The sequence below is a fragment of the Photobacterium sp. BZF1 genome, assembly GCF_014349205.1.
Taxonomy (GTDB): domain Bacteria; phylum Pseudomonadota; class Gammaproteobacteria; order Enterobacterales; family Vibrionaceae; genus Photobacterium.
In genome coordinates this window covers 1-40450 of sequence record NZ_JACSOF010000050.1, presented here as the reverse complement: position 1 = coordinate 40450, position 40450 = coordinate 1, and the positions used below count along the sequence as shown (strand labels likewise).

The following is a 40450-nucleotide window of genomic DNA, read 5'->3' as shown; positions in this document are numbered from 1 at the left end:
ACCACCGTATACTTTTGACAAAGTAGTACAGATAGCAGCAGTTAGAGTAGTTTTACCGTGGTCAACGTGGCCGATAGTACCAACGTTAACGTGCGGTTTCGTACGTTCAAATTTTTCTTTAGACACGATCGTGTTCCTTCCTAGTTATGATACGCCCCACCGAAATTTTTATGGGACGCGTCAGAAGTTGCTATTTTATGCGCCAACAGCCATTGGCGCAATATAGATCTTGCGATTAACCACGCTCGGCGATGATTGCATCGGCGACATTCTTAGGAACATCAGCGTATTCGCTGAATTCCATCGAGTATGACGCACGACCCTGGGTCGCTGAACGCAAGTCGGTTGCGTAACCGAACATTTCCGAAAGCGGTACTTTGGCACGGACAATCTTCAGGCCAGCAGGGCCTTCGTCCATACCTTCGATCATGCCGCGGCGACGGTTAAGGTCACCAACAACATCACCCATCCAGTCTTCCGGAGTGGTTACTTCAACCTTCATCAATGGCTCAAGAATTACAGGTTGTGCTTCTAGCGCACCCTTCTTGAAAGCCATAGAACCGGCAATCTTAAATGCCATTTCGTTGGAGTCAACGTCATGGTAAGAACCGTCGAACAGGGTCGCTTTGACATCCAATACAGGATAGCCAGCCAGCACACCGTTGTTCATCTGCTCTTCGATACCTTTGGCAACAGCACCAATGTACTCTTTCGGTACCACACCACCAACGACTTCGTCCACGAACACGAAACCTTCATCAGGCTCCGATGGTTCGATTTTCAGCCATACGTGACCATATTGACCGCGACCACCAGACTGGCGTACAAATTTACCTTCCACTTCCGTTTTGCCACGGATAGTTTCACGGTAAGCCACCTGAGGTTTACCAACGTTACATTCAACGCTGAATTCGCGCTTCATACGGTCAACGATGATATCAAGGTGAAGTTCACCCATGCCTGAAATCAGAGTCTGGCCAGATTCATCGTCGGTTTCGACGCGGAAAGATGGATCTTCTGCAGCCAGTTTACCCAGTGCAATACCCATTTTCTCTTGGTCAGCCTGAGAGCGAGGCTCTACAGCGATTTGAATTACTGGCTCTGGGAATTCCATGCGCTCTAGAACCACTTTGTGGTCCTGGTCACACAGGGTGTCACCGGTGGTGACATTCTTCAGGCCAATCGCCGCAGCGATATCACCCGCGCGGATTTCCTTAACTTCTTCACGCTTGTTCGAGTGCATCTGTACGATACGACCGAAACGCTCGCGTTTTTCTTTTACTGAGTTGTAGACGGTGTCGCCTGAATTTACAACTCCAGAGTAAACGCGCATGAAGGTCAAGGTTCCAACGAATGGGTCGGTCGCGATTTTGAACGCTAGTGCTGAGAATGGTTCGTCATCACTAGAGTGGCGCTCAACTTCGTTACCCGCTTCGTCTTCACCGCGGATAGCTTTCACTTCCGTTGGCGAAGGCAGGAATTCAATCACTGCATCAAGTACAGCCTGAACGCCTTTGTTTTTGAATGCTGAACCACAGGTTGCCAGCACGATCTCATTCGCTAGCGTACGCTGGCGAAGACCGGCCTTGATTTCCGCTTCAGACAGTTCACCTTCTTCAAGGTACTTGTCCATCAGCTCTTCAGTTGCTTCCGCAGCTGATTCAACCAGGTTCTGACGCCATTCCTCAGCAAGCTCAACCATGTCAGCTGGAATGTCTTCATAGGTAAATGACATACCCTGATCATCTTCATTCCAGTTGATGGCCTTCATCTTGATAAGGTCAACAACGCCTTTGAATTCGTCTTCAGCACCGATATTCAATTGAATTGGCACTGGGTTCGCACCAAGACGGTTTTTGATCTGGTCAACAACGCGAAGGAAGTCGGCACCAGCTCGGTCCATCTTGTTTACGAAAACCATACGCGGTACTTCGTACTTGTCAGCCTGGCGCCAAACGGTCTCAGACTGAGGCTCAACACCTGATGAACCACAGAAAACAACAACAGCACCATCAAGCACACGCAATGAACGCTCTACTTCGATAGTAAAGTCAACGTGTCCTGGGGTATCGATGATGTTTACGCGGTGCTCAGGGAACTGAGCTTCCATACCACGCCAGAAGGTTGTAGTTGCAGCAGATGTGATAGTGATACCACGCTCCTGCTCCTGCTCCATCCAGTCCATGGTAGCTGCGCCGTCGTGAACCTCACCAATTTTGTGAGATAAGCCTGTATAGAACAGGATACGCTCGGTAGTTGTTGTTTTACCGGCGTCAACGTGAGCACAAATACCGATGTTACGGTAGCGCTCGATAGGCGTTTTACGAGCCACGGCAGTATCCTCTTACTAAGGGAGTCCTTAGAGTATGGTTTAGGCGCGACAAGCCAAGCTTGCCGCGCCCTATTTGTATTACCGGGGTGATTACCAGCGGTAATGTGCGAACGCTTTGTTCGCGTCTGCCATACGGTGAACGTCTTCACGTTTCTTAACAGCAGAACCTTTGTTGTCAGCCGCATCAAGCATTTCGCCTGCTAGACGCTGAGCCATAGATTTTTCACCACGCTTACGCGCAGCTTCAACCAACCAACGCATAGCTAGTGCGTTACGACGTACTGGACGTACTTCTACAGGCACCTGGTAAGTTGAACCACCCACACGGCGAGACTTAACTTCTACCGCTGGACGTACATTTTCAAGAGCTTTTTCAAAGATAGCTAGGTGTTCTTCACCAGAACGCTCAGCCATTGTTTCTAGTGCAGAGTAAACAATTTTCTCAGCAGTAGATTTCTTACCGTCAACCATTAGGATGTTAACGAATTTTGCCAGCAATTCAGATTTGAACTTTGGATCTGGAAGGATCTTACGCTGACCGATTACGCGACGACGTGGCATGGATATTCTCCGTTGTCTTCTTCAGGTTATCCAAAACTTTTCAGTTTCTTCAAAAATTAAATAATTTTAGTGTTTGGCCTTACTTAACGGAATCCATTAAGACTTAGGACGCTTCACACCGTACTTAGAACGACCTTGTTTACGGTCATTAACGCCTGCACAGTCAAGTGCACCACGAACAGTGTGGTAACGAACACCCGGAAGGTCTTTAACACGACCACCACGGATTAGAACAACTGAGTGCTCCTGAAGGTTGTGACCTTCACCGCCGATGTACGATGTTACTTCGAAGCCGTTTGTCAGACGTACACGACAAACTTTACGAAGTGCTGAGTTAGGTTTTTTAGGAGTAGTAGTGTATACACGAGTACATACACCACGCTTCTGTGGGCACGCTTCTAGTGCAGGCACGTTGCTTTTTACAACTTGCTTAGCACGTGGCTTACGTACCAACTGGTTAATAGTTGCCATTAAATAGCTCCTGAAATATTACTTTCGTAAATGTGAAAAATCTGCCTCCCAACAACAGGAGGACGCGAAATTTTAGGCATCGCACCCAAGGGTGTCAAGATGTAACCAGCGATCAATCAAATGATTATTTCTTAATCAACCTGATATCCACGGGTTTTCCAAGGTTTGAGAATGCCTGTTAGGCCCACTTCATTTGCGTTTCGCAATCAACAGTTAAGCCAACAAAGCCTTTATAATCAACAACATTGACTTCAAGCTTAAGCTTATCCTGCAATCCGCGAGCAGCTAAATCCTCTGCCAGTAAATAAATTTTCACGCCGGCATCTTGAAACGAAAAAATTGGGCTATTTTCAACCGTAGCAGCGATAACTGCGTCTTGGATCAGCAAAATCGAGTCATTTTGGCTGATCACCGCAGCCGATTCATCAAATGCTCGGGACTGAAATGGGGAGCGGGTAAAAATATGGAGCATACAGAGCCTCACCGAGAAAGGGCTTAGAATGCCAGCACGCGCTGGCAGGCATGCAAATGGCCGGAAAACTCATCCGCCTCGCAGGCAATAACATCGATCAGCAGATCGTCTGTCGTTAGTCCGCGAGCCTGCAAAGACTGGCTGCAGACATAAACCTGTTCGATGTCATAGAGTTCAAGCATCTTGAAGGTAGCGATATAGTCGCGGGATAAAATGCCTTTTGGCTGCTGGCAGTCCAGTAACTGGTAAACACCATCGCCATGGAAGAACAGCGAAATATCTTCGCTGTAGGCGGAGGTCGCCAATACCGCGTCAAGGCCTTCACGACCCGAAGCAGTACCATGAGGGGCATGGCGGAATACAAAACCTAGAGTTGTCATGATTATCCTGTTAAAACTGAATAACGCGATCGGCGGTCAGCATGGCTTCGGCCAAACCACCCAACCCTGCCTGCTCAAAACCCTCCGCCAAATTACTGCTTGCCAGTTGGTTCTGTTCGGCTTCCTGGGGGCTGATGATCCCGCGGCGCAATGCTGCAGCCACACAGGTTTGCAGCTCAGTGCCATGAACCTGTGCCAATTGCTGCCAAGCAGCCACTAGGTCAAATTCATCCGAAGCCGGTGCCGTCAGGGCTGAGCCGTTATGCACCCCGTCTTGATAGAAGAACACCCGGGTCAGGCGGTGGCCCTCAGCCAGTAGTGCATCGGCAAATTGGTAGGCCGTCCGTGCCGATTGGGTCCCGTAGGCCGGGCCTTCCACCACCAGCACATAGTTCAGGCTCATTTTTCGCCATCCTCGGTCTTGCGCTGGCGGATGTAGAGGTAGACCGTATGCTTGGAGATATTAAGGCGGTCTGCAACCCGGTTGATCGCATCTTTAATGTCGAAGATACCTTTGTCGAACAGCTCCATCACGATCTGACGGTTCTTAGCGTTGTTCGATACATTCTTATCGGCGTTGATTTCTTCGATGGTACGCTCAACGGTCTGGTCCACCAACTCGTCAACATCACTGGCAAAGTTAACGCTTGATGCCGCCTGCTTGGCTTCATCGGTCGGCATGAAGGATTGCAAGATCTGCGAAAACGGTGCGTCGAGGTTTACGTTGATACACAGCAGGCCGATGATATCGTTGTCGCCGTTGCGGATTGCAATGGTGATCGACTTCATCAAGTCGCCGCCCTTGGCACGGGTGAAGTAGGCACGGGAGAAGTTACGCTCCGAGCCTTCGATGTCACGTAGCATGCGTAGGGCAAGATCGGTGATTGGCGAACCTACTTTACGCCCAGTATTTTCACCATTGGCGATCTTGATTGCAGAGGTGTTGAGATCGGCCAATGAGTGCAGCACGATTTCACAGAATGGACCAATCAAGGCAGCCAAGCCGTCTACAACGGCCTCGTATGAACGAAGAATAATGTAATCGTGCTCGCTAAAAGCACGCGGCTCAATCAAGTCACTCTCAACCATCACATCTGAGCCAAAGTTTTCAGTAGATACCACGCGTCTATCTTCCTTGCTGTTGCCCATTCTATTTCACTTCTGCGCCACAGAAATGGGAAAAAATAAATAGAATGGGCTATGCCTCACCGGGAAAGAAAATTTCACGGCGATTGATAAAATTTCAAATCTTGCTTGCAAGTTTATCAGATTTCGGACAGTTGCCTGAACATTTTCACACCATATACAACTAGAATGATAAAAAAACCCAGCCGAGGCTGGGTTTTTTAACTCTTCCTAAATCGCAATATTGCTGCGGGCAGGATTACTGGGCAGCTTCAACCTCTGCTGGCTGATCCGCTTTTACGATATCAAGAAGTTCTACTTCGAATACCAGCGTAGAATTAGCAGGGATACTTGGGTTCGCCTGAGAACCGTAGGCTAGCTCTGGCGGGATAACGAAGGTGAACTTAGAACCCACCGGCATTAGCTGGACACCTTCAGTCCAACCAGAAATAACCTGGTTCAGTGGGAAGGTTGCTGGCTGGTTACGTGCGTAAGAGCTGTCGAACTCAGTACCGTCAGTTAGCATACCTTTGTAATGTACTTTTACTGTATCCGTTGCTGCTGGCTTGTCGCCTTCACCCTCAGTCTCAACCTGGTAAAGCAGGCCTGAGTCAGTTTTCACCACGCCGTCTTTCTTCTCAAACTCAGCACGGTAGTCTTCACCAGCCTTGATGTTCTTCTCAGCTTCTTCCTGTGCTTTTTGCTGTGCAATTTCAGACACACGCTGATCCAGTGCCTGAAGCGCCTGCTGGGTCTCTTCCTGCGTTAGGCGGCTCTTGTCGGCAAATACATCGGTCACACCCGCTAGTACTTGCTCTTTGCTTAGCTCCAAGCCCAACTCTTTCTGCTGGTCTAGGTTCGCAGCCAGGTATTGTGCCAGAGAAGCACCAATAGCATATGCGGCTTTGTCATCTTCAGTTGCGAATGTCGCCGGTGCGGCTTCAGCTGCCACCTGCTCTACTTTTGCAGGCTCTGCCGGTTTTGTTTCTGCTGCTTTTTCATCTTGGCAGCCTACAGCTAGCAGGATCGTTGCAGCCAAAACAGACATCTTCAGAACAGGTTTCATGTATTTCTCCATTTTAAACTGAGGCGATGCCTCAAAAATCAGTCGCCAGCCTTTTCAACGTGCGGTATGAAAAGCACTGTAGATCAATATACTAATATACGTCTTATGGATGCACAGCACGGGCAGTGCATTCATAAAAATTAACACTATGTGTTAACCAAGTGGAACCAGACCTTAATGCAAACAAAAAGATACGTGCCTTTTTTCATTTTGGCACTTTTCATCCTCACTGGCTGTTTTTTTTCCGGTACAGAGCTCAATCGCTGGAACTTGGCTCCAGAAGGTACCACCAGCTTCAGCCTCAGTCGGGACGGGCGTTTTGCCCTCTACCACTCAGCCCAACAAGGTATCGTGCTGTGGGACTTACAGCAAAACAAAAAGTTAGCTGAGTTTGGTTCTCAAGATCCATATCACAATACAGTGCTGAGCAGCCAGATTTCCGATAATGGGCGTTATGCCATTACTGCAACCGCACAAAACTTTGCAGTGTGGGATTTAGCCTGGGGGCAATCCGAGGGCCTGTGGTCGATTTCCGACGGCCTTATCCGTGATGCCGCTATCGCCAACAATGGCCAGCATGTGCTATTGGCACTGTCCAATAGTAAAGCCCTGTACGTCGACTTGGGCAGCGGAAGGCGACTAGAGTTCCTTGCCCACCGAGAAAAAGTCAATTCCGTCGCTATTTCTGCCAATGGTCGTTATGCCCTGTCGGGTGGCAATGACCATTCCGCCTACCTGTGGGATACCCAGAGCGGCCAGATCATTCAGCAGTTCGAACACCAGAGCCGGATCAGCCGGGTGGCACTGCAACGGGATGGTAAACTGGCGATGACAGCCGATGGTAGCAACGACATTACTATCTGGGACCTACAAAATGGTGAGCAAGTCTCCTCACTGGCTGTTAGGCTCCGCCAGCAAATCCTATCCAGTGCCCGTTTCTCCGATGACGGCAAGCTAATCGCTACCGGTACTCCTGCCCGCCGGATCGAACTGTGGGATACCCAGAGCGGTGATAACCTAGGTCGCTGGGAAGCGGCAGCCAAACAAGATACTCGACCACCCGCTGCGGTGGTGTATGATGTGGCCATTACACCCGACGGTCAGGTGATCTCGGGGACGTCAGCAGGTATCGCCCAGCAATGGACGACGGAATAACGCAATGAAAGAAATCGAACAGCTACAGGCCCGTATCGACGAGCTTGAAATGAAGCAGGCTTTCCAGGAACAAACCATCGAAGACCTCAACCAGGCCCTGACCGAGCAACAGTTCCTGATTGACAAGATGCAGACCCAGTTGAAGTTCATGGTCGGCAAGGTGAAGGGAATGGAACCATCCAACCTGGCCAACGAGTCGGAAGAGACACCGCCGCCGCATTATTGACCGGGCAAGTGGTACTGGGTTCGCGGTCCTAGGTCCTTGGTGCTGTGGTGCTGTGGTGCTGTGGTGCTGTGAAAATTTACTATGCCGGTAGGGAGTGAATATTCTCCATACGTATTGAGCTAAATTTCAACCCTAGACTAGAAAAGTATGAGCTTTACTGCTCTTCCATAGGGCCATAGAACCTCAGGGCCATCCCAAAATGCATCAAAAATAAAAACGGGAAGCCAATGCCTCCCGTTTTTGATCACTTAATCATTAAGAATGATTAGTGCGAGCAGCCGCAGCCGCCTTTTTCTTCGCCGCCGCAGCAGCCTTCTTCTTTCTCACCGTGGTCGCCGCAGCTACCGCCACCACAGCAGCCGCCACCCTGGTGGATGTGGCCGTGAGCGATTTCTTCTTCAGTCGCAGCGCGAACAGCAACAACTTCTACGCCGAAAGTCAGAGTTTGACCAGCTAGCATGTGGTTGCCGTCGACAACAACGTGGTCACCGTCAACTTCAGTCACTTCTACAGGGATTGGGCCCTGATCAGTGTCTGCTAGGAAACGCATGCCTACAGTGATTTCGTCTACGCCCTGGAAAACGTCAGCCGGTACACGCTGAACCATCGCATCGATGTGCTCGCCGTAAGCTTCTTCTGGAGCAACTGTCACTTCAAACTTGTCGCCAGCTTCACGGCCTTCAAGCGCCTTCTCCAAACCTACGATCAGGTTGTTGTGGCCGTGTAGGTAATCAAGAGGTGCTTCAGTTGTCGACTGGTCAACAACAACGCCTTCTTCGGTCTTAACTTGGTAAGCCAGGCTTACTACGATGTCTTTAGCGACTTTCATGTTTACTCCAATTTTGAACTGGGTATCAAAGGATTTCGCCCGCATGATACCGGATAATGGCAGCAAGATGCCAATATTCTGTTTAAAGGCTGTTCAGCCTACTTAGTCCTCGGGTTTGAATATCCCGATAACCTGTTGTTTGGTTTGCGAAGAGAGTTGATCGCTCTGCTCGACGGACTGGGGGGCCCTGGTATCGGTATGGCCGCAGGATACACATTCAACCCGCTCAACCTCATTTTCCTGCCACCAGCGCAATGTATCCTGCTGACTACAGCTTGGACAGACTGCACCGGCGATAAACCGTTTCTTGGCCATGCTTTCGCTCCTTGCCACTATGTTCGTTGATGTCACTAATATTTAAGGACTGGTCAATCCCAGCCGTTATGACGCTCCCGCTCTCCCCGCATTTCCCTATCAAAGATCTCTTCAAGCTCTTTGCGCGCTTCACGTGCCCGAGTTGCCAGATGGACATCTTCCGAGTGTTGCGGCAACAGATCTCTCAGAGCGGTGGTATCCAAGCGGCGGAAATGGGCTTCAGCCCGCTTGGCCTGATAGGGGTGCATACCCAGAGATATGAGGGCCTGGCGGCCCAAATCAAGGGCACCTGCAAAAGTTTCACGGGAAAAGTTCTCGACGCCATGGCTAAGCAGCTGGTGAGCTTCAACCCGGCTGCGGGCCCTTGCCAGTACTTTGAGGTTGGGGAAATATTGCTGGCACAAGTCAACCACTTCCATCACCTCGTCGGGCTCATCGGTACAGATGATGATGGCTTCTGCCTTATCTGCCCCAGCGGCACGCAGTAATTCCAATTGGGTGGCATCACCGTAATACACCTTGTAGCCGAATTTACGCAGGAATTGGATCTGGCTTGGATCCCGCTCCAGTACCGTCACCCGGATTTTATTGGCAAACAGCAATCGCCCTACGACCTGACCGAAGCGACCGAAACCGGTGATAATCACTCGCGGTTCACGGTCTATCACGTCTGATTCTAGCTCAGCCTCGGCTTCCGCCTTGAAGGTGTAAACAAACCACTTATCCTGCAGCAGCAAAATAAGCGGCGTCGTCATCATCGACAGGCTCACGACCACCAGCAGGAACGCTGACAGTTCTCCACCCAAAAGCCCCTCGCCCATTGCGGCGGTAAACAGGACAAAAGCGAACTCTCCCCCTTGGCTAAGGATCGCCGCCATCTGGCTGCGTGATTTGGCTCGGGTACCAAAAATACGTGCCAGCCCATACAAAATAAAACCTTTGATACTAATTAGGGCAATGACGGCTAGCAGGATCTGCAATGGGTATTGCAACAGTAGCCCGAGGTTGACCGCCATCCCCACCGAGATGAAAAACAGGCCCAGCAACAACCCTTTGAAAGGCTCAATGGCAATTTCCAGCTCATGGCGGTACTCACTCTCGGCCAGCAATACCCCGGCCAAGAAAGTACCGAGCGCCATCGACAGCCCTAGCGACTGCATTCCCAGAGCAATACCGATCACCAGAAGCAGGGCCGCGACATTGAACAGCTCACGCACACCGCTCATCACCACCCAGCGGAACAATGGCCGCAACAGGAAATGACCGCCGACCAACAAGGCAAGGATCCCACCTATCATCCAGGCAAAATCAATCCAGCTACCACCGCCCCCCCCCGCTAAGACCGGCAGTATCGCCAACATAGGGATCACGGCAATATCTTGGAACAGCAAAACCGCAAACCCGGACTGACCGGTTTCGCTCCCGCCGAGGTTCTGCTCTTCAATAACACGTAAGGCAATCGCCGTTGACGACAACGCCAACCCCATCCCCACCACTAGCGCATCACGCCAAGACACCGCAGGCAACAATGACTGGCCGGCCAGCATCAAAACCAAGGCTGCAATCACCAAACTGGTGACCACCACCTGGCTACCGCCCAGCCCCAAAATAGGCTTGCGCATCTGCCACAGCTTCTTGGGGTTTAGTTCAAGGCCTATCAGGAACAGCAGCAGTACCACACCGAATTCGGAGAAATGGAGAATGGCATCCACATCAGAAATCAGCCTCAGCCCCCACGGGCCAATAGCGATCCCCGCCAACAAATACCCTAAAACAGAGCCCAGCCCCAAACGTTGGGCAATCGGCACAGCCACCACCGCTGCGGCAAGGAACACGACACTGACCGACAATACATCACTCGCCATACTTCGCTTCCTCCATCAGGGCCATTGGCGCTTCCAGCCACTGACGATACTCTTCGGCATGTTGTTCACGTTCCCCGGCAGGTATCCGTCGGGCCCAGTGCAACACCAACGGCGGCAGCCACTTCATCCGGCACAGCATGGCACTCAGTTCGAACGGGCGGAGGATTTCATCAACGCTGCAACGGTTGTAACCGTCTGGGGTATATGCCTCAGCCGCCCCGCCAGTGGTGATCACCGAACGCCAATACTTACCCTGGGTTTGGGTGCCTTCACCGTGGGCAAACCCTTTGCTCAAGACGACGTCTATCCACTCCTTAAGCAGTGACGGGCAGGAATACATATAAAGCGGGTGCTGGAAGACGATGATGTCGTGATCCCGGACTAGCTCGCGTTCAAAAGTAATGTCGATAAAGAAGTCGGGATAGGCCGCATAGAGGTCATGGACCGTGACATGGGGGAGCCGGCTGATCGCCGCCAGCATGGCGCGGTTAGCAACCGATGCCTCCGGATCGGGATGGGCATAAAGTACGAGTATGCGTGGAAGTCCTTTTGCTAACATAGCATTCCTTGTTACAACAGCAAAATATGCCTATTTCGCCATGGGTTACAACTTTTTATTAACCTATATCAACATAATACATAATTGCAGGCAAAGAGGATCGATTAATCGCCTCCCATTGCCACCTTGTTTGTTTTTTCTTCCGCTATGGCAGGTATTAGCGGTCACCGCCGCTTTGCGGTAGACTCCGCACTTATTTCTTGCATTTAGTTTTTGCGGAGCGGGGCACCCCCGGCACAGTCAATGATCACTTTTTCCGATATCCAACTTCTACGCGGTGGCAAGATCCTGCTTGACCAAGCCACGGCGACTATCCACCCGGGCGACAAAGTCGGTCTGGTCGGCAAAAATGGCTGTGGTAAGTCCACTCTGTTTGCCCTGCTTAAGCATGAGCTGAGTGTCGATGCCGGTAACTGCCAGTACCCAGCAAACTGGGAGTTGGCTTGGGTTGCCCAGGAAACCCCTGCCCTTGAGCGTGAGGCACTGGAATATGTCATTGACGGTGACCGTGAATACCGCCAATTGGAAGCAGATCTACTTGCTGCCGAGCAAGCAGACAATGGTACCAAGGTTGCAGAATTGCATGGCAAGCTAGAAGCCATTGGTGGCTACAGTATCCGTGCCCGTGCCGCCGAACTGTTGGACGGTTTGGGTTTCTCGCAGGAACAAATGCAATGGCACCTAACCCAATTTTCGGGTGGTTGGCGTATGCGCCTCAACCTTGCCCAGGCCCTGCTTTGCCGCTCAGACTTGCTGTTACTCGATGAACCAACCAACCACTTGGATCTCGATGCTGTCATGTGGCTGGAAAAATGGCTACAAAGCTACCGTGGCACGCTGGTATTGATCTCGCACGACCGTGACTTCCTTGACCCTATCGTCAATCGGATCATCCATATTGAAAACCAGACCATGAACAGTTACACCGGTAACTACTCATCGTTTGAAACCCAGCGGGCGGAAAAGCTGGTGTTGCAACAGGCAATGTACCAGAAGCAGCAAAAGCAAATGGCCCATATGCAATCTTACATAGACCGCTTCCGTTACAAGGCCAGCAAGGCCCGTCAGGCCCAGAGCCGGATCAAAGCCCTAGAGCGGATGGAAAAAGTGTTACCGGCCCAGTTCGATAACCCCTTCAGCTTCGAGTTCCGCGAACCCAGCGCCCTGCCGAACCCAATCCTGATGATGGATCAGGTGGCGGCGGGTTACGGTGACAACCTGATCCTTGAAAAAATCCGGTTGAACCTGGTGCCGGGTAGCCGAATTGGCCTACTCGGCCGCAACGGCGCCGGTAAATCGACCCTGATCAAGATGCTGGCTGGCGAACTGCCAGCCAAGGCCGGGGAGCTCGCCTACTCACAGGGTGTGAAGATTGGCTACTTCGCCCAGCACCAGCTTGAAACCCTGTATATGGACGATACCCCGGTCCAGCATATGGCGCGTATAGCCCCGCAGGCTACCGAGCAGCAGTTACGTGACTACCTCGGAAGCTTCGGCTTCCTAGGCGACAAGGCATTGGAAAAAGTCGGCCCATTCTCCGGTGGGGAAAAGGCGCGTCTGGTACTGGCCCTTATCGTATGGCAACGCCCTAACCTGCTGCTACTCGATGAACCGACCAACCACCTGGATCTCGATATGCGCCAGGCCCTGACACTCGCCTTGCAGTCCTATGATGGCGCAATGGTCATTGTCAGCCACGACCGTTTCCTATTGCGGGCGACAACCGATGACCTTTACCTCGTTCACGACCGTCAGGTCGTCCCGTTCAACGGTGACCTCAACGATTACCACAAATGGTTGACCGAGCAGCAGCGCAACGAACGCCGAGAAATGCAGGCCAGCAAGCCGGAAGTGACCAAAGACAACAGCGCCGCTTCGCGCAAAGAACAAAAGCGTCTGGAGGCAGAGCTGCGCAAGCTGACAGCCCCGATCCGCAAGAAAATCACCCAGCTTGAAACCAAGATGGACAAGCTCAATGCCGCTATCAGTGATGCCGAAGCCAAACTCAGTGACAGCAGCATTTATGAGGCGGAGAACAAAGCTCTGCTGAATGAACAGCTACAGATCCAGGCGGATGCCAAGTCATCGCTGGAAGAGGTAGAAATGGAGTGGATGGAGCTACAGGAAGAACTGGAGTCAATGGAGCAGCAACATGCCCCTGAATGATGAGCCTTGCCGTCATGGTTCGAAGCGCGACCCGCTGAGCCATGATGCCTTCTGGCAGTTTAGCTACACTCACTACTTTAAGGCGGACGTTGAGGCCGCCTGCCTGGCCCTGCAAACTTTCCACAGCGGGAGCGTCAACCTGGCCCTGCTAATGATCTGGCTCGATGCGCAGTCTATTGACCTGACACAGGAACAACGGCAGCAACTCGAGCAGAGCCTCAAACCGACTGAGGGCCTGCTCGAACGCTACCGCCACATGCGCCGCTCGTTGAAGCCCCAGCTAGATAGTGACGGATACGAGCAGCTCAAAAACTTCGAGTTGCAAATGGAGCGCCAGCAACAGCACGACTTGATTGCGACGTTAAACCAAATGCCGCTCCGCCACGTAGCAGAGCATGTATCCGGTGCAAACCTTGCCCGCTATTGCCATCGCCTGGGGGCTGTGGCATTGATAGATAAACTGATGGCGAAATAGAACCACTTCGAGGAACCGTTATGACAATGGCTTTCCAGCCAGCCAAAGGGCTAGCAAACCCCCACCTGCAAACCCTGCTGCCGCGCTTTTTGCGTCGCAAGCCATTGTTCACTCCCCTCACCCAGCGGATTGAAACGCCTGATGGTGATTTCCTCGACTTAGCCTGGACAGCGCCTGTTGCCGATTGCCACCCCGAGCAGCCGGTGATGATCCTGTTCCATGGCCTTGAAGGCAGTTTCCACAGCCCCTATGCAAATGGGTTGCTCCATGCCGCCAAGCAACAAGGCTGGCTCGCGGTAATGATGCACTTTCGCGGCTGCAGTGGCGAGATGAACCGCATGCCGCGTAGCTACCACTCGGGGGAAACCAGCGACGCCCGTTTCTTTATCCAGTGGTTGCGCCAACAATTACCTACCCAGCCCTTTGTCGCCGTCGGTGTGTCGCTTGGGGGTAATATGCTGGTGAACTACCTAGCAGAAAGTGGGGAGCACTCCGAACTCTCCGCCGCTCAGGTGATTTCTCCGCCGTTGGATCTCGCTGCCTGCTCGGAAAGGATCCAGCAGGGATTCTCCAAAATCTACCAGCAATACCTACTCGGCTCGATGAAGCGTAACCTGAGCCGGAAAATCGCAGCCCTGCCTGGTGATATGCCGGTATCAAGTGAAGTCGCAGGGCAACTGCAAACCCTGTGGCAGTTTGACGAACACGTCACAGCGCCGCTACACGGCTTCAAAGATGCCGCCGATTATTACCAGCGCTGCAGTGGCCTGCCCCGCCTTGCTGACGTGGCCGTTCCACTTAGGGTGATCCATGCCAAGGACGACCCGTTCATGACCGAGGCGGTGATCCCCACAGAACCGCTGCCGCCACACATCCAATACGATCTCTGCCAATACGGCGGCCATGTCGGGTTTGTCACCGGATCATGGCGCCAGCCGGATTTCTGGCTCGAGAAGACGGTACCGGAGTGGTTTAAACAGGCGATAGGCGATAGGCGATAGGCGATAGGCGATAGGCGATAGGCGATAGGCGATACAAAGATTTAGCTAAAGCGCTAATGAGATCAAGCTTCTTGCTCTGTGCTCTTCCAGGGGCCATTCGCCGCTAGCCGCTGGCCTTGCGCTTTCCCCCTCTACAACTGATGCATTTGCCAATATAATTGCCCTTACCATCCGATACAGAAAAGCCGTAACCATGAACATCCCCTGGCAAGACCTTGACCCTGATACCCTGACTAACATTATCGAGCATTTCGTATTGCGCGAAGGGACTGACTATGGCGAGCGCGAGTTGTCACTGGCCGCCAAGGTTGACCGGGTACGCAAGCAACTGCAAAGCGGTGAAGCGGTGATTGTGTATTCCGAACTGCACGAGACTATCGATATCAAATCCAAACGCCAATTGGGCCAAAGTTAACCTTGCCCCGAACTCTGTAGACCCGGCATTTTTGACATCCTGGCTTGACCTTACCGCCCAGCCCTGTTAATAACTCTTTCCGTTAATGTTAACGACAGGGTTTGTCATGTCTGCAAAACACCCCATTATTGCAGTAACAGGGTCCTCGGGGGCGGGAACGTCTACCACCTCCGAAGCATTCCGTAAGATGTTCAATATGATGAGCATCAATGCTGCCTGGCTTGAAGGTGATAGCTTCCACCGCTTCACCCGTCCGGAAATGGACGTCGAAATCCGCAAGGCCAAAGAACAAGGCCGCCATATCAGCTATTTCGGCCCCCAAGCCAACGATTTCCCATTGCTGGAAACTTTCTTCCGCCAATATGGCGAAGACGGTAGCGGCCAGTTCCGCCGTTACCTGCACACGTTTGACGAAGCCGTACCGTATAACCAGATGCCAGGGACATTTACCCCTTGGCAAACTCTGCCTGAAAATACTGACTTGCTATTCTATGAAGGCCTACACGGTGGTGTGGTCGATGGCGAGGTCAATGCCGCCCAGCATGTCGATCTGCTCATCGGCATGGTGCCGATTGTCAACCTCGAATGGATCCAGAAGATCGTCAGAGATACTCGGGATCGTGGTCACTCCCGCGAAGCCGTAATGGAGTCAATCGTGCGCTCGATGGACGATTACCTCAACTACATTACCCCGCAATTCTCCCGCACCCATATCAACTTCCAGCGGGTCCCGACGGTCGATACCTCGAACCCATTCAGTGCCAAGGCCATCCCTAGCCTGGATGAAAGTTTCGTGGTGATCCGTTTCCGAGGCATCAAAAATGTCGACTTCCCTTACCTGCTGTCAATGATCCAAGGGTCATTCATGTCGCGCCATAACACCCTCGTGGTGCCCGGCGGCAAAATGAGCTTTGCGATGGAGTTGATTATGCGGCCGCTGATCCAGCAGCTGATTGATACAGGAAAGATTGGGTAAGAGCGCCGGCGATAGGCGATAGGCGATAGGCGATAGGCGATAGGCGATAGGCGTGATTTTCCCATTGCCTCTGGCCCATCGCCATCTTTTGCCGCCGAATTACTCTTCCACCACCTCGTACGAGTGGGTCATCTCGACGCCTTCACCCAGCATCAGGCATACCGAGCAGTATTTCTCAAGCGAGTCGGCAACCGTCTTGGCTACGATGACTTCATCCAGACCCATCCCCGTGACCACAAAGTGCAGGTTGGCCGTAGTGAAAATACGCGGGGCCTGCTCACGGCGCACCGAGTTGATTTGCGCTTCACAACCAGTAATTTTCTGGCCTGCTGACTTGAGTCCGTCAACCACATCCACCGAGCTACATCCACCCGCAGCCATCAAAACCAGTTCCATTGGGCTTGGCGCTTTTTCGCCACCATTCCCGTCCATCACCACGCTATGACCGGAATTTGACTGTCCAAGAAAGGTCATATTTTCGACCCATTTCACTCGTGATTGCATTGCTTTCTCCTTACAACTTTTACGGGGTTTCGGCACTTGTTAGCAACTGTGTGATCATGTGCACACTTATGACTACAAAATGGCCTTTTCACATAGATCAATATCAAGAAAAGCGCGCCGAAAAAAGATAAAATCTGAACTAATTATTCACGTGAGCTTGCAGCCCAGCGGTTGACTGAATATCCTAAACGACGAACTAATTATGGTTAGGCCCAGCCGCATTTTGAAGGACGTCGTTGTTGGGCAACAAACGCAGAGGAAGTTAGTAATATGGTTCCAGGTAAACCTCAAACAGATCCAACTCTAGAGTGGTTTCTTTCCCATTGCCACATTCATAAATACCCTTCAAAGAGTACTTTGATCCACGCGGGTGAAAAAGCAGAGACGCTCTACTACATCGTCAAAGGTTCTGTTGCGGTCCTGATCAAGGATGAAGAAGGTAAGGAAATGATCCTGTCTTACCTAAACCAAGGTGACTTCATCGGTGAATTAGGCCTATTCGAAGAAGGCCAAGAGCGTACCGCTTGGGTTCGTGCTAAGACCCCTTGCGAAGTCGCAGAAATTTCTTTCAAGAAATTCCGCCAGCTTATCCAGGTAAACCCAGACATCCTAATGCGCCTATCTGCGCAAATGGCTAGCCGCCTACAGGTGACAAGCCAGAAAGTTGGTGACTTGGCATTTCTGGACGTAACAGGCCGTATCGCACAGACTCTATTGAATCTGGCTAAGCAGCCAGATGCAATGACCCACCCAGACGGTATGCAAATCAAGATCACTCGTCAGGAAATCGGCCAAATCGTTGGCTGTTCCCGTGAGACTGTAGGTCGTATCTTGAAGATGCTGGAAGAGCAGAACCTGATTTCTGCCCACGGCAAAACAATTGTTGTTTACGGTACGCGCTAAGCCGTTAGCTCTCCGTAATACACACCAATATCTAAAAGCCGCCCTGTGCGGCTTTTTTATTACCCGCAGCGCTCCCATTTCATGCTTTCAGGGCATTACTGTCTACCGCATCACTGTTTTTATGCTTGTATCTGGCTCGCTTGGTGCTACATTGTGCATATCAACCTCATCACCTGTAATGGAATACCGGTATGGACATCGAACGCTTTTCACCGCATAGCACCCACCACTTACATCGCGGCGTTATTTCGCCCCTGCCCGATACTATTGAAATGACCGGGTTCAGTGACAGTCGCCATTACCTTGAACAGCACGAAAAGGTGAAGCGCCACACGCCGGAATCCCATTTGGGCTACCCGCTCGACAGCCTCAAGCATTAAAACCGTTAAGTTCAGGCCTATGGGGACCAAATATTAAAAAGGCCGATGGCAATGGTTGCCGTCGGCCTTTTTGTTCCCAGTGAAAAACCGAACCGGTAAAAGAGTGGCTAACTGGCGTCGGTACTTTCGAAGATCTTGTCTGCCGATGCTTCGACAAAGCCGGTATATAGCTCACCGTCTTCTTTCGGGTAGCGCTTGGCAAACTCATAGAAGCCACCGGGAATGGTATAGACACCATCGGTAAAGCCTACTTCCACCCTGTCGGCCATGGTCGACGACTGCTCAAGCATCACCTCGGGGCTACCTTTGACCTCACCACCGCCGCTGTTAATCTCGAAGCCGTTATGGCGCAGCAGGTGATTGACCTCGGCAACTTCGGTAAATTGCTCAAGCTGGTTAATGCTCACTGTAAAGTGGTTGGCGCCGAAGCCATGGGCAGCTAACCAGCCGGCATACTCGCTCTCTGCTGCCAACAGTTCATAGGTCGCGTAGTCCAAATCCCATAACCGCCCGCCATAGAGGAAGGCCGGATCATGCATCGCTTGCTCGGGGACCTGGTTAACCAGATCCCTGACCGTTTGCTGCAGCAAAGAACTGAACTGCCCGACCATCAATTCACTGATAAACACTTTAGGAGCTAACGGGTTGGGGTGCTCGAAGTGTTCGGCATACAGTTTCTTGGCCTCGAACTTGTAGCGGCCGCAAGGCTTGTAGCCAATCGCGATGAACGGGGCTGCCAAACGGTCGAGGCCGACCATTGGCAAATTAAACGTCCGCAGCGCAATATGGTCATTGAGCAGCGGCTCTTCTTCGGTCAGCAGATCATGTACCTGGGCCGCTGACGGGCACAGGCGCTGGATATAATCCTGCCACAACCCGGAAAATAGTTGCTCTACCCTTTCCATGTGCTCGCTATCCTCTTTGGCTGGTGAATGATTGACGGCCATCAAAGCGTGATGCCCGGTGATAACTGGGCAGGTAACTCAGTCTGCTCACCTTCCATCGATGCCATCGGGTACGCACAGTAGTCTGCCGCGTAATAGGCGCTTGGCCGTAAGTTGCCAGATGCTCCCGGTCCGCCAAATGGCGCATCACCACTGGCCCCGGTTAACTGGCGGTTGCGGTTCACAATCCCGGCACGGATATGCTCGATAAAGTATTGCCACTCGCTATCATCGGTTGAAACCAAACCGGCAGACAACCCATAGCGGGTATCATTGGCTTTCTCCACCGCATCATCCAGCTCATGATAACGGGCAACCTGCAGCAAAGGACCAAAGTATTCCTCATCCGGCAACTCAGCGATCTGGCTGACATCGATGATCCCTGGGGTCACAATCGCCCCTTGGCCACGGGTTGCAGGCAATAGTGCCTCACCACCTAACTCAAGCAACTGCGACTGGGCCTGCATAATGTTATCAGCAGCCTGGACCGAGACTTGTGCCCCCATAAATGGGGCCGGTTCATCAAACTGACCACCCACTCGGATCTGGCGGGTCAGTTCCAGCAAACGCGCCAAGATACGATCCCCTTCCTCACCATGTGGCAAGTAGAGACGGCGGGCGCAGGTACAGCGCTGGCCAGCACTAATGAAGGCAGACTGAATAATAGTGTAGACAGTAGCATCCAACTCGCCATAGTGACGGGAGATCACCATTGGATTATTGCCACCCATCTCAAGCGCCAGCATCTTGCCCGGTTGCCCGGCAAACTGGCGGTGGAGCAAGTGACCGGTATTGGCACTGCCGGTAAACAGCAAACCATCAATGCCTTTGGCCCCTGCCAACGCTTCACCGGTAGCGCGCGCCCCCTGCACCAAGTTGATGACGCCATCAGGCAAACCTGCCTGCTGCCACAACTTCATGGTCTCTTCCGCCACTTTAGGGGTCAAATCCGACGGCTTGAACACCACGGTGTTACCGGCCAGCAATGCCGGGACGATATGGCCGTTGGGCAAATGGCCCGGGAAATTATAGGGGCCAAAGACTGCCATTACCCCCAATGGACGGTGGCGAAGTACAGCCTGGGTACCGGCAACCTCTTTTTGTTTCTCGCCTGTCCGCTCCTGGTAGGCACGTAGCGATATTGCAATCTTGCCAACCATTGCGCCCGCTTCGGTACGGGTTTCCCACAACGGCTTGCCGGTTTCCTCGGCAATGACCACAGCAATAGCTTCGCTATGTGCTTTGACCAACTCGGCAAAACGCTCAACGATTGCCTGGCGCTCGACAAACGGTGTCTTGCGCCAACTCACCAATGCCGCTCTCGCCGCTGACACCGCCTGCTCGACCTGTTCGGCAGTCGCTGACAGCCCCTGCCACACAACATCACTGGTGTAAGGGTTGAGCGACTGCATCGCTTGTCCTTCGCCGGCTAACCAGCGGCCTGCAATCCATTGGGTCATGGTGTTCTCCTTTACTGGGCGATCAGGCGAACCTGATCCCCTTGTTTAACGTCCAGTGCCTTGGCAGCTTCTGCACTGATCAAAGCCGTCCCATTCAAGACATCTACCTTGTCGACGACTGCGCGGAAGTGGGTAAATGAGGTATTGCTGACAATACTGTCGGCTTGGCCGGTCGGCTGGCCGATTTCGACCCGGCATAACTGGGAATGGCGTACCGATTCGATATTTCTGGCATCGCATTCAACGGTTGGGCCGGCATCGAAAATGTCGACATAACCACGGCAGGTGAAGCCTTCCTTCTCCAGCAAGCGAAGTGCCGGGCGCGTTTTTTCATGCACCTGCCCAATCACGGCCTGCGCTTCAGGGCTGAGCAAGTTAACGTAGATTGGCAGCTTCGGCATCAAATCGGCAATGAAGCCCTTTTTGCCAATACCGGTCAGGTAATCGGCCAAGGTAAAATCAATCGAGAAGAAGTGCTCTTTGAGCCACTCCCAGAATGGTGAATTACCGTCTTCGTCCGACACCCCTCGCATCTCTGCAATCACTGTGTTGTCAAAACGCTCCGGGTGCTGTGCCATCATCAAGAAACGGCACTTGGATAACAGACGGCCATTCAGGCCCTGACGCCACTCCGGGCGCAAGAACAAGGTGCAAAGCTCACTCACACCGGTGTAATCATTACCGAAGGTCAGTACTTTCACCACGTTGTGGACGTTGAGCCGGCGTGACGAATGCACCACGGTACTCAGGTGATAGGTGTAAAATGGGTTATCCAACCCAATCGCGGCCTCGATAGCCGTCGTCCCTGCAATTTCCCCGGTTTCGGTATCTTCTGCCACCATCAGGTAACCTTCCGAGCCCGGCTGGGTGACAGCCTTGGCAAAACTCTCTTCGGAATGCTGAATGCGGTTAGCGAGGATTTCCTCATTAACCGGTAGCGAGGTGAAACCATGGCCCGACTCTTCCGCACACTGTAGTAGTGCAGGTAGATCCGCGGCAGTAATAGGACGTATAACCAGCATCGAACTCCCTCCTGATGCAAGCTGCAGCTTAGCTGCCAACTAGTGATAAGACCGGCATAGGGCCGGAGGGTGCGGCCAAGCTCCTGCCAGCCGCCCCAGTTAGATTAAATTATGAATAGATCTTGGCGATAGCGCGCTCGAGGCGGGCCATGCCCTCATCGATATCGGCTTTGTCGATCACCAAAGACGGGGTAAAGCGCACCACATTGGTACCGGCAACCAGTACCATCAGGCCTTCCTCTCCTGCTGCCAGCAAGATATCCCTTGCCCGGCCCTGCCACTCCTCATTGAGCGCCGCGCCAAGCAACAGGCCCTTACCGCGAATTTCAGCAAATACCGGATACTTGGCATTGATCGCTTCTAGCGCCTCACGGAACCATTGCTCGCGCTGCTTGACGCCTGCCAGCACTTCCGGCTTGGTGACTTCACTCACGACAGCTTCGGCCACGGCACAAGCCAGTGGGTTACCGCCGTAAGTTGAACCGTGGGTACCGATTTTCAGGTGGGCCGCCAGTTCTGCGGTCGTCAGCATGGCACCAATAGGGAAGCCGCCACCGAGTGATTTCGCCGTACTCAGAATATCCGGGGTAACACCCAAGCCCTGATAAGCATAGAAGTCACCTGTCCGCCCATTACCGGTTTGTACTTCATCGAAAATCAGCAGCGCATTGTGTTTGTCACACAGTTCACGGACACCCTGAACAAACTCTGGAGTTGGCGACACGATACCGCCCTCGCCCTGCAGCGGCTCCATCATCACCGCACAGGTACGCTCCGACATATGCTCGGCCAGGCTGGACAGATCATTGTAGGCTAGATGGGTGACTGCTCCCGGTTTCGGCCCGAAGCCATCGGAGTAGGCCTCTTGGCCACCGACCGTTACGGTAAAGAAAGTACGGCCGTGGAAGCCTTGTTTAAAAGAAATAATCTCGGACTTCTCCGGGCCAAACTTGTCCGCCGCGTAACGACGGGCCAGTTTCAATGCTGCCTCGTTGGCCTCGGCACCGGAGTTGGCAAAGAAGACTTTATCGGCAAAGCTGTGCTCAGTAAGCAGTTTGGCCAGTCGCAGTGCCGGCTCGTTGGTCATCACATTGCTCAGGTGCCAAATCTGCTCGGCCTGCGCCTTCAGCGCATCAACCATAACCGGGTGGCAGTGGCCCAGGCAGCTCACGGCAATACCGCCAGCAAAGTCGACATATTCCCGACCTTCCTGATCCCACACCCGTGCACCCTGCCCCTTAACCGGGATCATCTGCATCGGTGCGTAACACGGCACCATCACTTCATCGAACACCTGACGATCGACTTTATACTCCTTTGCCATTATTGTTTCCTTCTAACGTTTTTGCCCTAAGCATAGTATTTACATTTTATTAACCAATTCCAATAGCAGAATATTTTTTTATTCCCTATCAGTTAACGGTTAATCTCCTACAAAATACATATTTATGCGGGGTTGGGGAAAACTTATTAAGCCCCAAACACTAAAAGGTGTTTTTCCCGCAAGGAAATAAAGTGATAACGAGCCTTCAGCCTGCATAATCTTTCCGTGCCAAAAAAAACGAAAAAGATGCAGAAATGTTAAAAAAAGTGACAAAGATCGCGGGATTGAGACTGTCAAAACGCTAAATGAAGCGCTTTTTTACTAATTCGAGGTGAGATGGATTGGCGTAAAGTGATGGGTCGCTGGGGTCAGGCAGCATTTCGTGCTGCCCTTATGCCTTTAGGCTCAGCGACGGAGGAAGTTCGCTAACAACTGGTGTCCCTGCTCGGTCAAAATGCTTTCCGGGTGAAACTGGACCCCTTCGATAGGCAAGCTCTTATGGCGGATCCCCATAATTTCATCACGCTCACCGTCTTTTTCTGTCCAGGCCGTGACTTCGAAACAATCTGGCAGGGTGTCAGCTTTAACCACCAGCGAATGATAGCGGGTGACTGTAAGTGGGTTATTCAAGCCAGCAAACACACTGCTGTCAGTATGAGTGACGGGAGACGTCTTGCCGTGCATGACCTGACGGGCGCGGACAACATCGCCACCATATACTTGAGCGATAGACTGATGGCCAAGGCACACCCCCAGGATGGGTAGTTTGCCTGCAAAATGGCGGATTGCCTCCAGCGAGATCCCCGCTTCATTCGGGGTACAGGGCCCCGGAGAAATCACCAGATGAGAAGGTGCCATAGCCTCGATGCCGGCAATGTCGATTTCGTCATTACGCACCACCTTAACCTCGGCGCCCAGCTCACAGAAATACTGGTAGAGGTTGTAGGTAAACGAGTCGTAGTTATCGATCATCAATAGCATGGGTACTTCTGCTCACTGGAAATTACAGCGGCCTATTGTGCAGCAGGACAGCAGAAAGGCAAGCTTAGACGAAAAAAAACCGGCCAGAGGCCGGTTTTCGGTGTTTACAACTGCATTGCGCTTATGGGCGTGCAACAAAACCTACTGCTGCGTACGCTTTCTTCAAAGTTTCTGCTGCGCGGGCTGACGCCTTCTCGGCACCGGCTTTCATTACTTCATCAAGGAAAGCACGGTCAGCACGGATGCGATGGTATTCAGACTGGATAGGCTCCAGCATCGCGACAATCGCTTCACCAACATCTTTCTTGAACGGACCATACATCTCAACGCCTTGGTACTGCGCTTCAATTTCAGCAAACGTCTTGCCAGTCGCTGCAGAGTATAGGCCCATCAAGTTAGAGATACCGGCTTTGTTCTCGATGTCGTGAGCGATACGTGGTGGGGTCTCGGTATCTGTCTGCGCCTTGTTGATCTTCTTGATGATCGACTTCGGCTCTTCCAGCAGGGTGATCACGTTCTTACGGTTATCATCCGACTTCGACATCTTCTTGGTCGCATCCTGCAGGCTCATCACGCGTGCGTTGACCGTCGGGATGTATGGCTCAGGCACCTGGAAGATCGCTTCGCCATCACCGTAGATGTTGTTGAAACGGGTTGCGATATCACGCGCCAGTTCCAAGTGCTGCTTCTGATCGCTACCCACTGGTACCTGATGGGCACCGTATAGCAGGATATCGGCCGCCATCAATACCGGGTAGCCAAACAGGCCAACATTCACATCGTTAGCGTGGCGCTGTGACTTGTCCTTGAACTGGGTCATACGGCTCAGCTCACCCATTTGGGTGTAGCAGTTCAACAACCAACCAAGCTGGGCATGTTCAGGCACGTGCGATTGTACAAACAAAGTGCTCTTCTTCGGATCAACGCCGACAGCCAAGCAAATTGCCAAAGCATCCAGCGTGGCTTCGTGCAGCGCTTTTGGATCCTGGCGCACGGTAATGGCATGCAGGTCAACGACACAGTACTGACAATCATAATCATCCTGCATCTGTTCCCACTGACGCAGCGCACCCAGATAATTACCGATACTTAATTCACCTGAAGGCTGTACGCCACTCAATACAATGGGTTTGGTCATGATGAGATTTTCCTATGTCACAAAAAAGCTGCGGCCTCTGCCGCAGACACAATATCTGTCCATGCCCGGAATAACACCGAGCGTACTAGCTGCCTAGTTTAACCACTTCTGCCAGATGACTGAAGTGATCCAGTACAATATCTGGGTTACTTTCACTGATCGGCTGACCATAGTTGTAACCGTAAGTCAGCCCCACAACATAACATGACGCCGCTTTTGCCGCCAAGATATCGTTACGGGAGTCGCCGACCATCAACATCTTCTCTGCCGTGATCTGGTGCTTATCCAGCAACCAGTTCAGGGCGAAAGGATCCGGCTTTTTCAGCGGGAATGTATCGCCACCGATGACATCGACAAAATAATCGGCGATGCCGTGCTCTTCAAGCAAATGCGGCACGAACTGGGCCGGCTTGTTGGTCACGATAGCCATCGGGATCCCGGCTTCATGGAATGCCGCCAGTGTTTCTTTTACCCCAGGGTAGAGTGCGCTCTTTTCATGGCCACCTTCTTCGTAGAAGCGATCAAACAACGCCCTCGCTTCGCGGTGCAAAGCTGGATCTAAATCAGGGTCAACATCAACGCTCTGGCTCAGGGCACGACCGATCAAAATGTCGGCCCCATTACCAATCCAGGTCGTGACCTGCTCAACTGTCACCCCAGCACGGCCCAAGGCCCGCATGGTTTTGTCTGCTGCATCGGCCAGGTCCGGCACGCTGTCGAGCAGCGTGCCGTCGAGGTCAAAAGCAATAAAATCAATACCGCTAAACTGGCTCATTAGCGTTCAACCTTGGCCAGCTCTGCACGCATTTCATCGATCACGGCTTTGTAGTCCGGCTGGCTGAAAATTGCCGAGCCCGCAACAAACATATCGGCACCGGCTTCGGCGATTTCGCGGATATTGTCGACCTTCACACCACCGTCGATTTCAAGGCGGATCTGACGGCCTGAAGCATCAATGCGCTTACGCACTTCACGCAGCTTGTCCAATGTCGCAGGGATGAACGACTGGCCACCAAAACCAGGGTTAACCGACATCAGCAGGATCATGTCAACCTTGTCCATGATGTAGTCAAGGTAGTGCAGCGGGGTTGCCGGGTTGAATACCACGCCGGCCTGACAGCCGTGCTCTTTGATCAGCTGTAGCGAACGGTCCAGGTGCTCAGTCGCTTCGGCATGGATGGTGATCATAGTGGCACCTGCCTTGGCAAAATCAGGGATAATGCGATCCACCGGCTTGACCATCAGGTGCACGTCGATCGGCGCAGTAATACCGTAATCACGCAGGGCCTTACACACCGGGGCACCAAAAGTCAGGTTCGGTACGTAGTGGTTGTCCATCACGTCAAAGTGCACAACATCGGCACCAGCTGCCAATACTTTCTCTACATCCTCGCCAAGACGAGCAAAATCTGCAGACAGGATAGATGGAGCGATCAAAAAGTCCTTCATGTTCAGCCTCTATACGGTACAAACGAAAACGTTATCGGAAGTCGGCGCAATTCTACCCGATCATCAAGATGATGTCTTACCGGATTTCAAGATGGGTGTGCCACAGGGCAACTACACTTACCATCATGCAGCGGTATACGACCGGTGGCAGATATGGCAAACAAAGATAATCGTTTTATGTGGGTATATACGGAGATACGCCATGGCAGAGCGCAAACCACCCCGCCCAAACCTGATCAAAAGTATTGCGGGGGCACTGTTTGGGGTGCAGTCGGAGAAAAACAGGGAGATTGATTTTAGCCAGCAGCGCCCGCTGCCCTTTATCTTGGCCGGTATCGCTGCTATTGCGCTATTTGTCGGGGTGCTGGTTGCCGTCAGCCAGCTGGTTGCTGGAGGGTGAGCGGTGCTTAATCGTTTGACGGCTTAAACAGGGCCAGCAACTCATCAACCTTGTTGCGGCCACTACCATTTCGGCTGATGGTTCGCTTTACTTTAACCACAGATAATTCGGCACCGTGGTAAAGGCGGCGGGTCAAGGTCGTATCATGGTTGGAGATCAGTACCGGGATCTCGCGCTCGGTAGCGGCCCTCTCGGCAGCATCAGCCAGAGCCGCCTGATCATCAAGGCTAAAGCCATTGCCTGCATAGGAGGTAAAGTTGGCCGTGGTTGATAGCGGAGCATACGGGGGATCACAGTACACCACACAGCCTTTGCGGGCACGTGAGAACGTCTGATGGTACCCTTCGCAGACAAACGTGGCTCGTTTCGCTTTCTCCGCAAAATAGAACAGCTCATCTTCCGGGAAATATGGCTTTTTATATGAACCGAACGGTACGTTGAAGCCACCCTTCTTGTTGTAGCGACACAGGCCATTGAAGCCATGTCGGTTCATGTACAAGAAGTACAGCGAGCGTAAATACGTATCGTCGGTTTTATTGAAAGCCTCACGGACCTCAAGGTAGGCCCCTTTCTGGTTGAATTCAGGGGTGAACATCGCCTTGGCATCACGAACATACTGCTCGGGATTGTCCTTGAGGATATTGTAGAGGTTAATCAAGTCAGGGTTGATATCGGCCAACAGGTACTGTTCGAAGTCGGTATTGAGAAATACCGAACCGGCACCGACAAAGGGTTCAACCAACTTTCGCGCTGGCGGCAAGTGGCGCTCGATCTCCTCGACCAGAGAATATTTACCTCCAGCCCATTTCAGGAATGCACGATGCTTTTTCATTCAGCTGACCACCAATACCGACTTTGTAACGAAAGGTGGCGGATTGTACACCATTTCAATCTGTGTCTGTACCGCTTGAGGGAAATATCTGGCAAAGAAACGGGTTATTTGGCCCGATCCATTTCGGTATGGATCTGACGGTAGGATTTCACCCATGGGTCGACCGACTGCAAGCGCGACGGTAGGCGGGTTTCAGCTATACGGGCCGATTGCACATCCGGGTAATCGCCCGTCACAATAATGAACCACGCTTCACCGCTACGGCGGGTTTCATAGACTTCTGCCAACGATTCGATGTTGTAATCAAGGATAAACTGCCGAGCGGTCGGCAGCGAACGCATGGCTGCCAGTTGCAGCGCGTAATGCTCGGGGGCAACGCCCCGGAGCTTACTGCCAAGCTCCTCGGCCATTGATTCCGTGCCAGCAACATCGGTGGGAGCTGTAGTCCCAGTAGCAACAGTTGTTGTAGATGCCTCGGTGACGCTAGCCGCATCATCACTATCCACATTCTCAGCCGAGGCCGCGTCTGGCAACTCACTCACCGGCTCGACTTGAGGTATCTCGTTTCCCCGCTCAGTTTCAGGCAACTGTAATGGCTGCCCTTCAGGCAACTCTGGCTGCAAGCTCTCCTGGCGATCAGCCACCGCTTGCTCACCAGTTCCTCCCAGTTGCTGTTCATCCAACATGGCATCAACCACATCAGAAGGTACCACTACACGAGGGTTGGTGTTGGTATCACGACGGCCGACAGTCATACCTTCTACCGACACATCCGGTGGCAAGGCATCGCCGTCATCTTCGAAGGCCATTTGCACACCGGGTTGCCTACCCTCCGAACTATCGCTGGTAGTAGAGGGAGTGACGGGTTCATCTGGCAAGCTGTCCAGTTGCGCCTGCGGCACCCCGCCAACATCCGGCTTTTCTTCTGCTGCCGGTATAAACAACCAGGCAATCACGGCAACCGCAACCACCACTAACCCGCCTAGCAACGCCATTGGCGACACACGGCGGGATTGACTCTCTGCCATATCCTTATCCTCTGTTAAATCGAGCTTGAGCAACTCCCCCGGAATAGGGGCGCAGCTTGAAGCATGCTCACGGATCCGACGCCTTCCCTGTGCATCAAGGTGCTCGCCATCGAACATCATTTCGACCATCAATTGGGCTTCTTGTTCCGACAACGGGCCGATTTCCACTTCCAACGGTGCATTGCCCTGGCCTTGTACCAACTGGCCAAGGTATTTATCGAGCCGGCCAGTATGGCTAAAGAGTAGGACATTAACCTGCCACCCCGGGTATAGGCGGGCCTGCTGGACCAGACCCCACAATTCCGCCACCAACTCCGGGCTCAGCAAATGCGCATCATCAACGACTATCAATGCGTTGACTGGCTGCTGCTCGAATAAGCGTTCGAGGCTTTGCCCCAGAGGGTCCTGCTCATTGAATACCGCCTTGGGAGCGAGTTGCTGCAGGATAATTGAACGGTGCTGGCCGTCTTGCTGGTTGGGGTGGCAAAGGAGCAAAGACTGGTGGGAGTCACCGGCCCAGTGTTCAAGGTAACGCTGAGAGAGCCAGGTCTTGCCTGTCCCTTCACTGCCCGTTACCTGGATAAGGTTAGAGCTAAAGCGGGTAAGGAATTGTAATCGGGAAAGAAGCTGGATTTGGGAGTCCAAATCCAGCGGATTCAAGTGCAGGCCGCGGCTCATAGGCAACCAACAGAATCAGGCTTGTACCGCTTGGCGCAGTACATCTTCCGGTACACCAGCAACAACTTCTGCACTGCCAATACCGGTCGGTAAAATCAAGCGAAGCTGGCCTGAAAGTACCTTCTTGTCACGCATCATATGCTTCATATAAGCGTCAAATGGCATCCCCTCCGGACCGTGGACCGGTAGGTTAGCTTTTTCCAACAAGCGAATGATACGCTCAACTTCTTCAGGGCCAATCAGTCCCTGTAGTTGTGCAGCACGTGCCGCCTGGACAGTACCAGCAGCAACCGCCTCGCCATGAAGCCAATTGCCATAACCCATTTCAGCTTCAATCGCATGGCCAAAGGTGTGGCCCAGGTTAAGCAGTGCCCTTACCCCTGACTCTTTCTCGTCAGCGGCAACCACATCAGCTTTGATCTGGCAGCAGCGGCCAATCGCATAGCTCAATGCTTCATTATCAAGCGCTTGGAGCTTCTCGATATTCTGCTCCAGCCAGACAAAGAAATCGCCATCGGCAATAATACCGTACTTGATCACTTCGGCCATACCGGCAGCAAACTCACGTGCAGGTAATGTTCCTAGGCAATGGTTATCGATCACAACCGCTTTCGGCTGGTAGAACGCACCAACCATATTCTTGCCCATCGGGTGGTTGACAGCTGTCTTGCCACCGACCGAGGAGTCGACCTGCGCCAGCAGTGTCGTCGGAACTTGCACGAAATCCACACCACGCTGGAAACAGGCAGCCGCAAAACCGACAACATCACCAATTACCCCACCGCCCAAAGCAACAAGGACCACATCTCGGCCATAGTTGCCTTCTAGCAGGAAGGACATGATTTGGTTGAAGGTATCTAGCGTCTTGTATTGCTCGCCGTCAGGCAGTGACAGCAAAGCAACGTCGCATTGCAGCGAACGGATAGTCCCGATGATTTGCTCGGCATACAGCGGGGCTACCGTTTCATTACTGACCACAACAACGCGTCGGCCTGCCGGGATGGCAGAGGAAAACAACGCCGGGTTATCGAATAACTCGGCGCCGATTGAGATTGGGTAACTTCTGTCACCAAGATTGACGTTGATCCGTTCCATGGCCAGCTCTCTTTTATTGATTAGCGCTCTTCTAGCATTTTGATGATTTGGTTAGCAACGACCTTGGCACTCTGATCATCAGTACGAACCACATAGTCTGCTACTTCTTCATACAATGGATTGCGCTCGCCTGCAAGTGATTCCAACACTTCACGAGGGGTATCCGTTTGCAGTAGCGGACGCTTTTTATCGCGCTGTGTACGTGCCAGCTGCTTCTCGATAGTGGTTTCAAGGTATACCACAATGCCACGAGCAGACAGACGGTTACGGCTTTCTTTGCTCTTCACAGAGCCGCCACCCGTCGCCAGTACAATCCCCTGCTTTTGGGTGAGATCGTCAATCACGTTTTCTTCACGAACACGGAAACCATCTTCACCTTCAACATCGAATACCCAGCTAATATCAGCACCGGTACGATCTTCGATCTCTGTATCTGAATCAAAGAACTCCATATGCAGCTGCTGTGCAAGGTGTCTACCGATAGTACTTTTGCCGGCACCCATTGGGCCGACCAGGAAAATATTTCGTTTTTCAGCCATTTTTAGCAATATTTACGCGCGGTTAATAAAACGACACCGCCCGCAGGCTTCGATAAATCAAGCCCGAGGCGCCAACTTCCTCACATTTAATTCGTGATAAGATCGAAAATTATCTCAGGACAAGGCGGCTGTTGGCAATAGCTAGGTGGCGATTTATTCAGTTCTGGCGCAATGCTGGGACGATTATTGCCCCAGCCCCCTGAAAAAACAGATCATTGATAGACGATTTTTGGTGTGACAAAAATCAGTAATTCTTTCTTGCCTAACTCCTCCAACTTATGTCGGAACAACGCCCCAAGCACTGGCAAATCGCCCAGTATCGGTACCTTTCTAACATCATTATAGAACTCATGCTGATAGATCCCGCCAAGCACGACCGTCTCTCCATTGGCAACCAACACCTGGGTGCCTATGCGCTGCGTATCAATAGCCACGGCCTCACCGGTTCCTGTCTGCACGACATCACCTCTTTTATCCTGAGTCACAATCAAGTCCAGTACCAAATTACCGTCCGAAGTAATTTGTGGGGTTACCATCAGGCTCAACACCGCTTTTTTAAAGCTCACCGAGACAGCACCGCTGGAAGCGGCTTCTAGGTAGGGGATTTCGGTACCTTGTTCGATATAGGCCGTTTTCTTGTTGGTGGTCATCAACCTTGGGCTAGAGATGATTTCAGCCTTTTGCTCGGATTGCAGCGCTGACAACTCCAAATCCAGCAGGATGTCGCCCACTTTTGCCACTTGGAAAGCAATACTCGACGCCCCGGGTTTGGTTGCCCCCAGATTAACATTAAGGAAATTCTCTACCGCCTTACTATCATCGATCTCCAACAGGCCCGCCGAGCCCAAGTTACTTTCAATCGAGCCCCCTATCGTGGTGCTGCCGTTGGAGTTCAGTAGCCCCCAGCGCACCCCGAGCTCATCCACATCTCCTTCATTGACGGTCACTATTCGGGCTTCTATCTCCACCTGCTGCACGGGGATATCCAAGGCAACGACAATATCGCGAATATTCGCCAAGCTGCCAGGAATATCATTGATGATCAGGGAGTTGGTCCGCTCATCAATATGCAAGGAGCCTCTGGCTGATAACATGCTGATACCGTCATCCGTCCCCTGCAGCAGACCACCGAGCTCAAGCGCATTGGCATAGTTGATCTTGAAAATCTCCGAGCGCAGCGAAGCGAGCTCTTCGGCTTTGCGTTTGGACTCCATAACCTGCTGCTCGCTGCGAGCAAGCTCTTCCTTCGGGGCGATCATTAATACCTCCCCTTGCTCTCGCTTATCCAACCCCTTGGCACGGAGAATAATATCGAGCACCTGCTGCCAAGGCACTTTGTCCAGACGCAAAGTAAGATTCCCCTGTACCGAATCCGATACCACTAAATTGAAATCATTATATTCGGCGATCAACTGCAAAACATTGCGGACCGGAACATCCTGGAAGTTAATTGAAATAGGTTTGCTGTCATAGCTCACCCCTTTGGTATGAGACTGTCCCCCCGTCGCCACCAAAGCCGGCTGCACCGTGACCGAGAGCTTCGGTGCCCCAGTTTCATCACGGGTCGTATAGTCATAGCTGTAATCCCCAAGCAACGATAAGACCAACCGGCTTCCGCGTTCATGGCTGAAGGTCTCAACCGTCAACACCGGTGTACCAAAATCACTAACATCAAGTATATAGACTAGCTCTTGAGGCAACTCGGTATGGGGTAACTCAAGTACCAGCTGCTTATCCATGCGCCTTGCACCGACCTCAAACTCGCCGCCAGACAGTTCCACCACCAACACCCCGCCCCCTTGGGTATCACGGGAGAAATCAATATTGCTGATCTGATTATGTTGTCCTGCAACCGATTCGCCGCTAATTAACAGCACATACCCCACCAGTAATAGTCCGCTGCCCCATAGCACCTTTTTTGCCCATCTTGTCAGCAGGCCTTGCAAGCTGTTCCTTGTCATTTGTTCCATCTCTACTCTGCTATTTTGGCGACGCCAGTCTCAATGTTGTCGGGATCTTCAGCCAGCAGCCTTCCCCATCCGGCATGATTTGTTCAATCGCAATCTCACTTGCGCTCACTTTCGTCACCCTGCCATGGTTCCTGCCGATATAGCTCCCTTCCCGTACCTTGGCCAAAGCCCCCCCCGGGGTATATACCAAGGCCCACTCCTTGCCGGCACCACCAATGACACCTCGCATACTTAGCTGTTCTAATGTAAAGCTTTCTAGTAACGAACTACGTTCCCTTAATTCAGGCTGCCAACATAATTTGCCGCCATCCGGCTCAAGCAAAGGCGATTCGGGCTTAGGGTGTTGAAAAGGTACCCGCCCACTACTCATAACGAAGACTTCTGCCTCGAAAACCGGCTGCTCATCCAGAGGCTCCACGTCGGCCACTGCCTGTTGGTATGTCTGGTTAATGAACTGCTCGACTGGGCTATCATTGGCGTGGCACCCCACCAGCCCCAGCCATAGCCCAAAGCCAAGGATAGGTTTACTGCTATTTTTCATCGTCCCTCCCCGGCCGGCGCTTTGAAGCGATAAGTTGTGGCAGATACCTTGAGCTGCAACATCTCTTGCTGGGGTTGACTCCAACGCAAGTCGATATCTTTCAGTGACACGATTCGGGGTAATTGGGCAATATCGGCAGCAAAACGGCCAATATCTTCGTAGTGGCCTTGAACATTGATGTTTAACGGCAGTTCGAAATATAAAGGGTGCTCAATCCGCGCAGCCCACTCTATGCGTTGGAACTCAAGCCCATTACTCACTCCGATATCATTGACACTGGCTAACAAGCTAGATAGCTCATCTTCTTCAGGTAGCTGCTCTACCACTTGTTGGTAGCGCACTTGAAGCATCTCCACCAGCTCACGGACCTTCGGCAATGCCGCAACTTGACTAGCCCGCCTGATAAGTTGCTGGCGCAACTCATGCTCTTGGGACTTAAGGTGATCTAAGGTATCGAGCTTAGGGGAGATCCAATACCAATAGCCCGCAGCCATGATCAGGCAGGCAACGACAAAGGTCACGAGCAACTGAGCAGGCAACGGCCAGTCTGGCATTTCGTCAAGTTCTAGTTCTTGCCAATCAATCATGATCCCCTCCCAATCCCAACCCGTGGCTCTGAAACCAACACAAACGATGCATTAAAACGGATCAGTGCCTGCTTCTCGTTGGCACGTACTATCGAGTACATGGTTACCTCATTCACCCACTCGGACTGTTCAGCATTGGCCAACAAGGCTGCCAAGTGGCCATTGGACTCCCCCCGGCCACTGAACTTCACCTCGTTACCTGTCAGCGTAATCTCTTCAAGATAAACCCCCTGGGGCACCAAACCGGGTAACACGCTCAACAACCGGGTGATATGGTTACGGCCTTTCTGGATTTCCGTAATCACTGATAGTCGCTTGAGCAAAGCGTCACGCTGAGCATCCATCTCTGGCAACAAAGATAATTTGGTTTCCAGCACGGTAATTTCTTGCTTTATCCGGCCATTACGCTGTTCCTGCAGTTCAACCTGACCACCGAACAACCAGTTGCTAAGGCACAACAGCAACATGCCCGCCAACACTGCTCCCCCGAGCATCCAACCAAACCGTTGCCTGTAGCGCTTCTGGCCCTGCTCCCGCCATGGTAATAAATTGATCTTCGCTATCATTGGCTACAACCCCGAATCGCCAACCCAGCAGCAATTGCAAACTGCCCAAAAGACTGCCCTTCCAATGCCAAATCCAATTTGGCAGAGCGGTGAAAGCCAGCTAATGGTTGTATCTTTTGCACCGAAACCGATAGCATCCTTGCCAACATTTCCTCTACAACATGTTCCATACCAACACCGGACAACCAAACGCCCCGCAAGGGAGAACGCGGGTAGGTCGTACTGTAAAGCTGAAGCTGGCGCTTTAACTGATCAGCCAATTGCTTAGTGAACTGCTCCGCTTTGTCACTAACACCCCCAGCAAAAAAGTGATCCCCATCAGCATTAGGGCCTGATCCGAAAAGCGCCTCACTACCAAATGACATTTCTCGGCGATACACCGTACCAGCCGGGCTCCGAATCCCTACTGCGGTCACCCGCTCACCAATATCGACAACCCCCCAATCCCCTTCGCGACCTTGCCGTTCAGCCTGATAGTGCTCAAGCCAGACCAATGCATGGGTTTGCAATTCCATGATTTCAGGCTCGAAACGGGCCTGGCGCAGCACCTCAACCCGGCTATCGATGGTGTCCTTGCGGGCGGCATACACTTGCACAGGGTGGGTCTGGCTCGGCTCGTCCAAATGCTCGGCGAACAAACCACCCGCCATAGGAAAAAAGTCCAGCCGGAGTTCTTCAATAGGAAACGGCGATGAGGCACTGATAGCCTGCTCTACAGCAAACAGTGATTCCTCTTCTGAAAGGTGGCTATCAAGCTGAATCACCTTACTGATAATCGCGTTATCAGGTAGCGCCATTACCACCTTACGGGCCCCGAACGGCAGGCTTTTTTTTAATTTACGCACGGCTGACAACAAGGCTGGGCTGATTACGCTATTCTGCTTATTTGATACTGGGGCGGGTAATCCCACTTCGGCGAAGGCGACAAGCTCAAGCTCGGTTTTTTTTTGCCTCAACACTACCGCTTTAATGCTGTGATGGCCGATATCAATCCCAATAGTTAGTGGGTTCCGAAACATACCGTGCTATGCTCCCTTTTTAGACAGAAAAGCAAATTACTTATTTAAAACAAACACCAGCAATTTAGCGTTAAATTTCCTATAGTTACCTTTATACTACTAGTGGAAACCGATTAAACGCATGAATGCTGGTGTAACGGGAAATCTCAAGTGAAGTTCATAAAGCGATTACTCATATTTGCAATTGTTTGCATAATTCTTGGAGTCACTACAATTTTTGGCTTTTACCTTTATGTAAAACCAGAGTTGCCTGATGTTGCCACATTGAAAAATGTTGAATTACAGACACCTATGCAAGTTTTCAGTGCTGATGGTAAATTGATCTCCCAGTTTGGTGAGCAACGCCGCATCCCACTGACGCTTGATGAAATCCCGCCGCAAATGATCAATGCGGTCCTAGCGACTGAAGACAGCCGCTACTACGACCACCCGGGTATCGACCCTATCGGTATTGCCCGTGCTGCTTTTGTCGTGGCAACGTCTGGCTCAGCCAAGCAAGGGGCAAGTACGATCACCCAGCAGCTTGCGCGTAACTTCTTCCTCACCAACGAGAAGAAGATCATGCGTAAGATCAAAGAGATTTTTATCGCTATCCATATCGAGCAGCTGCTGACCAAAGATGAAATCCTTGAGCTTTACCTCAATAAAATTTACTTGGGCTACCGTGCCTACGGTGTCGGCGCTGCAGCACAGGTGTACTACGGCAAGGAAGTCAGCCAGCTAACGCTGAGCGAAATTGCCGTCATTGCCGGCCTGCCAAAAGCACCTTCGACCATGAACCCGCTCTACTCAGCCAGCCGTGCAACAGCGCGCCGTAATGTGGTATTGGGCCGTATGCTGGCCGAGAACCACATTACCCAGGCCGAATTTGACCAAGCACGTGCCGAGCCAGTCGTTGCCCGTTACCACACCGCCGAAATTGAGCTGAGTGCGCCCTATTTCGCGGAGCAGGCCCGGGCATGGATGATCAACCGCTACGGCGAGGATGCCTACACCTCAGGTATGCGCGTCTTCACTACCGTTGATCCCAAGCTGCAAAATGCAGCCCAGCAGGCCGCCATCGATAACCTACTGGGCTACGATCAGCGCCATGGTTTCCGCGGTGCTGTAGAGATACTCTGGAAGCCAGATCAGGCGGTATGGTCAAGCGAGCAGATCAACGACCACCTTGCCAAGCAACCTACTTACGGCCAACTTATCCCAGCAGTCGTGACTAAAGTGGAAGGTAAGACAGCCACAGTGCAGGCAAAGGGTGGCGACCAGCATACCCTCGAATGGGATGGCATGAAGTGGGCCCGTAAGTTCATTACTGACAACCGCCAAGGACCTGCACCGAAGACCGCCAGTGACATCCTCGCGGCTGGCCAGCAAATCTGGGTTCAGCAGCGCGGCGAACACTGGGTACTGAGCCAAGTCCCTGACGCCAACACGGCATTTGTCGCGGTCTCGCCGCAAGACGGTGCAGTGAAGGCGATGGTCGGTGGTTTCAACTTTGTCCACAGCAAGTTCAACCGTGCAACCCAATCAATCCGCCAGGTAGGCTCGGCAATCAAGCCGTTTATCTACTCGGCAGCGCTGGATAACGGCATGACACTAGCTAGCTTGGTCAACGATGCACCAATCAACCGTTGGGATCAGAGCATGGGTACCGCATGGCGTCCAAAGAACTCACCGCCTACATATAACGGCCCAACCCGCTTGCGTATCGGTCTAGCCCAGTCGAAAAACGTCATGGCGGTTCGCGTACTGCAAAACGTTGGCCTGGACGAGACCATCGACTTCCTGACCCGCTTCGGATTCAAGAAGAAAGATCTACCACGTGCAGAGCCTCTGGCACTGGGTGCCGGTAGCCTAACCCCGCTGGAAGTGGCACAGGGCTTTGCCGTCTTTGCCAACGGCGGCTACTACGTGGAGCCTTACTTCATCGAACGTGTTGAAGACCCAAATGGAAACGTGGTTTACCAGTCTAATCCGACCGTAGTGTGCAACGATGAGTGCCAACAGCAACAAGGCCTTACTGCCCAGCAGCAACCTTCAAACCCAATCCTGAGCGATATTGCTATTAGCGAAGAGAATTTGGGTGACGAGCCACAGCAACAGGGCCCTCACTACGCCCAACAGGTGATCTCAGAGCAAAACGCTTTCTTGGTGCGAGAAATGCTAGAAAGCAACATTTGGGGTGGTGGTGACTGGCGCCATGGCACTGGTTGGAACGGAACCGGTTGGCGTGGCCAGGTACTGAAACGCCGCGATGTTGGTGGTAAGACGGGAACGACCAATGACTCAAAAGATGCTTGGTACTCAGGTTTTGCTCCGGGGATCGTAGCGACAGCCTGGGTTGGCTTTGATGACCATAGCCGCAACCTTGGTCGTACCGCATGGAATAACAACCAGGATAAGAACCAGATCTCCGGCGCCGAAGCAGGTGCGAAAACAGCACAGCCTGCATGGATCGAGTTTATGAAAGAAGCACTGGAAGATGTCCCTGCCCAGCGTAAGCAGCTGCCAGAGCATATTATCCAAGTTCGTATCGACCGCGATAGCGGTAAGCTCAGCAGCCAAAACGATTACACCTCTATGTTCGAGTACTTCGAAGAAGGCACTGAACCCACTGAATCAGCCAGTGATTCAGCCTCTGAGGGAATATTCGAATCAGATAGCTCTGACGAGCTGTTCTAGGGCAACCCCAAGCCAGAAACAAAAACAGAGCGCCCTGCGCTCTGTTTTTTTATCTATATCATTTAGCTTTCGTGTATCGGACTTAAGATACAGGAAGCTGCTCTTCCAAGTGTGACTGGATCAGCTCCGCAAGCTTCTCATAACGCCCTTTGAGCGGCGAACCCGGACGGTACGCCAAGGTAATTAAACGGCTCGGTACGGGATCTTCCGCAGAGATGTAACATACCCCGTCCCGGCGGTGTTCTTTTGGCGTGGCCAACTTTGGCATCAGTGTGATCCCACTACCCGCTGCCACCATATTTCTCAGGGTTTCCAAACTGGTCGCCTTGAAGCTACCGTCCTCCTGGGCCCCTGCGGCAAAGCAGAATCCCATTGCCTGATCGCGTAGGCAGTGCCCGTCTCCAAGCATTAACAACGTATGGCCGTGCAACTCGTCCATCGGCAATGACTGAAGTTCAGACCATTGGTGATCTTCTGGCACCGCCAGTACCATCGGCTCATGGTACAAAGGCAGCTCAATAAACGGCTCACTCTCTTTGACAGCAGCCAAAATAATACAATCCAACTTACCGTCTTCCAGCTGCTGTACCAGCTGGTGGGTTTGCGCTTCGTGCAGGAACAACTCCAGCTCCGGGAAGTTGGTTTTGATCTTGGGAATAATGTGCGGCAACAGGTAAGGCCCAACTGTCGGGATAAAGCCGATATGCAACGGCCCGGACATACTGCCGCCTTGCTCGCTGGCCAACTCGGTCAGTACCTTAACCTCCAACAAAACTTTCTGCGCCTGCGCCACCAGCGCCAACCCGGCATCGGTAAAAAGTACCTTGCGGCTGGTACGCTCTAGTAAAGCGACGCCCAGCTCTTCTTCTAGTTTGCGGATCTGGCCGCTCAAGGTCGGCTGGCTGACAAAACAAGCTTCTGCTGCTTTGCGGAAATGCTTGTGCTCGGACAGCGCCACCAAATATTCGAGATCCCGGATATTCATCACTCACCACATCGATAGAAATTAGCTATCAAAACCATAACACCAAACGATTAGAGCTATCAATGTCAAATTTGCATAATCCCCTTACCAACAGGGAGCAATAAAAATCAGACTCCAGTTGCTAAAACAACGAATTTAACGAGGATAAAAGATGTTCGAATCCAAAGAAGGCCAAGCTATCCCTCAGGTGACTTTCCACACTCGACAAGGCGATCAGTGGGTAGACGTGACAACACAGGAGCTGTTTGCTAACAAAACTGTCGTTGTATTCAGCCTACCTGGTGCTTTTACCCCAACGTGTTCTTCAAGCCACCTTCCTCGTTATAACGAACTTGCTTCGGTATTTGCCGAGCATGGTATTGACGACATCCTATGCGTTTCTGTCAACGATACGTTTGTCATGAATGCATGGAAAGCCGAACAGGAAGCCGAAAACATCACTTTTATCCCAGACGGCAATGGCGAGTTTTCAAAAGGCATGGGCATGTTGGTCAACAAAGAAGAGCATGGCTTTGGTGCTCGCTCTTGGCGCTACAGTATGTTGGTGAAAAACGGCGTCATTGAAAAAATGTTCATCGAAAACGATGAGCCGGGCGACCCGTTCAAGGTGTCTGATGCCGATACTATGCTGGGCTACATTGCCCCTGAACACCAGGTTCAGGAGTCCATTACGGTATTCACCAAGCCGGGCTGTTCTTTCTGTGCCAAGGCCAAACAAACCCTAATCGACAAAGGTGTGGACTACGAAGAAGTCGTGCTAGGAAAAGATGCGACGAGCGTCAGCTTGCGAGCGATCACAGGCCGTAGCACGGTACCTCAGGTATTCATCGGCGGTAAGCACATTGGTGGCAGCGAAGAGCTGGACAAATACTTCGCATAATACCAACCCTATAACAACTACTTCTCCCTTGCACTACCGACAAGCCCTCTTCAAAGAGGGCTAATTATATGGTCCGCCTCACTCTTAAGCCTCTACGCTTGGGGTAGGTAAATTGAAAGAGGTGAACCATATGTCTTCCTTACATATTCTTGGTATA

44 protein-coding genes are annotated in these 40450 nt (G+C 52.2%); 12 read left to right on the top strand and 32 right to left on the bottom strand.

From position 1 onward, the window contains the following. From BIZ37_RS13130 to fkpA, 9 genes are all read right to left on the bottom strand, one after another. On the bottom strand, window positions 1-126 hold a 126-nt coding region (locus BIZ37_RS13130), incomplete at its 3' end, for a GTP-binding protein (RefSeq protein WP_230856459.1). A 109-nt stretch (window positions 127-235) separates the two neighbouring features. Further along, window positions 236-2332: an elongation factor G gene (gene fusA, locus BIZ37_RS13125; RefSeq protein WP_107299049.1), complete on the bottom strand. Its 2097-nt coding sequence runs from the start codon at window positions 2330-2332 to the stop codon at window positions 236-238. Between the two features lie 90 nt (window positions 2333-2422). After that, window positions 2423-2893, bottom strand: coding sequence for a 30S ribosomal protein S7 (rpsG, locus tag BIZ37_RS13120; protein ID WP_036818327.1), 471 nt, complete (start codon window positions 2891-2893; stop codon window positions 2423-2425). 96 nt (window positions 2894-2989) lie between these two features. Continuing rightward, window positions 2990-3364: a 30S ribosomal protein S12 gene (gene rpsL / locus BIZ37_RS13115; RefSeq protein ID WP_004399892.1), complete on the bottom strand. Its 375-nt coding sequence runs from the start codon at window positions 3362-3364 to the stop codon at window positions 2990-2992. Between the two features lie 178 nt (window positions 3365-3542). After that, window positions 3543-3836 (bottom strand): sulfurtransferase complex subunit TusB, encoded by a 294-nt coding sequence (gene tusB, locus BIZ37_RS13110; RefSeq protein WP_187461884.1) that lies wholly within the window; start codon window positions 3834-3836, stop codon window positions 3543-3545. Between the two features lie 23 nt (window positions 3837-3859). Next, window positions 3860-4216, bottom strand: coding sequence for a sulfurtransferase complex subunit TusC (gene tusC / locus BIZ37_RS13105; protein WP_187461883.1), 357 nt, complete (start codon window positions 4214-4216; stop codon window positions 3860-3862). 10 nt (window positions 4217-4226) lie between these two features. Next, window positions 4227-4619, bottom strand: a complete 393-nt coding sequence (tusD, locus tag BIZ37_RS13100) for a sulfurtransferase complex subunit TusD (RefSeq protein ID WP_187461882.1) — start codon at window positions 4617-4619, stop codon at window positions 4227-4229. Continuing rightward, complete coding sequence (locus BIZ37_RS13095) at window positions 4616-5338, bottom strand: transcriptional regulator (RefSeq protein WP_107299092.1); 723 nt, start codon at window positions 5336-5338, stop codon at window positions 4616-4618. The genes tusD and BIZ37_RS13095 overlap by 4 nt, the downstream gene beginning before the upstream one ends. A gap of 262 nt (window positions 5339-5600) precedes the next feature. Further along, entirely contained in the window at window positions 5601-6407 is an 807-nt protein-coding gene (gene fkpA, locus BIZ37_RS13090) for an FKBP-type peptidyl-prolyl cis-trans isomerase (protein ID WP_107299045.1), read from the bottom strand. Between the two features lie 177 nt (window positions 6408-6584). Between fkpA and BIZ37_RS13085 the strand changes: the two genes are divergently transcribed. Both BIZ37_RS13085 and BIZ37_RS13080 read left to right on the top strand, forming a co-directional pair. Beyond that, the gene (locus BIZ37_RS13085; protein WP_187461881.1) at window positions 6585-7562 is read left to right on the top strand and encodes a WD40 repeat domain-containing protein; all 978 of its coding nucleotides are present in this window, start codon (window positions 6585-6587) and stop codon (window positions 7560-7562) included. A 4-nt stretch (window positions 7563-7566) separates the two neighbouring features. Next, entirely contained in the window at window positions 7567-7788 is a 222-nt protein-coding gene (locus tag BIZ37_RS13080) for a SlyX family protein (protein ID WP_187461880.1), read from the top strand. Window positions 7789-8053: 265 nt separating this feature from the next. Here the strand turns inward: BIZ37_RS13080 and slyD are convergent, their stop codons facing one another. The 4 genes from slyD to kefG form a co-directional block, all read right to left on the bottom strand. Then, window positions 8054-8617 (bottom strand): peptidylprolyl isomerase, encoded by a 564-nt coding sequence (gene slyD / locus BIZ37_RS13075; RefSeq protein ID WP_187461879.1) that lies wholly within the window; start codon window positions 8615-8617, stop codon window positions 8054-8056. Window positions 8618-8719: 102 nt separating this feature from the next. After that, window positions 8720-8932, bottom strand: a complete 213-nt coding sequence (locus BIZ37_RS13070) for a YheV family putative zinc ribbon protein (RefSeq protein ID WP_107299043.1) — start codon at window positions 8930-8932, stop codon at window positions 8720-8722. Window positions 8933-8985: 53 nt separating this feature from the next. Continuing rightward, on the bottom strand, window positions 8986-10797 hold the full coding sequence (gene kefB, locus BIZ37_RS13065) for a glutathione-regulated potassium-efflux system protein KefB (RefSeq protein WP_107299042.1): 1812 nt from the start codon (window positions 10795-10797) through the stop codon (window positions 8986-8988). After that, on the bottom strand, window positions 10787-11356 hold the full coding sequence (gene kefG / locus BIZ37_RS13060) for a glutathione-regulated potassium-efflux system ancillary protein KefG (protein WP_187461878.1): 570 nt from the start codon (window positions 11354-11356) through the stop codon (window positions 10787-10789). The genes kefB and kefG overlap by 11 nt, the downstream gene beginning before the upstream one ends. Window positions 11357-11599: 243 nt before the next feature. Between kefG and BIZ37_RS13055 the strand changes: the two genes are divergently transcribed. The 5 genes from BIZ37_RS13055 to BIZ37_RS13035 all read left to right on the top strand — a co-directional run bounded on the left by BIZ37_RS13055 (window position 11600) and on the right by BIZ37_RS13035 (window position 16389). Then, entirely contained in the window at window positions 11600-13522 is a 1923-nt protein-coding gene (locus tag BIZ37_RS13055; protein WP_187461877.1) for an ABC transporter ATP-binding protein, read from the top strand. Next, window positions 13509-13997 carry a TIGR02444 family protein gene (locus BIZ37_RS13050; RefSeq protein ID WP_187461876.1) on the top strand — a complete coding sequence of 163 codons (489 nt, stop codon included), beginning with the start codon at window positions 13509-13511 and terminating at the stop codon, window positions 13995-13997. Before BIZ37_RS13055 ends, BIZ37_RS13050 begins: the two co-directional genes overlap by 14 nt. Window positions 13998-14023: 26 nt before the next feature. Beyond that, window positions 14024-14998 (top strand): hydrolase, encoded by a 975-nt coding sequence (locus tag BIZ37_RS13045; protein ID WP_370577354.1) that lies wholly within the window; start codon window positions 14024-14026, stop codon window positions 14996-14998. 193 nt (window positions 14999-15191) lie between these two features. Then, entirely contained in the window at window positions 15192-15413 is a 222-nt protein-coding gene (locus tag BIZ37_RS13040; protein ID WP_107299037.1) for a YheU family protein, read from the top strand. A 106-nt stretch (window positions 15414-15519) separates the two neighbouring features. Then, a complete protein-coding gene (locus BIZ37_RS13035; protein ID WP_107299036.1) occupies window positions 15520-16389 on the top strand; it encodes a phosphoribulokinase in 870 nt (289 codons plus the stop codon). Window positions 16390-16488: 99 nt separating this feature from the next. Here BIZ37_RS13035 and BIZ37_RS13030 read toward each other — a convergent pair whose 3' ends face one another. Beyond that, complete coding sequence (locus tag BIZ37_RS13030) at window positions 16489-16893, bottom strand: OsmC family protein (protein ID WP_187461874.1); 405 nt, start codon at window positions 16891-16893, stop codon at window positions 16489-16491. A gap of 270 nt (window positions 16894-17163) precedes the next feature. Here BIZ37_RS13030 and crp point away from each other — a divergent pair, with 270 nt between their 5' ends. Both crp and BIZ37_RS13020 read left to right on the top strand, forming a co-directional pair. Next, window positions 17164-17796, top strand: a complete 633-nt coding sequence (gene crp, locus BIZ37_RS13025) for a cAMP-activated global transcriptional regulator CRP (RefSeq protein WP_036801200.1) — start codon at window positions 17164-17166, stop codon at window positions 17794-17796. Window positions 17797-17987: 191 nt separating this feature from the next. After that, on the top strand, window positions 17988-18176 hold the full coding sequence (locus BIZ37_RS13020; RefSeq protein ID WP_187461873.1) for a hypothetical protein: 189 nt from the start codon (window positions 17988-17990) through the stop codon (window positions 18174-18176). Between the two features lie 107 nt (window positions 18177-18283). Here BIZ37_RS13020 and BIZ37_RS13015 read toward each other — a convergent pair whose 3' ends face one another. From BIZ37_RS13015 to rpe, 8 genes are all read right to left on the bottom strand, one after another. Further along, window positions 18284-19081, bottom strand: coding sequence for a DUF1338 domain-containing protein (locus BIZ37_RS13015; protein WP_187461886.1), 798 nt, complete (start codon window positions 19079-19081; stop codon window positions 18284-18286). A 41-nt stretch (window positions 19082-19122) separates the two neighbouring features. Next, the gene (astD, locus tag BIZ37_RS13010; RefSeq protein ID WP_187461872.1) at window positions 19123-20580 is read right to left on the bottom strand and encodes a succinylglutamate-semialdehyde dehydrogenase; all 1458 of its coding nucleotides are present in this window, start codon (window positions 20578-20580) and stop codon (window positions 19123-19125) included. Window positions 20581-20591: 11 nt separating this feature from the next. Further along, entirely contained in the window at window positions 20592-21602 is a 1011-nt protein-coding gene (gene astA, locus BIZ37_RS13005) for an arginine N-succinyltransferase (RefSeq protein ID WP_187461871.1), read from the bottom strand. Between the two features lie 109 nt (window positions 21603-21711). Continuing rightward, on the bottom strand, window positions 21712-22926 hold the full coding sequence (locus BIZ37_RS13000) for an aspartate aminotransferase family protein (RefSeq protein WP_187461870.1): 1215 nt from the start codon (window positions 22924-22926) through the stop codon (window positions 21712-21714). 405 nt (window positions 22927-23331) lie between these two features. After that, complete coding sequence (locus BIZ37_RS12995) at window positions 23332-23907, bottom strand: aminodeoxychorismate/anthranilate synthase component II (RefSeq protein WP_187461869.1); 576 nt, start codon at window positions 23905-23907, stop codon at window positions 23332-23334. A gap of 121 nt (window positions 23908-24028) precedes the next feature. After that, window positions 24029-25045 carry a tryptophan--tRNA ligase gene (gene trpS, locus BIZ37_RS12990; protein WP_187461868.1) on the bottom strand — a complete coding sequence of 339 codons (1017 nt, stop codon included), beginning with the start codon at window positions 25043-25045 and terminating at the stop codon, window positions 24029-24031. 85 nt (window positions 25046-25130) lie between these two features. Then, window positions 25131-25820, bottom strand: coding sequence for a phosphoglycolate phosphatase (locus tag BIZ37_RS12985; RefSeq protein WP_187461867.1), 690 nt, complete (start codon window positions 25818-25820; stop codon window positions 25131-25133). Next, entirely contained in the window at window positions 25820-26494 is a 675-nt protein-coding gene (gene rpe / locus BIZ37_RS12980; protein ID WP_039469006.1) for a ribulose-phosphate 3-epimerase, read from the bottom strand. The genes BIZ37_RS12985 and rpe overlap by 1 nt, the downstream gene beginning before the upstream one ends. Before the next feature lie 202 nt (window positions 26495-26696). Between rpe and BIZ37_RS12975 the strand changes: the two genes are divergently transcribed. After that, window positions 26697-26894 carry a DUF2970 domain-containing protein gene (locus tag BIZ37_RS12975; protein WP_187461885.1) on the top strand — a complete coding sequence of 66 codons (198 nt, stop codon included), beginning with the start codon at window positions 26697-26699 and terminating at the stop codon, window positions 26892-26894. A 7-nt stretch (window positions 26895-26901) separates the two neighbouring features. Here BIZ37_RS12975 and BIZ37_RS12970 read toward each other — a convergent pair whose 3' ends face one another. The 9 genes from BIZ37_RS12970 to pilM form a co-directional block, all read right to left on the bottom strand. Continuing rightward, window positions 26902-27726 carry a Dam family site-specific DNA-(adenine-N6)-methyltransferase gene (locus tag BIZ37_RS12970; RefSeq protein ID WP_187461866.1) on the bottom strand — a complete coding sequence of 275 codons (825 nt, stop codon included), beginning with the start codon at window positions 27724-27726 and terminating at the stop codon, window positions 26902-26904. A 104-nt stretch (window positions 27727-27830) separates the two neighbouring features. Next, on the bottom strand, window positions 27831-29432 hold the full coding sequence (locus BIZ37_RS12965) for an SPOR domain-containing protein (RefSeq protein ID WP_187461865.1): 1602 nt from the start codon (window positions 29430-29432) through the stop codon (window positions 27831-27833). Between the two features lie 15 nt (window positions 29433-29447). Further along, window positions 29448-30527, bottom strand: coding sequence for a 3-dehydroquinate synthase (gene aroB, locus BIZ37_RS12960; protein ID WP_187461864.1), 1080 nt, complete (start codon window positions 30525-30527; stop codon window positions 29448-29450). A 20-nt stretch (window positions 30528-30547) separates the two neighbouring features. Further along, the gene (gene aroK / locus BIZ37_RS12955; protein ID WP_187461863.1) at window positions 30548-31066 is read right to left on the bottom strand and encodes a shikimate kinase AroK; all 519 of its coding nucleotides are present in this window, start codon (window positions 31064-31066) and stop codon (window positions 30548-30550) included. Window positions 31067-31278: 212 nt separating this feature from the next. After that, the gene (locus tag BIZ37_RS12950) at window positions 31279-33027 is read right to left on the bottom strand and encodes a type IV pilus secretin PilQ (RefSeq protein WP_187461862.1); all 1749 of its coding nucleotides are present in this window, start codon (window positions 33025-33027) and stop codon (window positions 31279-31281) included. Window positions 33028-33046: 19 nt separating this feature from the next. Next, window positions 33047-33577: a pilus assembly protein PilP gene (locus BIZ37_RS12945; protein WP_187461861.1), complete on the bottom strand. Its 531-nt coding sequence runs from the start codon at window positions 33575-33577 to the stop codon at window positions 33047-33049. Beyond that, window positions 33574-34164, bottom strand: coding sequence for a type 4a pilus biogenesis protein PilO (locus BIZ37_RS12940; protein WP_187461860.1), 591 nt, complete (start codon window positions 34162-34164; stop codon window positions 33574-33576). The genes BIZ37_RS12945 and BIZ37_RS12940 overlap by 4 nt, the downstream gene beginning before the upstream one ends. Further along, on the bottom strand, window positions 34161-34730 hold the full coding sequence (locus BIZ37_RS12935) for a PilN domain-containing protein (protein WP_187461859.1): 570 nt from the start codon (window positions 34728-34730) through the stop codon (window positions 34161-34163). Before BIZ37_RS12935 ends, BIZ37_RS12940 begins: the two co-directional genes overlap by 4 nt. Beyond that, on the bottom strand, window positions 34727-35749 hold the full coding sequence (gene pilM / locus BIZ37_RS12930) for a type IV pilus biogenesis protein PilM (RefSeq protein WP_187461858.1): 1023 nt from the start codon (window positions 35747-35749) through the stop codon (window positions 34727-34729). Before pilM ends, BIZ37_RS12935 begins: the two co-directional genes overlap by 4 nt. Window positions 35750-35899: 150 nt before the next feature. On the opposite strand from pilM, the gene BIZ37_RS12925 reads away from it, so the two are divergent. After that, a complete protein-coding gene (locus BIZ37_RS12925; protein ID WP_187461857.1) occupies window positions 35900-38428 on the top strand; it encodes a PBP1A family penicillin-binding protein in 2529 nt (842 codons plus the stop codon). 82 nt (window positions 38429-38510) lie between these two features. Here BIZ37_RS12925 and oxyR read toward each other — a convergent pair whose 3' ends face one another. Continuing rightward, window positions 38511-39413 carry a DNA-binding transcriptional regulator OxyR gene (gene oxyR, locus BIZ37_RS12920; RefSeq protein ID WP_187461856.1) on the bottom strand — a complete coding sequence of 301 codons (903 nt, stop codon included), beginning with the start codon at window positions 39411-39413 and terminating at the stop codon, window positions 38511-38513. A 151-nt stretch (window positions 39414-39564) separates the two neighbouring features. On the opposite strand from oxyR, the gene BIZ37_RS12915 reads away from it, so the two are divergent. Next, complete coding sequence (locus BIZ37_RS12915; protein WP_187461855.1) at window positions 39565-40293, top strand: glutathione peroxidase; 729 nt, start codon at window positions 39565-39567, stop codon at window positions 40291-40293. Window positions 40294-40450 lie beyond the last annotated feature (157 nt).

What these genes read in the sequence shown, in the direction of transcription:
- kefB (WP_107299042.1), bottom strand. Translation starts at nt 10,797, where the DNA reads ATGGCGAGTGATGTATTGTCGGTCAGTGTCGTGTTCCTTGCCGCAGCG.
- BIZ37_RS13015 (WP_187461886.1), bottom strand. Translation starts at nt 19,081, where the DNA reads ATGGAAAGGGTAGAGCAACTATTTTCCGGGTTGTGGCAGGATTATATC.
- rpsG (WP_036818327.1), bottom strand. Translation starts at nt 2,893, where the DNA reads ATGCCACGTCGTCGCGTAATCGGTCAGCGTAAGATCCTTCCAGATCCA.
- aroK (WP_187461863.1), bottom strand. Translation starts at nt 31,066, where the DNA reads ATGGCTGAAAAACGAAATATTTTCCTGGTCGGCCCAATGGGTGCCGGC.
- kefG (WP_187461878.1), bottom strand. Translation starts at nt 11,356, where the DNA reads ATGTTAGCAAAAGGACTTCCACGCATACTCGTACTTTATGCCCATCCC.
- astD (WP_187461872.1), bottom strand. Translation starts at nt 20,580, where the DNA reads ATGACCCAATGGATTGCAGGCCGCTGGTTAGCCGGCGAAGGACAAGCG.
- BIZ37_RS12995 (WP_187461869.1), bottom strand. Translation starts at nt 23,907, where the DNA reads ATGCTATTGATGATCGATAACTACGACTCGTTTACCTACAACCTCTAC.
- BIZ37_RS13080 (WP_187461880.1), top strand. Translation starts at nt 7,567, where the DNA reads ATGAAAGAAATCGAACAGCTACAGGCCCGTATCGACGAGCTTGAAATG.
- BIZ37_RS12985 (WP_187461867.1), bottom strand. Translation starts at nt 25,820, where the DNA reads ATGAGCCAGTTTAGCGGTATTGATTTTATTGCTTTTGACCTCGACGGC.
- slyD (WP_187461879.1), bottom strand. Translation starts at nt 8,617, where the DNA reads ATGAAAGTCGCTAAAGACATCGTAGTAAGCCTGGCTTACCAAGTTAAG.
- aroB (WP_187461864.1), bottom strand. Translation starts at nt 30,527, where the DNA reads ATGGAACGGATCAACGTCAATCTTGGTGACAGAAGTTACCCAATCTCA.
- BIZ37_RS12950 (WP_187461862.1), bottom strand. Translation starts at nt 33,027, where the DNA reads ATGACAAGGAACAGCTTGCAAGGCCTGCTGACAAGATGGGCAAAAAAG.
- BIZ37_RS13070 (WP_107299043.1), bottom strand. Translation starts at nt 8,932, where the DNA reads ATGGCCAAGAAACGGTTTATCGCCGGTGCAGTCTGTCCAAGCTGTAGT.
- rpsL (WP_004399892.1), bottom strand. Translation starts at nt 3,364, where the DNA reads ATGGCAACTATTAACCAGTTGGTACGTAAGCCACGTGCTAAGCAAGTT.
- crp (WP_036801200.1), top strand. Translation starts at nt 17,164, where the DNA reads ATGGTTCCAGGTAAACCTCAAACAGATCCAACTCTAGAGTGGTTTCTT.
- BIZ37_RS13035 (WP_107299036.1), top strand. Translation starts at nt 15,520, where the DNA reads ATGTCTGCAAAACACCCCATTATTGCAGTAACAGGGTCCTCGGGGGCG.
- BIZ37_RS12940 (WP_187461860.1), bottom strand. Translation starts at nt 34,164, where the DNA reads ATGATTGATTGGCAAGAACTAGAACTTGACGAAATGCCAGACTGGCCG.
- BIZ37_RS13085 (WP_187461881.1), top strand. Translation starts at nt 6,585, where the DNA reads ATGCAAACAAAAAGATACGTGCCTTTTTTCATTTTGGCACTTTTCATC.
- fkpA (WP_107299045.1), bottom strand. Translation starts at nt 6,407, where the DNA reads ATGAAACCTGTTCTGAAGATGTCTGTTTTGGCTGCAACGATCCTGCTA.
- BIZ37_RS13030 (WP_187461874.1), bottom strand. Translation starts at nt 16,893, where the DNA reads ATGCAATCACGAGTGAAATGGGTCGAAAATATGACCTTTCTTGGACAG.
- oxyR (WP_187461856.1), bottom strand. Translation starts at nt 39,413, where the DNA reads ATGAATATCCGGGATCTCGAATATTTGGTGGCGCTGTCCGAGCACAAG.
- BIZ37_RS12915 (WP_187461855.1), top strand. Translation starts at nt 39,565, where the DNA reads ATGTTCGAATCCAAAGAAGGCCAAGCTATCCCTCAGGTGACTTTCCAC.
- pilM (WP_187461858.1), bottom strand. Translation starts at nt 35,749, where the DNA reads ATGTTTCGGAACCCACTAACTATTGGGATTGATATCGGCCATCACAGC.
- BIZ37_RS13055 (WP_187461877.1), top strand. Translation starts at nt 11,600, where the DNA reads ATGATCACTTTTTCCGATATCCAACTTCTACGCGGTGGCAAGATCCTG.
- BIZ37_RS13020 (WP_187461873.1), top strand. Translation starts at nt 17,988, where the DNA reads ATGGACATCGAACGCTTTTCACCGCATAGCACCCACCACTTACATCGC.
- BIZ37_RS13000 (WP_187461870.1), bottom strand. Translation starts at nt 22,926, where the DNA reads ATGGCAAAGGAGTATAAAGTCGATCGTCAGGTGTTCGATGAAGTGATG.
- tusC (WP_187461883.1), bottom strand. Translation starts at nt 4,216, where the DNA reads ATGACAACTCTAGGTTTTGTATTCCGCCATGCCCCTCATGGTACTGCT.
- BIZ37_RS13045 (WP_370577354.1), top strand. Translation starts at nt 14,024, where the DNA reads ATGGCTTTCCAGCCAGCCAAAGGGCTAGCAAACCCCCACCTGCAAACC.
- tusB (WP_187461884.1), bottom strand. Translation starts at nt 3,836, where the DNA reads ATGCTCCATATTTTTACCCGCTCCCCATTTCAGTCCCGAGCATTTGAT.
- BIZ37_RS12935 (WP_187461859.1), bottom strand. Translation starts at nt 34,730, where the DNA reads ATGATAGCGAAGATCAATTTATTACCATGGCGGGAGCAGGGCCAGAAG.
- BIZ37_RS12970 (WP_187461866.1), bottom strand. Translation starts at nt 27,726, where the DNA reads ATGAAAAAGCATCGTGCATTCCTGAAATGGGCTGGAGGTAAATATTCT.
- BIZ37_RS12965 (WP_187461865.1), bottom strand. Translation starts at nt 29,432, where the DNA reads ATGAGCCGCGGCCTGCACTTGAATCCGCTGGATTTGGACTCCCAAATC.
- BIZ37_RS12945 (WP_187461861.1), bottom strand. Translation starts at nt 33,577, where the DNA reads ATGAAAAATAGCAGTAAACCTATCCTTGGCTTTGGGCTATGGCTGGGG.
- BIZ37_RS12975 (WP_187461885.1), top strand. Translation starts at nt 26,697, where the DNA reads ATGGCAGAGCGCAAACCACCCCGCCCAAACCTGATCAAAAGTATTGCG.
- tusD (WP_187461882.1), bottom strand. Translation starts at nt 4,619, where the DNA reads ATGAGCCTGAACTATGTGCTGGTGGTGGAAGGCCCGGCCTACGGGACC.
- BIZ37_RS13040 (WP_107299037.1), top strand. Translation starts at nt 15,192, where the DNA reads ATGAACATCCCCTGGCAAGACCTTGACCCTGATACCCTGACTAACATT.
- BIZ37_RS13050 (WP_187461876.1), top strand. Translation starts at nt 13,509, where the DNA reads ATGCCCCTGAATGATGAGCCTTGCCGTCATGGTTCGAAGCGCGACCCG.
- astA (WP_187461871.1), bottom strand. Translation starts at nt 21,602, where the DNA reads ATGCTGGTTATACGTCCTATTACTGCCGCGGATCTACCTGCACTACTA.
- rpe (WP_039469006.1), bottom strand. Translation starts at nt 26,494, where the DNA reads ATGAAGGACTTTTTGATCGCTCCATCTATCCTGTCTGCAGATTTTGCT.
- trpS (WP_187461868.1), bottom strand. Translation starts at nt 25,045, where the DNA reads ATGACCAAACCCATTGTATTGAGTGGCGTACAGCCTTCAGGTGAATTA.